Source organism: Vicinamibacterales bacterium (genome assembly GCA_041659285.1).
Taxonomy (GTDB): Bacteria; Acidobacteriota; Vicinamibacteria; order Vicinamibacterales; family UBA2999; genus 12-FULL-67-14b.
In genome coordinates this window covers 1-57671 of sequence record JBAZYO010000006.1, presented here as the reverse complement: position 1 = coordinate 57671, position 57671 = coordinate 1, and the positions used below count along the sequence as shown (strand labels likewise).

Below are 57671 nucleotides of genomic sequence, written 5' to 3'. Positions count from 1 at the left end.
GAGCGGCGTCGACTCGAGGAGGCGCAGTTCGCTTCACACCAGACGCTGCAGGCGGTGCTTGATTCCATCCCCCAGCGCGTGTTCTGGAAGGATCGCGACCTGATCTACCAGGGATGCAATCGCCCGTTCGCGGCCGACATGGGATTTGCCTCGCCGCTCGAGGTTGTCGGCAAGACCGATTTTGATGCCAGGTGGAAGGCCAGCGCCGACTTGTACCGGGCCGACGATCGGCAGGTGATCGAATCCGGCCAACCCAAGCTCAACTTCGAGGAGCCGCAGGTGCGGCCCGATGGCGAGAAGCTCTGGCTGCGCACCAACAAGGTGGCCTTGCGCAACCGCGAGGGCGAGGTGACCGGCGTACTCGGCACCTACGAAGACATCACCGAGGCCAGGCGCCTGCAGGAGCAGTTCCTGCGCGCCCAGCGGCTGGAGAGCATTGGCACGCTGGCCGGAGGCATCGCGCACGACCTCAACAACGCGCTGTCGCCGATCCTGCTGGGCGTGGCCCTGCTCAAGGAGGACGAAACCGACGCCTCGCGGATGGATCTGCTGGTCACCATCGAGGCCAGCGCGGCGCGCGGCGCCGACATGGTGAGGCAAGTGCTGTCGTTCGCCAGGGGCGTGGAAAGCCGGCAGTTGCCCGTCGACCTGGCGCCGCTCGTGCGCGACGTGGAGAAGATCGCCAACGAGACGTTCCTGAAGACGATCCAGGTGCGCACCAACATCCCGCCAGGGCAATGGGTGGTGTCGGGCGACCCGACCCAGCTTCACCAGGTGCTGATGAACCTGTGCGTCAACGCGCGCGACGCGATGCCCGGTGGCGGCGTCCTGACGTTGTCGGTGTCGCGCCTCGAGATCGACGAGCAGTACGCGGCGATGGTGCCCGACGCCTCGCCTGGCAAGCACGTGGTGCTGGCGATCGCTGACAACGGCACCGGCATTCCGCCCGAGGTGGCCGACAAGATGTTCGATCCGTTCTTCACCACCAAGGATGTCGGCAAGGGCACGGGGCTCGGCCTGTCGACGTCACAGGCCATCGTCAAGGCGCATGGCGGGTTCATCCGCGTCCGTAGCGAAGTGGGGAAGGGCACGACCTTCGAGATCTGCCTGCCGGAGTGGTCGGGACCGGCGAGCGACCTCGCCATCGACGGCGCCACGTTGCCGCGCGGCCACGGCGAGCGGGTGCTGGTGATCGATGACGAGGCGGCCGTCAGAAAGGTCACGCGCCAGGCGCTGGAGGCGTTCGGCTACACGGTGCTCGAAGCCTCGGACGGCGCCGAGGGCGTCAGCGCCTACGCGCAGTGGCGCGACGGTATTGCCGCGGTGATCGTGGACATGATGATGCCGGTGATGGATGGACCGGCCACGATCCAGGTGCTGCTGAAGATGAATCCCCAGGTGCGGATCATCGCCGCCAGCGGCGTCAGCCAGGGCCGCGGCCCGTTGGCCCCGGTCCGCGCCGGCGTGCAGTCGTTCCTGGCCAAACCGTACACCGCCGAGACGCTGCTGCGCACGGTGGCCGCAGTGGTGGGCGGTTCGTCTACTTCCTGAGCGTGAAAGTCATCTCGAGCTCAATGCGGACGGCGACGGGCTTGCCGTCCCTGGTGCCTGGTTTGAATGTCCATTGCCTGGCGGCGGCCACCGCCGACTGGTCCAGGCCGTACTTGGTGTCCAGCGACCGGGTCACTTCCACGTTGCCGACGGTGCCATCGGCCTGCACCACAATGCTCAACAAGACCGAGCCTTGGATACGGTTGGCCTTGGCCTCGGCCGTGTACCCGGGTTTGACCTCCCCGACGACGGTGGGCATGACGACGCCGCTGCCCGGCTCGTAGACCTGCCCGGCTTGTGCCCCCGAGGCAATCACGGGATCGGCCAATGCAGCCGGCAAACCGGCGACGAGCGCGCTGAAGAAAATCGAGACAACGAGGCGGCGTGACATGGCAACCTCCTGACAAGGAAACGAGTTCGACCACTATTCTGACGACGAGCCCTGCCACTTGGACGGCACATGGCCGTTATTGCGCTATTGAAGTCGTCTTCGGCAGGCTGAGCGCGATTGCGGCGCCGACGACGAGGACACCGGCGAGCACCAGCAGCCCACCCTCGAAGCTGCCGGTCGCATCCCGCACCCACCCGATCGCGAACGGTCCCGCGAAGCCGCCGATGTTGCCGATCGAGTTGACGATGGCAATGCCGCCGGCGGCCGCCGTGCCGCGGAGAAACGCGGTGGGCATGGCCCAGAACGGTCCGAGCGCGCCCCAGATGCCGAACGCGGCAATCGACAACATCAACAGGGATGCGGCGGCGGTTTGCGGCGCGAGCACGGTCAGGACGAACCCCGCGGCGCCAATCAGGCAGGGGATGGCCACGTGCCACCGTCGCTCGGCCATGGTGTCGGATCGCGACCCGACGACGACCAGGCCGATGGTGGCGGCAATGTAGGGAATGGCCGTAAGCAGGATGACAGTGGCCGAGCTCAGGTGACCGGTCGCCTGCACGATTTGCGGCAGCCAGAAGCTGACGCCGTAAAACGCGATCACGATGCAGAAATACAGCGCCGCCAGCGCCCACAGGCGGCCGCTGGTGGCCGCGGCCCGGAACGTCAGGTGCACGTCGTGGGTCTGATCGTGCTCGCGGGCCATCTCGCGGGTGAGCCACTCGCGTTCCACCGCGGTCAACCACGCCGCATCCGCCGGCCGCTCCGTCAGGCGGCGCAGTACCACCGGCGCCAGCACCACGGCCGGCAATCCCTCGACGATGAAGAGCCACTGCCACCCCTGCAGCCCGCCGACGCCGTGGAGCTGGAGGATGGCGCTCGAAATCGGCGCTCCGATCACGCCGGCCATCGCGGTCGCCGTCATGAACAGGGCGACGGCCCGCGCCCGTTCGCGGGCGGGGAACCAATGGGTCAGGTAGAGGATGAGGCCCGGAAAGAAGCCGGCCTCGGCCGCGCCCAGAATGAAGCGCAGGACGTAAAAGCTGGCCGGGCTGTCCACGAACACCATGGCCATCGACACCAGGCCCCAGGTGACCATGATCCGCGCGATCCAGAGACGGGCGCCGACCCGGGCGAGCACCAGGTTGCTGGGAACTTCGAGCAGGGTGTAGCTCAGAAAGAAGATGCCAGACCCGAAGCCGTAGACCGCGGCGCTGAAGCCGAGCTCGCGGTTCATGTCGAGGGCCGCATAGCCGACGTTGACCCGGTCGAGATACGCGATCACGTAGAGCAGAAAGAGAAACGGGATGAGCCGCCAACGGACCTTGGCGAGCGCCTGGTGCTCGAGATCTGACACGGTGGGGATCATAGGGGTCAGACCCCTCGGTTGCCGCAGGAATTCCAGCTCGGGGTCGGACCCCTCGGAACCTGGCAGTTCCTGCGTCCGTAGACTCTCGTAGTCATGGATCGACTGCTGCAGGACCTGCGTTTTGCCGTTCGGCTGCTCTGGAAGGACCGCGGTTTCGCCATCACCACGGTCGCCACCCTGGCCTTGTGCCTCGCGGCCAACGTCGCCATTTTCGCGATTGTTGACGGGGTACTTCTGAAGCCGCTGCCATTCGACCAGCCGGACCGGCTGGTTCGCATCTACAACAAGTACCCGGGCGCGGGCGTGGCGATTGCCGCCAACGGCGTGCCCGACTACTTCGACCGCAAGCGCGACCTGTCGGCTCTCGAAGAGATCGCCATGTTCCGCCAGGCCGGTGTCACCATCAGCGGCAGCGGGCTGGGCGACGCCGAGCGCGTGCAGGCGATGACGGTGACGCCGTCGTTCTTCCGCGTGCTCAAGGTGCAGCCCATTCGCGGGCAGGTCTTCACCGACGCGCAAGGCGAGATCGGCCAGGAGAAGGTCGTCATTCTCGGCTACGGCTTCTGGCAGCGCGTGTTTGGCGGCCGCGACGACGCCATTGGCCAGGACCTGCGGCTTGGCGGCGAGCCACATCGCGTGGTCGGCGTGATGGCGCCGGGCTTCAGGTTCCTCGACCCCGAGATCCAGCTGTATCGTCCGGCGGCGTTCACCGCGCAAGAGAAGTCGGACGACGCGAGGCACAGCAACAACTACCAGCAGTTCGGCCGCCTGCGGCCAGGTGCCACGCTCGAGCAGGCCCAAAGCCAGGTGGATGCGATCAACGCCGCCAACTTCGAGCGGTTCCCCGCGTTTCGCGAAATTCTCACCAACGCCAGGTTCGGCACCGACCTGCTCGACTTCCAGGCGGAGCTGGTCGGCGAGACCCGGGCGACCTTGTCGATGCTGTGGGGCGGCGCGATGTTCGTGCTGCTGATTGGCTGCGTCAACGTCGCCAACCTCGCGCTGGTGCGCGCCACCGCGCGGGTGCGCGAGCTGGCGACGCGCCACGCGCTCGGCGCCACCCTTTCGCGCCTGGCCAGGCAGTCGCTGACCGAGTCCGTGCTGCTCGCCTTGCTCGGCGGTGCGGCCGGCCTTGGCATGGGCTGGTGGGCCCTGCGGGCGGCGCCGTTCCTCGGATTCGATCAGTTGCCCGCCGGTTCCGACATCACGATCGACGCCCGGGTCGTCGGCTTCACCATGCTGCTCGTGACCGTGGTGGGCGTCGCGGTCGGGATGATTCCGATTGTCGCCATGCGCCGCGCCAACATCGCCCAGGTCGTCAGGGAAGAGGGCCGCAGCGGCACCCAGGGCCGCGCGCCACGGCTGATGCGGCGGGTGCTGGTGACGAGCCAGGTCGCGTTCGCGCTCATGCTGCTGATCGGCGCCGGCGTGTTGCTGGCCAGTTTCGATCGGGTGCTGCGGATCGACCCTGGCTTCCGCGCCGCTAACGTCCTGACCGGCACCATCAGCCTGCCGGCCGCGCGCTACGCCAACGACGACAGCCTGCGCGCCACCAGCGACCGCATTCTCGAGCGCGTCCGCGCCGTGCCCGGCGTGCAAGCCGCCGGGGCGACCAGTACCATCCCCTTCGGCGGCGCCTACAGCGACAGCGTGATCCTCGCCGAGGGATATCAGATGCAGAAGGGCGAGTCGCTGATCTCCCCGGGCCAGATCTCCGCGTCAGACGGCTACTTCGAGGCGATGGGCGTGCGCCTGCTGGAAGGCCGGCTGTTCACTGCCGGCGACGTCGAGGGACGGCCGCGGGTGCTGGTGATCGATGAGCCGTTGGCGAGGCGCTTCTGGCCGAACGGCGACGCCCTCGGCAAGCGCATGTACTTTCCGAGCAACGTCAGCGACCTGCTGCAGAAGCCGGCCGACGCCGACATGCTGACGATTGTCGGCGTCATTGCGCCGATGCGGATTCGCGGGCTGGTGGACTCAGCCAGTAACCGTCGCACGGGCAATTACTTCAGCCCGCTGCGCCAGCGGCCGGTGCGCGCCATCGCGCTGGCCATCCGCACCAGCCAGCAACCGGAGGCGGTGATCAACGCGGTGCGCCGCGAAATCGCGCAGATCGACGCCGAGATGCCGTTCTACGGCGTGCGGACGATGGAGGAGCGGCTGTCGGCGTCCGTGCTCGATCGCCGCACGCCCACGCTGCTGGCCACCGGCTTCGCGGTGGGCGCGCTGTTCCTGGCCGGCATCGGCATCTACGGCGTGCTGGCCTACCAGGTGTCTCAGCGTCGTCGCGAAATCGGCATCCGCATGGCGCTCGGCGCCGCCAACAGCAGCATCTTCACGCTGGTGTTGCGCGAGGGCGGATTGATCGTGGCCCTGGGCACGGCCTTCGGATTGGCCGGCGCCTTCTTGATGCGCCAGACGATCCAGGCGCAGTTGTATGAGGTCGGCGCGATGGACGCGCGCGTGGTCGCGGCGGTGGCCGGGGTTCTGACGGTGGTGGCGCTGATCGCGTGCCTGCTGCCCGCGCGCAGGGCCGCGAAGACCGACCCGATGATCGCGCTGTCGGAGTAGCCCACGAAAGACGGCATCTGTGGCGAGACTCATCGGGCCGCCAAAGGTAACGAATCGTCTCCCGCCGCGGAACCGTCGAAAGGATAGGGATAGAATTCGGACTGAATGAGCCTGTCCGAGACCTCAGCCCTGGTCAGTTCCCTCCAGAAAGAACTTCGCCGCGTCATCATCGGGCAAGACGAGGTGATCGCCGAGATCCTCACGGCGTTTCTCGCCGGCGGGCACTGCCTGTTGCGGGGTGTGCCGGGGTTGGCCAAAACGCTGCTAATCAAGACGCTGGCGCAGGCCGTGCACCTGAAGTTCAGCCGCATCCAGTTCACGCCCGACCTGATGCCGTCCGACATCATCGGCACCGAGGTGATCGAAGAGGACCGCGCCACGGGCGCGCGCAACATCCGCTTCATCCCGGGCCCGATTTTCGCGAACATCATCCTGGCCGACGAGATCAACCGCACCCCGCCGAAGACGCAGGCGGCGTTGCTCGAAGCGATGCAGGAGTACCAGGTGACCGTGGGCGGCGTGCGCCACACACTGGAGCGGCCGCTGTTCGTGCTGGCCACGCAGAACCCGATCGAGCAGGAAGGCACGTATCCGCTGCCCGAAGCGCAACTCGACCGCTTCATGCTGAACGTGGTGATCAACTATCCGAGCGCCAGCGACGAGCGCCAGATCCTGGCGCAGACCACGGCCGGCGACGAGCCCACGGTGTCCGCCGTCGCCACCGGCGAGCAGATCGAGCGCGCGCGGATGCTCGTGCGCGACATCGTCGCCGCCGACAACGTCGTGGACTATGCCACGCGGATCGTGCGCGCCTCGCGGCCGTCCGGCACCGACGCCGACCAGGTGCCCGACTTCGTGAAGCAGTGGCTGCGGTGGGGCGCCGGCCCGCGCGCCGGACAGGCGTTGCTGCTGGCCGGCAAGGCGCGCGCGGTGCTGCACGGCCGTCCGGCGGTGTCGCTCGAGGACATTCGCGCGGTCGCGCCGCCCGTGCTGCGCCATCGCCTGCTGGTGAACTTCCAGGCCGAGGCCGACGGCATCGACGCCGAAACCGTGGTGTCGCGCCTGCTGGATGCGGTACCCGCCCGCTGAGAACCATGTCGCGCCCGCACGTCGTGTCCTCGTCGGAACTGCAGTCGCTGCGGGACCTCGAGCTGGTCACGCGCAAGACGGTGGACGGCCTGCGACAGGGGCTGCACCGCAGCCCGTTCCACGGCTACAGCGCCGAGTTCAGCCAATACCGGCACTACCAGCCGGGCGATGACCTCAAGTACGTGGATTGGAAGGCCTTCGCGCGCACCGATCGCCTCTACACCCGGCAGTTCAGGGACACGACGAACCTCGCGGCGCTGTTCGTGATCGACGTCAGCCGCTCGATGGATTTCGCCGGCAAGTTCGACCTGGCCCGGCAGGTGACCGCCATTCTCGGCACGCTCGTGCTCGACCAGGGGGATTCCGCCGGCGTGCTGGCGGTGGACGACCGTCCCCACTTCGTGCCGCCGCGAAGCGGCCACCATCACCTCCGCGTCTTCCTGTCGCAGCTGGCGCAGCTGGCGCCGTCCGGCCACACCGGCTTCGGCGAGGCGCTGCGGCGCGCGGCCACGGTGATGAAGCGGCGCGGCCTCGTGGTCGTGGTGTCGGACTGCTACGAGGAAGACGACTCGCTCGCGCAGGTGCGCCGGCTGGCGCGCATGGGACACGACGTGGTCGTGGTGCAGGTGCTGGCCCGCGAGGAGCTGGCGTTGGATGTCGGCGGCGCCGCGGAGTTCGTCGATCTCGAGAGCGGACGCACGCTGATGGTGCAGCCGTCCGCCGTTCGCGAGGGCTACACCGCCGCCGTGCGGCAGTGGCTGGCGAAGGTGCAGCGCGAGGTGACGCGCGACGGGATGGACTACGTTCGCCTGGTCACGGGCGCGCCGCTCGAGCCGGCGTTGCGGCGGTTCCTGATGTCACGGCGCGGGGGCGGGTGAGCGGCATGGCCATCCTCTGGCTGGTGCCGGCGGCGTTGTTCGGACTGGCCCTGGCGGCGCTGCCGATCGCGATTCACCTGCTGGTGCGGCAACAGAGCCGCAGGGTGGACTTTCCGTCGCTGCGGTTCCTCCGGCAGTCGCAGCTGGCCGCGTTCCGGCGGCGGACCATCCAGGACGCCCTGCTTCTCACCTGCCGCGTCGCCATCATCACTGCCACAGTGGCGGCGCTGGCTGGTCCCGTGTTTCAGACGGCCGCCCGTTCCGCCAGCCAGGCCCAACGCGTGGCCCGAGCGGTGGTCCTCGAGCCAGGCGCGCCGATCGCCGACGGCGGGGACGCCTCCCGCGGCGCGTTCGTGTCGCAGGCGTTCGTCAGGCAGGACCTGGCCGACGCCGTCGCCGATGGCCAGCGATGGCTGAGCGAGCAGCCGCCGGCTGCCCGGGAGTTGGTGTTCGTGGGCGCGTTCCGTCGCGGACAGATCACGCCGCATCTCCTGCAAGGGGTCGCGGTGGCCACGGGCATTCGGTTCGTCTCCACGCCATCCGTACGCGCGCCGCGGGAACTCCTGGTGCCCGTCCTGACCGTCCGGGATGGCGGCTTCGCCATCGAGACCCGGCAACTGCGCCTCGACGACGATGCCACGAGCGTCACGGACGGAGCGGTCAGCCGCGTCAGCGACGACATGGTCCGGATCGTCGCGGCCCCGGCCGACCAGCCGTTGGCGGATGCGGCATTGAGGGCCGCGCTCGGCGCGGGGATCCGCTGGTCCAACCCATCCACCCGCGTGCTGGTGGTGTGGACCGGCGCGGACGAGTCCGCGGTCCAGCGCGTTCAAGGCGGCGCGGCCGTGATCAGGATGGAGCGGCCGGCGCCAGTCGCGGCGGCCGCTTCGGCCGTCGCCGATGCGGTGTCACGGGTCGCCTCGGCGTCGCTTGAGGCATTCGAACCGGTCCACGTCAGTGACGAGGACCTGCGGTCGTGGTCGCGGCCGCCCGGGGCGCCGCCTGCCGATGCGCGGCCGGTGGATGAAGGCGATCGCCGGTGGTTCTGGCTCCTCGCCCTGGCCCTCCTCGCGCTCGAGCATTGGCTCCGTCGTGCATCCGTCCGGCAGCGCGAAGCGGTTGAGCCACCGGTGGAGGCGCGCGTTGCCTGACACCCGGGTCGCCTCGGCCATTGCCCGCGTCCGCGCACGAGCGCGGCTGCGGGCCGTGATGTGGGGCGTGGCCGCCGGCGGCGCGGCGTTTGCCGCCGTCGATGTGGCGGCCGCCACGTTGGCGGCGCCGGTCACGGCGCGGTTGTTTGCGTCTGCCCTGATCGGACTGCTCCTGGCCGCGTGGACGACGCGCGCGCACGGGCGCGTGACTCCGGCATCCGCGGCGCGGCTGATCGAGAGCACCGGCGCCTCATTCGACAACCTGGTCGTCACGGCAGTCGAGTTGAGCGAGCGGCCGAGGCCGGTGAGGACGGAGATTCGCGACGAGGTCCTGCGCCAGGCGGAGGACCGGATCTCGCAGGTGAATATCGCCGCCGCGGTGCCGATCCGGCAACCGTTGCTGGTCATGGTCGCCGTCGGCATCGGTTCGCTGGCGCTCCTGACGCTCGGACCCGGGGCGGCGGTGGTGTTGCGACCGTCACTTGGTGCCGCACTCGAGGCGCACACCCGGGGCATCGACGGTATCAGCGTGAGGGTGGTCCCGCCCGCGTACTCCGGACGGCGTGAGGAGCTGTTTGCCAATCCGATCCAGGTCAGCGCGATCGCGGGGAGCCGCGTGCGGTTGGAAGTGGCTTCGACTGCTGATGACGCGTTCGCCGAGGTCGCCGGGCAGAGGCCGATCACGCTGACGCGCGAGGGCAACCGTTTCGTGGGCGAGTGGACCGCCGCGGATTCGGTGGCGGTGGCGATCCGGCCGGCCGGCGGAGAGGGCCGCGACGCGAAGTTCCTGTCGGTGATCGTCGTGCCCGACGCACCGCCCACTGTCCGGGTCGTTACACCCGGAAGGGACGTCACGATTGCCGGACCGAAGGGCCGCATCGCACTGGATGTCGACGCCCGCGACGACCTCGGCCTGGCGGCGCTGTCGGTGAAGTTCACCAAGGCCTCCGGTGGCGGTGAGGCCCTCACCTTCACGGAAGGCGAGGTCGCGTTGACGATCACCCGCGCGGACGACCGCCGCTGGCGCGGCCGCGCCGAATGGGTCCTGGATGGCCTCGAGCTGTCGGATGGCGATGTGCTCGTCTACCAGGCCATCGCGCGCGACCGGAATCCGAACGGCAGCCCCGTGCGATCGGAGCAGTTCCTGATCGAAGTCGGACGCCGGTCCGATGCCGCGGGTGCCGGCTTCGCGCTGCCGGCCGAAGAGAAGAAGTACGCCATCAGCCAGCAGATGGTGATCTACAAGACCGAACAACTGATCGCGTCAGTCAAGGGCAAGGGCCTGCCCAGCCGTAGCCTTGGCGAAGGCTGGCTCGACCAGAACCGGATGCTGGCCATCGAACAGCGGATGGTGCGGGCGGAGGTCGTGTTCCTCGGCGGCGGAGAAGTCGAAGACGAGGTCGAGGAGGCCAAGCAGTCGCAGGACGTGGTGGAAGGCCGTCTGGAGAATTCCGGGCGCGCCGAGATGCTGAAGGCCATCAACTTCATGTCGCGTGCGGAAGGGCAACTGAACGACGGCAAGGCGACCGAAGCGCTGGTCCTGGAGCGCCAGGCGCTGCGGAGCCTCGAGCTGGCGTTCGACCGGCGTCGCTACTTCTTGCGGACCCTGCCCGATCGGTCGCGGATCGATCCCAGCCGCCGCTTGACGGGCGTGATGAAGGAGGCGCGGCCATGGACGCGCGATCGGGTCCTGGCGGAGCCGGCCGCGGGCCTCGCGCAACGACGCGCGCTGATGCGCGATCTGTCGGCCGCGGCGAACAGTGGCGGCGTGGACGCCGCGCTGGCGGCGCGGGTGGCGGCGCTGGACCCGGCGTCCCGGGCGCTGCAGCAGGCCGCCGTCGCGGTCGCCTCAGCCGCGACCGATCCGGCCAGGCGCGATGCCGTGTGGGCCGCGATGCAGGCGGTGACCACGCATGCGATGACGCAGCTGGTCACCCCGGTCGAACCGCGGCCGGGTGTTGACCCACTGGCCGGACGATTGGCCGATGAACTCCAGCGGCCGGCACGAGGCGGGCGGTGATGCCGCACCCGATGCTCCGCGGCGTCCTACGTGCCGTGGCGGTGCTGATTGCGGTGGCCGCGCTGGTGGATCCGGTCATGACGCTGGCGAGATCCGCACCGCGCTCCGCGGTGATCGCGCGTCTCGCCTCATCCGCGGCCGGGCCGGTCGAACGGGCGCTGCGGTCGGCGTTTCCGGAGGTCGAGTGGGTCGCTCGTAACCCCGACGGGGGGCGATTGCCGTGCGTCCAGGACGAGCCGTGCGTGATCGTGGCTGACGGATCGGTTGACGTCGATGTGCCGGACGACCTCGCGCGGCCGGTGTCGTTGATCACAATCGGTCCCGCGCCGGGCCCGAATGTCGGGATCCGATCCGCGGCGGCGTCGATCGCCCAGCATGCGGCGGCGGCCGGATCGATCCGCGTCGAGATGACCGGCACCGCCATGGCGGGGCGCCGGACCGAGCTGCGGGTCAGCGACGGGGCCGCCATCGTCGGATCCGCGGTTCACGAGTGGGAGGCGGATGGCGCCGCGGTGATCGACCTGCCGTGGTGGCCCTTGGGCGACGGGCCGCGCGCGCTTCGCGTCGAGGCCGTGCCGTTCGAGGGCGAGGTGTCGTTGGGCGACAACGCGGTGAGCCTCGGCGTGTCCGTCTCGTCCACGCGTGCGCGGGTACTCGTGTTCGACCCGAGGCCGTCGTGGGCGAGCACGTTCGTGCGTCGCGCGCTCGAAGACGACCCGCGCTTCCTCGTGGAGCACCAGGCTCGCCTCGGGCCGTCGCTGTCGGCGGGCACCGCCGGCGGCCGGCTCGACCGGCGGACGCTGGACGCCGCGTCGGTGGTGATTGTCGGCGCGCCTGAGGGCTTGATCGCCAGTGACGTCGATCTCCTGGATCGGTTCGTGCGCGTGCGAGGGGGCGTGCTGATCCTGTTGCCCGATCGGGCGCCATCGGGCGCGGCCGCGCGGCTCTTCAACGGGCGATGGTCGGAACACCTGGAGGCGTCACCGTCGGCGATCGGCGCGCTCCAGGCGTCCGAAACCATTCGCCTGTCGAACCCGTCGCCGGTCGATGCGGTGCTCGGTTCGGTGAAGGGGAGTCCGGCCGTCGTGCTGTCGGCGGCTGGCGATGGCCGAATCGTGGTGTCGGGCGCCATGGACGCCTGGCGATACCGGGACGCCGCCGGCGGCGCGTTCGATCGCTTCTGGCGGTCGGTGGTTCTCGAGTCGGCCACGGCCGGTGCGCCGTTGCGCCTGGACCTCGCCACGCCGGTCGTGGCGCCGGGGTCCGCCGTGTCGTTCGAAGTCCGGCATCGCCGGATGGACGCGGCGGCCGTCACCGCCATCACGGCGACGGCGGGTTGCGGCGACCGGCCGGCGCGCGTGATTCGGCTGTGGCCGAAAGGACCGGTGGGCGTGTTTACCGGCACCCTGCCGATCGATGGCACGGAGGCGTGCGTGATCGCGGTGGCCATCGATGGCGGGGCGAGCGTGACCGGAGGCATCGCGGTGACCACCGGGGCGACGCGCAGCGTCAGCGCGGTGATTGCCAAGCTCGAGCGTTACGCGTTGAGCACTGGCGGCGTCACCGTCGCGCCGGGTGACGAAGGCAAGGTTGCGCAGACGATCGGGAGCGCGGCGCTGCAAACGGAGACGAACGTCCCGGTTCATCCCATGCAATCGCCGTGGTGGATGCTGCCGTTGGCCGCCTGTCTTGGCGCCGAGTGGTGGCTGCGACGCCGCGCCGGACTGAGGTAAAGTTGATCCCGCCATGCAATCTCGACGTGACTTTGCAAAGACCATCGGCCTCGGCACGATTGGCCTCAGTCTTGGGCCGTCGATATTCGCGCGGCAATCCGCCACGCCATTTCCCGCCGTCAAGAACCCGATCTATCGCACCTGGTCCGAAGAGGCGCTGCGCGAAGCCAGGCGCCTGGGCTGCACCTACGCCGACATCCGCTTCACGCTGAACCGCTCCAACGGAGTGGCGGTCCGCAACGGCGAGATCCAGAGCGGCGGCAACATCGGCTTCGGGCAGTTCGGCGACGAAGACACCTACGGGTTCGGCGTCCGCGTGATTCACTCCGGCGTGTGGGGCTTCTCCAGCAGCCCCAACGTGACGCCCGCGGAGATCAAGCGCGTGGTGGGCCTGGCCACCGAGGTCGCCAAGGCCAGCGCCATGGCCAAGAAGTTCGACGTGCGGCTGGCGCCGGTCAAGGCCTACGACACCTACTGGCAGACGCCGATTAAGGTGGATCCGTGGAGCATCCCGCTCGAAGACAAGGTGGCGTTGCTCGTGGACGTCACCCGGACGATGCAGAAGAACCCGGACGTGATGTTCGGGAACGCGGCGGTGAACTTCAACTACGAGTGGAAGTTCCTGGCCACCTCCGAAGGCTCGTTCATCGAGCAGGTCTTCTACTACACCGCGGCCGCGATCAGCGCCACGGCTCGCAGGGACGGCGTGGTCAAGACGCGCACCTTCGACCCCGGCACCGAGACGCGCGGGTGGGAGTTCGTCACCGATAACGACCTGAAGGGTAACGCGGAGCGCGTGGCGGCGGAGGCGGTCGAGTTCGCCATGGCCAAGCCGGTTGGCTCCGGCCTGAAGGACCTCATCCTGCTGCCGAACCACTCGGCCCTGACCATCCACGAGATCATCGCGCACCCCACCGAGCTCGATCGCATTGTCGGTTACGAAGCCAACTATGCGGGCACCAGCTTCGTGAAGCTGAGCGACGTCGGCAAGCTGAAGTACGGCTCGAAGCATCTCAACATCACCGCGGATCGCACGCACCCCGGCGGCGCCTCGACCGTCGGCTACGACGATGACGGGGTCGAGGCGCAGAAGTGGCCGATCATCCGTGACGGCATCCTGGTCGGGCTGCAGACCAACCGCGAGACCGCCCATTACATGGGTGAGGCCACCTCGCGCGGCTGCACGTTCGCGAACCACTGGCGCAACTATCCGTTCCTGCGCATGCCCAACATCCAGATGGAACCGGGGCCGAAGGGCTCGCCGACGCTCGAGCAGATGATTGCCAGCATCGAGGACGGCGTGCTGGTAGACGGCCAGGGCAGCTTCAGCATCGACCAGCAGCGCTACAACGGCCAGTTCGGCGGCGACTGCTTCTGGGAGATCAAGAACGGCAAGAAGACGCGGATGGTGACGGACTTCACCTATAACGCGATTACCACGGACTTCTGGGCCAACCTCGAGGCGGTGGGCCCGCCCGAGGAATGGAAGCACATCGGCATGGGCGGCGACGCGAAAGGGCAGCCGGTGCAGTCGAACCGGCCGTCACACGGCGCCTCGCCGATCCTCATGCGCAAGATCATGGTGGGAACCGCCTTCAAGTAACGGTTCCCGGTTCACGACGAGGATCACCGAGATGGCGTATTCACGAGACGAAATCAAGCAGATCACCGACAAGGTGCTCAACATGTGCAAGGCCGACGCCGTGGAGGTGCGCTTCTCCGGCGGCGAGCGGTCGGCGACGCGCTTTGCCAACTCCAGCATCACGGCCAACCTGATCGAGCACGATCAGGAAGTCCAGATTACGGTCCGGTATGGGCAGAAGGCGGCGAGCGCGACCACGCACCAGTTCGATGATGACTCGCTCAAGCGCACCATTGATGCCGTGCAGGCGCTGGCGCGGCGCAAGCCCGACAACCCTGAGCTGATGCCGCTGGTGAAGCCGCCCCAGACTTACCTGGAGTTCGACGCCGCCCTGCCGTCGGCGGTCAATTTCGGCCCCGCCGAACGCGCCCGGATGGTGAAGGCCAGCACCGACATCTGCGAGAAGAAGGGCGTGCTCGGCGCCGGCTACATTCCCAAGTTCGACTGGGTGGACGGCAGCGCCAATTCCGAGGGCCTGTTTACCTACTTCCACTACGCCGACGCCAGCTTCATCCTGACCTGCCGCACGCCGGACCAGACCGGCTCGGGCTGGGCGGGCACGACCGGCGTGAAAGACATCAAGAACATCGACGCCGAGATGCTCACCAACGTGGCGGCCGACAAGGCCATCAAGTCGCGCAAGCCGCGGGCGATTGAGCCCGGCAACTACACCGTGATCCTCGAACCGCGTCCGGCGGCGCGCTACCTGTCGCTGATGACCAACTCGCTCAATGCCCGCAACGCCGAAGAAGGCCGCAGCTTCATGAGCGGCAAGCAGCGCGGCGAGACCCGCCTGGGCGAGAAGGTGTTTGGCGACAACTTCACGCTGCGCAGCGAGATTGGCAACCCGATTCTGCGCCAGTCGCCGATTGGCCAGGACGGCCTCGCCGCCAGGAGCATTACCTGGGTGGAGAAGGGCGTCGTCAAGAACCTGTTCTACGACCGCTTCTGGGCCAACCGGCAGAAGAAGGACCCGACCGGCACCACGCCCAACATGAGCCTGGTGATGGAGGGCGGCACGACCAGCGTCGAAGAGATGATCAAGAGCACCAAGCGCGGGCTGCTGGTCTCGTTCTTCTGGTACATCCGGCCGGTCGATCAGATGACGCTGCTGAACACGGGCATGACCCGCGATGGCCTGTTCCTGATCGAGAACGGCGAGATCGTCGGGCCGGTGCAGAACTTCCGCTGGAACGAATCGCCGGCGGTGAGCTTCAACAACATCTCGGCGCTCGGCCCGCAGGTGCCGATGCACACCGGCGAGGCCTACGACAACCCGGGCACGGCGCTGGTGCCGGCCATGAAGCTCGAAGATTTCACCATGACGTCCATTTCCCCAGCGGTCTAGACGGGTAGGGCGCCCCTTAATGGGGCGCCGGAGACAAACGATGCTGCGAAGAGAATTCGTCAAGACCCTCGGCGCCACCGGCGTCGCCCTCTACGCCAGCGACCTGGTCGGCGACCTGATCGCTCAGTCGCCGAAGGCGCGCGTCATGGAGTCGCGCTTCAAGGGACTCTCGGACCTCGCCCTGTCGGAGGCCAGGCGCCTCGGCTGCACCTATGCCGACATTCGCTTCACCCGAAACGTCAACGACAGCGTGGCCGTCCGCGACCGCATCGTCACCGACTCGTTCGGCTTCGGCGCCGGCGGCATGGAGACCAGCGCCGGGTTCGGCGTCCGCGTGATTCACAGCGGCGTGTGGGGCTTTGCCAGCAGCCCGTTCGTCACCGAAGGCGACATCAAGAAGATCACGGCCCAAGCCACTGAAGTGGCCAAGGCGAGCGCGGTCAGCAAGCGCTTCGAAGTGAAGCTGGCGCCGGTCGAGGCCTACCAGGACTACTGGTCGGTGCCGGTCCAGCAGAAGCCGGAAGACGTCTCGCTCGACGACAAGATCGCGTTCCTGATGAAGATTAACGAGGCGGCCCTCAAGGTGCCGGGCGTGATCCGCGTGCAGTCGAACATGGCGTTCGACTACGAGTGGAAGTACCTCGCCACCTCGGAGGGCTCCTACCTCGAGCAGGAAATCTGGCGCACGTCGCCCGGGTTCACGGTGACCGCGCTCAAAAACGGCAAGGCCAAGTCGCGCACCTTCTCGGTGGCGCCAAAGTCGGCCGGCTACGAAGTGGTGCTGAACGCCAAGATGCTGGAGAACGTGGAGCGCATCGCCAACGAGGCGGTGGAGCACTGCACGGCGCCTCCCGCCGGCGTCGGCCTCAAGGACCTGATCATGACGCCCGCGCACGCCATGCTCACCATCCACGAAATCGTCGCGCACCCGACCGAGCTCGATCGCGTGGTCGGCTACGAGGCAAATTACGCCGGCACCAGCTTCGTCAAGACCTCGGACGTCGGCAAGCTGATGATGGGTTCGAAGCTGTTCAACGTCACCTGCGATCGCACGCTGGAAGGCGGCATGTGCACGGTGGGCTACGACGATGACGGCGTGAAGTCGCAACGGTGGCCGATCATCCGCGAGGGCCGGCTGGTGGACCTGCAGACCAACCGCGAGACGGCGCACTACATCGGCCAGACCGCGTCGAAGGGCTGCACCTTCGCGACCTCGTGGCGCAACTACCCGTTCCTGCGCATGCCGAACGTGCACGTCGAGCCGGGCCCGCCGGGCTCGCCGACGCCGGAAGAGATCATCGCCGACACCAGGGACGGCATCCTGATCGACGGCCGTGGCAGCTACTCGATCGACCAGCAGCGCTTCAACGGCCAGTTCGGCGGCGACGCGTTCTGGGAAGTGAAGAACGGCAAGAAGACGCGCATGCTGAGCGACGTCACCTACAACGCCATCACCACCGACTTCTGGCAGAACCTGGATGCGACCTCTGGCAAGGAGTCGTGGGAGATGTTCGGCACGACCGGAGACGCCAAGGGGCAGCCGGTGCAGATCAACCATCCGTCGCACGGCTCGCCGTGGGTCCGGATCCGCCGCATCATGGTCGGCGCCGCGTTCTCATGATGCAGCGTCCGGCCTTGGCCGGACCGTCACGAAAAAAGGACCGAAGGAGTCGCGTGCGATGCACGACTCCATCGGTCCTACCCCGGAGGAGATGTCGAGTCCGGCGTTACCGGACTAGTAGTTGCCGGCCGTGTCCTTCAGCCAGGCGTTGACGTCGCGTTCGGCCTGGTCACGGGCCATACCGTAGCGTTCCTGGATGCGGCCGATGAGCTGGTCCTTCTTCCCATCCAACTTCTCGATGTCGTCGTCAGTCAGCTTGCCCCACTGCTCCTTGGCCTTGCCTTTGAGCTGGGTCCACTTTCCCTGCAGGATGTCTTCGTTCATCGGGTCTCCTTCGTGGTCCGGCTAAAGCCGGACGCTACATTCAGCGGTCAAGGGTTCGCGACCACCGTCAGCTGGTTGTCGATGCGGTAGCCCGGCGCTTCGGCGGCGGCAATGCGGGCCGCTTCGCCGCGCTGGGCCGCGGTCTTTACCGACCCCTTGAGCACCACGGTCTTGGTTTCGTGGACCGTGTCCACGTTGATGTGGCTGGCATCCACAGTGCGGTCGGCCATCAGGGCCGACTTGACGTCGATGGTTTCGACGACGGCGGCGATGGCGCCACCCGCGTTGGCGACGGCTTCCTTGGCCACGGCGGTGGCGTCACGGGTTGCTTCCTTGACGTCAGCCTTGGCCTCAGCGGCGGCGGTGGCAGCCTTGTCGGCATTGCGCTCGGCGTCCTTCTCGACGCCGGCCGCCGTATTGGAGCACGCCGCCAGCGAGAGGCCGCTCATCAGTGCGATCGCGAGATATCCGTTCTTCAGACTCATCGGTCCTCCTACGGGCTCGGGTGCCCGACACGGGCTGACATATCAAGTTCGGTGCCAGCCATTTGGGGTGGAAGACCGGTCATTCCCGGCAATTAGTGGAAGCCCGGGGCGCAAACCCTGGTGTCGCGCTGCCACTCGGAGGTCGAGGGCCCTGTTTGGGCGTGGGCGGCAGGCGCCTAGGCACCCATCGCATAGACGACCACGTTGACGCCGAAGCGCGTGTTGTCGTCGCGCTGGAAGCGCTTGTTCCGCCAGTCGTAGTCCCACTCGCAGCCGTAGTCCTTGTTGGAATAGAGCACGCCGAGCCGGCCGCTGTGTTCGATGCCGCGCAGGTAGTCGTGCACGAGGTCGTCGCCCCAGCCGTTCAACTCGTGGGCGGTTTGCGGCGGGCCCTCCGGGAACTGGAAGAAGGCACGGTACAGCTGGTGGGAGCGGGGGAGCTTCTCGAGAGTTCGAAGGGTGGGGAAAGCGCGGTGCATCTCCTGCTCGAACGACGTGGCATACAGGCCGGCGACGTCGTGGTTGCAGTCGTCAGAGAACAGGAGCCCGCCGCGCTCGACGAACGTCTTCAGCCGGCCGCGTTCGGCCTCGCTGAATCGCACCAGCCTGTGGCCGGTCATGAAGAGGAACGGAAACGACAACAACTCATCGGAATCCGCGGTGATGACCACTTCCTCGGGGTAGACCGGGATGTTGGTGTATTCGACCACCGAGTTGAGGATGTTGGCCGCCACCTTCGGGTTGTAGTCCCAGTCCCCTGAATCGTAGCGAAGGCGGGCGAAGACGAACTCGTTCGCCCGGGGCTTGCCCCGCACCGGGCGTGGAACCTGATCAAGCGACATCGGCGATATCTACGATACCGCCGAACGGCGCTGGCATGGAATGCGGAGCGTCTTAAACCGACGAGGGCAGACGATAGTGATGGCCGTCTCGGCGAACGAGAAAACCAGCCTGGACAAGTTCGCGAAGCAGGGCTTCAGCCTGATCGGGGCTGAGCTGCCACAGGCGTGCAGCCTGGGCGGTGGTGAGGCACATCCCCGGCATTTCTCGGAACTCCGCGCGGGCGCGCGTGGCGAGGTCGGTGAGATTATGTGCAGTGTGAGTGGTGTTCATCGACGGGTCGAGCTCCGCCCGCAATTATGTGCATGTCCGGTGCCACGGCGCGGGTGAAGAAAGCGGCGCCGCTTTCCGATTCCTTAATTGGTGCGCGTCAGGGGTGTCCCTGCGGATTCATAATCTATCCAACGGTGTGCCAATAGTGAGTTGCACGTGTTTTCTCCGAGGCCGTCCCGATTGGCGGCCACCTTGCTTGTTAAACTGTGGAGTTGATCAATGAATCTCAATACTTTCCGGATGACAGTCGTCGCGTGCGCAATCGGTGTGTCGGCCGTGGCGGCGCAGGAACCGCAGGACCGTGCCACCGTGCAGTTGCGGGACGGCAGCAAGGTTGAAGGCCGGATCGAGGCGTTGGGGAAGGGCACCCTCTTCCTTCGCGTGTCGCTTGCCGATCAACGGCGCATTCCGATCCAGAGCGTGGCCCTGATCGACCGCAAGGGTGGCGCGTCGGGCCTGCCCGACACCGAAGTGCGTGAAGCTCGTAATGCCGAGCACCTGTTGCTGTTGACCAATGGCTCGAGCGTCAAGGGGCAGCTCGTGCAGATTCGCGGTGGCGAGGGCTCGGGTGACGAAGGTCCGCGCGTCTACATCTTCCGCACCTCCGCCGGCGAGGAACGCAACTACTCGCCCGACCAGGTCTCGCGCATTTACATGGGTTCGTATCCGTTCGAGGCGGCAGTGCGGCAGACCGACGTGACACCGGCGGCGGTGCCCGCGGGCGGTGTCAGGGTACCGGCCAGGTCGGGTTGGGTCGCGACCGGCCTCGCCGTGCGCAGGGGCGACACGGTGTTCTTCGAGGCGAGCGGCGAGGTGCAACTGTCCGACAACGGCAGCGATCGCGCGCGCGTGACCGGGACCCCGCGCATGGCGCCCGGGTCGCCGTTGCCCACCGTCAATGCCGGCGCCTTGATCGGCCGCATTGGCACCAATGGCGCGGCCTTCGGCATCGGGGATCAGGCCAGCGTGCCGATGCCCGACAGCGGCCTCCTGTATCTGGCGGTCAACGACGATGAACGCTCCGACAATGCCGGCGAGTTCATCGTCGTGGCGAGCCTGAATCGGCGGTAGCGCCTGAGGCAGCGCGGGCGGCGGCCGTCACTGCCCGCGCAACGTCTTGCCGATTTCCAGGGCCACCTTCGGCTGGTCCTGCGTGCCCTCGACCCGGATGACCAGTCGCGTGCCGGCGCCGTGATTCCGGAGCAGCGCGTCGAAAGGCTTGACCAGCCATCGCTTGAACCCGGTCAGCGTGTTCGACGCGGATGACTGCAGCAGGACTTCGCCCTTCAGCGCCAATGCCTTGGATGTCAGCCCGTGAGTGCCGTCGAGCTTCACCGTCGCGCCCTCGATGTTGAAGGTGAGGTTCCGGTACCGTAACACGCCGTTCTTGAGGTCGAACTTGCTGGCGACCTTGGAGGCCACGTTGTCGATCGAGCCGTCATTGGGCCGCCCTTGGCCGCGCCGGCTCAGCGTATCGAGCTTCTCCTGGACGCCGTCGTCAGCAAACCGGAGCCGATCGGCCCGGAACGACCCTTCGAGCACGAGTCGGTCGAGAACGTCCGCGTCACCCTGGGGCAAATCGAACGCGGCATCAATCGTGACGTTGCCGCGAGCCATCGGCGGCTCGTGCTTGCTGACAAGGTGGAGGAGTTCCGCGAGGTTGACCGAGGAGCTCGTGATGTTCAGCGTTACGCGCTTGCCTTTGAGCCCGTGCGTGCCGCTGACCACACCACTTGCTTGCAGGGGCGAACTACCCAACATCACGTTCACGCGCGTGAGCTCGACGTCGCCCTTCGTTCCGTCAACAAGAGCCTCGTAGGTCGTGTTGAGCGGGAGGGTGTCGCCGTCCAGCGTCGTGACCTTGAAATCCGGCGTGCGGGTTTCGCCCCGGGTCGCGATCTGCTCGAGGACGCCGCTCATGGTGCCGGTCGCGTCCAGCCGGCCGTGCATGCCTTTGATGGTGCCCAGGTCCGCGGCGAAGGTGTACTCCCCATCGAGCGGGCTGCCGCCTGGCGCACTGGAATTCCACGGCCCGAAAGTGCCACTGGCCGCGATTTGGCCGTAAGGAATCGGGTTGGTCAGGGCGGCGCGAAACGGCGAGGGCGTGCCGGAGCCGAGATCGTCCAACTCGAGCTTGAAGATGTCCCAGATCCTGGCGTTCTTGCGTCTGTCTCGCGGCACCACGGCCAGACGGGTGTTGGTGGCGGTCAAGTGTCGCACGTGGAGGCCGGAGCCGCCGCCGTCGTCGCTGCCGCGCTTCGGGCGCGGAATGGGCCGTTTGCCGGTGTCGTCGTCCTTGGGAGGGATGTGGATCTCCATGCCGTCCACCCGGACGTTGCTGATGGTTGAAGACCACAGGCGCGCCAGCTCGAGGTCGGCGGTGAAGGACGACACCACCAGCAATGGCGGAATGTCCGTCCGGCCGTGATGCCGCACGGTGAGGTCGTGCGCCGTCAGGCGCAGCGGGAACCAGTTGACCTGGACATCTCCGAGTGTGATCTCGCTTTCCAGCGACTGGCTGAGCGACGAGGTCACCCACGCGTGAAGCCGCGGTTCGAGCTGTCGAAGCGTGACCAGGAGGATGACCGCCGCCACGACAAGGGCGGCCGAGAGGATCGCCGCGACAACTTTCATGCGCCGGCGCATGGCTGGAGACTCCTGGTCAATGGAGCGGGGCGCCACCAGGCGGCCCAGCCCTCGCGCCCGGACGAAATGCCGGGCGTGGTCCCTGAATTATGAACGACGGGAACCACGCCCGGTGGCGGTTATGAATCGGCGCCGGCGGGCGGCGCCGCTATTGCGGCGCCGCGTCGAGCCGCACGACGAGGGCGGCTCGCCGGTTGAGGCGCCGCGTCTCTTCACGTGAGTTGTCGTGCTTCGGCCGTTCTTCGCCGAAGCTCACCGACGTCAGGCGGCTGGCCGCGATGCCGTTGGTCGTCAGGTAATCGCGCACGGCGCTCGAGCGGCGTTCGCCCAGGGCCATGTTGTACTCGGCGGTGCCGATGCTGCAGGTGTGCCCTTCAACGGTGAGCCGCAGCGAAGGGTTCTCCTTCATCGCGGCCAGCGCCGATTCGAGCACGCGCACGGCCTCGGCGCGCAACGTGTAACGGTCGAAGTCGAAGTGGACGTCTTCGAACGTGTAGACCTTCTGTTCCTTGCGGATCACCTGGATGGTGACCGTGTCGGAGGCCGTGCCACCCCTGCCGTCGTTTACGGTCACGGTGACGGGCACCGGCCCGACCACCATGGGCGCGAGCCACATGGGCTTGACGATGGTGGGCTGCTCCACGGTGCCGGCGGGGGCGGTCCACGCGTAGGTCAGAGGATCACCGTCTGGGTCGTTCGCGTCCGCGGACAACTGCGAGCGCGTGCCCACTTCCACCGTGCACGGGTCACAGTTCGCCTTGACCGTCGGCGGGCGGTTCGCCGGCGGGGGAGGCGGGGGAGGCGGGGGAGGCGTCACGATCGGCGCGGGCGGCGGCGTGCGGCGCGGGCTCCAGCCGACGCGCACGTGGTAGTCGACATAGTCGGCGCGCGAGTCTTGTGAGGCCGCAATCCGGTCAGGCATCGGCGTATCGATGCGAACTTCACCGCCGATGAAGAAACCGTTGTCGGCAAACCACGTCAGGCCGGTGGTGAACGAGGTTTGACGATCGACGAAGCCGACGTCCGTGCTCAAGCTGCCGTCTTCCGCCACCAGCCGTGTCTCCAGGGTGGCGTTGTCGCGGACCGGGTGGTCGCCGAGGATCTCGCCATGGATCAGCCACGAAGGCGTCGGCGTGATGCCGATACCCGCGCCCCAATGGAAGCTGTTCGGCACGTGGATGACGACCGGGTCCGACGGGTTCTTGCGGAGGTAGTAGCCGGCGGTGCCGGAGACCACGACCTTGTTGGAGATCCAGCGGCTCAAGACACCAGAGAAGTCGGCGCCCACTGATCCCTGGCCGGCGCCGTTATCCGAATCGCCGGTCGGGAGGTTCAGGGTCACGCGTGCGGCCGCGCTGACGGGGGCGCCGGCGCCTTCACTCGCGAACGCGAACTTCGCGCCGACCCGCAGGTCGCCGAGCTTGTTGCCGGTCCAGCGTTGGCGCGCGTACGGGGCCCTCGTATCGAGACCGCCCTGGTCCGGATCCGTGGGAACGAACAGCGTGGCCAGGTCGCGGTCGACCCGTTCAATGAAGTTCCACGTCGTGTAGACGTCGAACCGGTCGCTGAAGCCGTACGAGACATTGGCGCTGAAATTGGCGATGTTCATCAGGCCCTGCGGCGTGTTGCGCGAGTTGCGCTGGGCGGAACCCCGCCATTTGCCCTTGCCGTTGGTGTCCGCGATCGGAACCCACCAGAGGCCGGCGTCGCCGTCGGTTGAAACCGCAACGCGGCCGCGCTCATCAGCGGCCGGCGAATCGGCAGGTTGCTGGCTCGTGCTCGCGGCCGGCTGTTGGGCTGCCGCGGGCACGGCGATCACGAGCAGGCCCGCGATCAACCAAGGTTTGGCACTCATCGGTGTTCTGTCCTCCTGTGCGCGGTAACGCGCATCAACCAAGACTGTTACAAATGGCGTGCCACCGTAGCGGTGGGGAGGACTCAGCCGATGGGCTGGCTGTTGCCGGGATTGGGTGCCGGCGTGCCCATCTGCAGCACATCCTCGAGCACGTCCAGCTCAACCGGCTTCACGAGGTGATCGTCGAAACCGACCTCGAGCGATCGGCGCCGATGCTCGGCCTGACCCCATCCAGTGAGCGCGATCAGGCGTATGCCGCGTCCCCAGTGCTCGCGGCGGACCGCCCGGGCCACGTCGTATCCCGACACCTCCGGCATGCCAATGTCGAGCAGCAAGACGTCGGGCCGGAGCTCTTCGGCCAGGCGAATCGCCGTGCGGCCGTCGTAGACCGTGTGCACCTCGTGCCCGGCCGCGCGCAGGAGGAAGGCGAGGCTGTCGGCGCCGTCCTGACTGTCGTCGGCGAGCAGGATCCGCCACGACGGGCGCTTCGCGGGCGGCGCGGTCGCCACGGCATTGGCGTCGGTGTCCACCGGCGCGAGCGGCAAGGTCACGGTGAACTCGCAGCCATGCCCGACGCCCTCGCTCCACATTGACACGCTGCCGCCGTGCATTTCGGCCATCTGCTTGACGAGCGTCAAGCCGATGCCGAGGCCCGTCTGCGACCGGCGCATGTCGCGGTTGAGCTGGACAAACATGCCGAACACGCGATCCTGATCCTCGAGCGGAATGCCAATGCCGCTGTCGCGCACAACCACCACGACCCGGTCGGCGTGCGGCTGCACCGTCAGCCAGATGCGGCCGCCGGCCGGCGTGAACTTGGCCGCGTTGGTCAACAGGTTCAGGAAAATCTGGGAGATGCGCGTGGCGTCGGCGTCGAGGATGCACGGTTGCGGGGGAATCTCGGTGGTCAGGCTGACGCCGGCGGCCGTGAGCTGCGGCTGCGCGGTTTCAACCGCGCTCTCGATGATCGCGCGCAGGTCAACGGGCTCGCGCCGTAGCGTGAGGTGCCCGCGCGTGATGCGGCTGACGTCCATCAGGTCGTCGATCAGGCGCACGAGCTGCGTGATCTGCCGTTCCATGATGCCGGTGGCCTGTCGCGCCGTTTCGGGCAGCGTTTCAAGTCGCAGGATTTCGACGACGTTGCGGAGGGGCGCAAGAGGATTGCGGAGCTCGTGGGCCAGCGTGGCGAGGAACTCGTCCTTCAACTGTGCCTCGTATTGCAGACGGTGCTCGCGATCCTTCAGGGCCGCTCGCGCTTCTTCCGCCTCGTTGGCGCGGTGCTCGGCCTCGTCTTTGGCCTGGCGCAACTGGCCTTCCACCTCGCGCCGTTTGGCGATGTCGACGAGCAACCGCTGCCGCTCCTCGGTCAGGGTGACCTGTTGCGCGCGCTGGACGGACACGTCGCGGAAGGCGCCCAGCACGCCGGTCAAGGTGCCGTCCTCAGCTCGTTCCGGGTGGGCGCTGTACTCGACGTGCACCAGGTGGCCATCCTTGGCAATCACCCGTGACTCGCCGTGCACATCCTCACCGGCGCCGGCGCGGCTGAGCGCGGCCTGGAGGGCGCCACGGTCCTCAGGATGAATCAGCGCCAGTCCCGGACGCAGTTGCAGTTCGTCGAGGGTGTAACCGAGCAACACCGTCAGGCCACTGGTCGCCGAATCGATGACGATGTGCCCGCCGTGGTCGATGCGGGCGTGGAAGGCGAAGTCCGACGCCAGCTCGCCGATCAGGCGGTGGAATCCCTCACTTTCACGCAGGCGCAACTGCTCGACCATGAGCCGCTCGCGCGATCGATAGAGGTTGCCGCACAGCCAGGCCACCACGAGCGACACGACGGTGATGGTGAGGACGCGGACGGGCAGGTTGATGGTGTCGGCCCGGGCGTCGAGAGCCACGACGAGCGGACCCGTGACCGCGCCGCTCAGGATCGACGCGACCAGGGCCGGCCCAAACCCGTTGTGCCAGGCCAGGATGGCAACGCCCAGGATGAAGACGGACCCCGCGACGTAATGGGTCCACATCCCCAGACCCACAACGATCGCCAGGCACAGCCCGAAGGCCGCGACGCCAATGCCGATGTCTTCCCAGATCGTGGAGCGCTTCGCTGCTACCGCAGCCTGATGCCGCATCTGATTCGTCCTAAAGAGACCAGATCGTTACCCAAGATGGGTAGCCAAATACAGTCAAGAGCCTGTCTGCGTGGTGTACGCAAACGGGGTGCCGGGATTCACCGGACAGATTGCAGGTAGCGTGACGGCAAGCGGTGGTCGAGCCTGGCCTCGATGGCCCGCGACGCGGTGGCGACCTCGTCGATCGCCACACCGGTCTCGACGCCCAGGCCATCCAGCATATAGAGGAGGTCTTCGGTGGCGAGGTTGCCGGCCGCTCCCGGCGCGAACGGGCAGCCGCCGAGGCCGCCGGCCGAGCTGTCGAACGTGGTGACGCCGTAGTCGAGTCCGGCGAGGACGTTCGCGAGCGCCGTGCCGCGCGTGTCGTGGAAGTGGAGCGCGACCTGCGTGATGGGGAGTTTGGCCGTCACCGCGTCGAGCACCACGCGAACCTGCCCCGGGTGCGCCACGCCGATGGTGTCGCTGATCGCCACTTCGAACACCCCCATCTCCAGCAGGCGCTCGGCGACGTGCGTAACCCGGGCAGGAGGCACGGCGCCTTCGTACGGGCAGCCGAAGCAGGTGGACAGGTAGCCGCGCACTTCGACGCCGGCGGCCAGGGCGTCCCGGCACACGGCCGTGTAGGCGGCCAGCGACGCGTCGATGGACTGGTTGATGTTGCGCTGGGAGAAGGTCTCGGAAGCCGCGGCGAAGATCGCAATCTCGGTGACGCCGGCCGCCAGGGCGCGTGCGAGCCCGGCGCTGTTGGGGACCAGGGCGGTGTAGCGCACACCTGGCCTCCTGGTGATGCCGGCAAAGACCTCGGCGGCGTCAGCCATCTGCGGCACCCACTTCGGCGATACGAACGCCGACACCTCGATGGTGCGGTGGCCGGCCGCGGTCAGTTGATCAACAAACGCGATTTTGTCGGCGGTCGTGATCACCGCCTTCTCATTCTGCAGCCCGTCGCGCGGACCGACCTCGACGATGGAGACGCGGCCGGGCGTGCGCACCTATTCGAACTCCAGCAGGTTGACGCCCGGCTGCACCAGGTCCCCCTTGGCGCACGACACGGTCTTGATGACGCCACCGCGCGGCGCGCGAATGGGCATCTCCATCTTCATGGCTTCGAGCACGAGCAGCGTGTCGCCCTCCGACACCTGCTGGCCCGGTGTGGCGTGCACCGCCACCACGGTGGCCGGCATGGGCGACATCACTCCGGCATCACGACTGGCGGCGCGCCTGCGTCCCGGCTTTGGGGTGTCAACGATGGCCACCTGGCCGTTGACGAACACCCACTGGGCGTCGCGATTGACGGCCACGGCCACCCGCCATCGCTCAGTGCCGTCATCGACCAGGTACCAGCTGTCGCCGAGGGGAGTGATCGTGAAGTTATCCACGCCAATCTTTCAGGGACACAAAGGGGTCGGTGTCCGCCTTCGCGGCCGAAGGCCGCTTCGGCGGGATGCGGAGGTGCTCGGCCAATGCGGCCAACGCCGCTGGGGGGAGTTCTGAGGCCGAAGCGGCAGCCAACGCTGCCCCTTCCCGATCCAGAAAGCCCGTGTCGATTGCCGCGGCGATGAACTGCGGGTGCTCGAGCAGTTGCAGCATGAACGGGATGTTCGTGCGGACGCCGAGCACGGCGAAGTCCTTCAGCGCGCCGATCGCCCGGCGGCGGGCCGACTCGCGCGTCTCGCCCCACACGATCAGCTTGGCCAGCATCGGATCGTAGTGCACCGATACCGTCGAGCCGCGGGTCACGCCGCTATCCACGCGGATGCCGGGGCCCTGCGGTTCCCGGTACAGCAGGATCGGTCCGGCCTGCGGGATGAAGCCTTGCGCCGGGTCTTCGGCGTAGATGCGGCATTCGATGGCGTGCCCGCGCTGCGATAGCGAGGCCTGCGTGAACGGGAGCGGCTCGCCCGCCGCGACCAGCAGTTGCGCGCGAACCAGGTCCACGCCCACCACGCACTCGGTGACCGGATGCTCGACCTGCAGCCGCGTGTTCATCTCAAGAAAATAGAACCGCGCCGTGTCGCCATCGCCCTCGAGCAGGAACTCGCAGGTGCCGGCATTGCGGTAGCCGGCGGCCCGCGCGGCGGCCACCGCCGCCTGGCCCATCGCCTCGCGAACCGACGGCCCGAGGGCGGGGCAGGTGCTCTCTTCAACCATCTTCTGGTGGCGGCGTTGGGCGGAACACTCCCGCTCGAACAGGTGCACGACGTGGCCGTGCGCGTCGGCGAAGACCTGGATCTCGACGTGGCGCGGGCGTTCGATCAGCCGCTCCACGTACAACGTGCCGTCGCCGAACGACGCCGTGGCCTCGCGCCTGGCCGCGGCGAGGGCGTCGGGCGCCGCCGCGGCCGCTCGCACGACCTTCATGCCGATGCCGCCGCCACCCGCCGACGGCTTGATCAATGCCGGGAAGCCGACCCGCGCGATGGCGGCCACGAGCGACGCGTCGGACTGGTCCGCGGGCGCCTCGCCGGGAACGACCGGCACGCCCGCTTCGACCATCAGGCGTCGGGCGCCGACCTTGGAGCCCATGCGCTCGATCGCGACAGCGGGCGGACCCACGAAGATGAGGCCGGCCTCTTCGCACGCCCGCGCGAAGTGCGCGCGCTCCGAGAGAAAGCCGTAGCCGGGATGCACGGCGTCGGCGCCGGCAGCCAGGGCCGCCGCGATCACCTTCGTGGCGTCGAGGTAGCTGTCACGGGCCGGCGCCGGGCCCAGGCGCACCGCCCGGTCGGCCGCCCGCACGTGCACGGCCTCTGCATCCGCGTCCGAATACACCGCCACGGTCTCGATCCCGAGCTCGCGGCAGGCGCGAATGATGCGGACGGCGATCTCACCGCGGTTGGCGATGAGGAGCCGGCGAATGCCGCCGCCGGCGCGGGTCACAGCGGCTCCTCGATCCAGCCGGGCTTACCCTTCGCGAGAAAGGCCTTGAGGCCGTCCTGGCCCTCCGGTGACACGCGCTGGGCCGCAATGGCTTCGGCGGTGATGCCCATCACGTCCGCCGGTGGCTGTCCGAGCACGCGCGGGATCAACGCCTTGGCGCGCGCCACCGCGGTGGGGGACGCGCTGAGGGCCTCGCGCACGTACTGCCGCACCGTCGCGTCGAGCTGGTCCGGCGTGACGACGGCGTGGACGAGGCCGATGTCCTTGGCGCGGGCGGCGTCGAAGCGCATGCCGGTGAGGAACAGCTCGCGGGCCGCGGACGCACCGATCTTCTGGATCACGTACGGCGAGATCATCGCCGGCAGGATGCCGAGCTTGGTCTCGGTGAATCCGAACACCGCCGTGTGCTCGGTCACCACGACGTCGCACACCGCCGCCAGTCCTGAGCCGCCGCCCAGCGCGGCGCCGTGAATGCGGGCGATCACGATGGCCGGGATCGTGTTGATGGCCAGGAACATCTCGGCGCCCGCCGTGGCATCACGCAGGTTGTCCAGGTGTGAGTAGCCGGCCATCTTGGCCATCCACGCGGCGTCCGCGCCGGCGCTGAAGACCTTGCCGGCGCCGCTGAACACCACGACCCGCAGCGTCGCATCGGCGTGAGCGCCGCGGGCCCACGTGGTGAGCTCGGCAATCACGATCTCGTTGAAGGCGTTGCGGACGTCCGGACGGTTGAGCGTGACGTACTCGACGGAGCCGCGGCGCTCGATCGACAGGAATTGGTAAGTCATAGGTGCCAGCGTCACATTATCCGGCTAAAGCCGGATGCTACATCCTGAAGATGCCGAACTTCGGCGGCGGGATGGGCGCGTTGTAGGCCGCCGACAGGCCAAGGGCCAATGCCGATCGGGTCTCCGCCGGATCCAGGATCCCGTCGTCCCACAGCCGCGCCGTCGAGTAATACGGCGAGCCCTCGGTGTCGTACTTCTGGAGGATGGGCTCGCGGATGGCGGCTTCGGCGTCGGCGGAGAAGGCCCCGCCCTCGCGCGCGATCTGATCGCGTTTCACGGTGGTGAGCACGCCCGCCGCCTGCTCGCCGCCCATCACCGAGATGCGCGCATTCGGCCACATCCACAGCAGTCGCGGTTCGTAGGCCCGGCCGCACATGCCGTAGTTGCCGGCGCCGAACGAGCCGCCGACAATCACCGTGAATTTCGGCACCACCGAGTTGGCGACGGCGTGCACCATCTTGGCGCCGTCCTTGGCAATGCCGCCGCGCTCGTACTGCTTGCCGACCATGAAGCCGGTGATGTTCTGGAGGAACACCAGGGGCACGCCGCGCAGGTTGCACATCTCGATGAAATGCGTGACCTTGAGCGCCGACTCCGAAAACAGGACGCCGTTGTTGGCGATGATGCCAACCAGGAAGCCGTGCAGCCGGGCGAAGCCGCACACCACGGTGGTGGCGTAGCGTTCCTTGAATTCGTCGAATCGCGATCCGTCGACGACGCGAGCGATTACCTCGCGCACGTCGTACGCTTTCCGCAGGTCGAGATTCACGATGCCATACAGCTCGGCCGGGTCGTAGGCCGGATCTTCGGGCCGGGCCAGGTCGGCCGGCAGGGTCTTTCGTGTGTTCAGCGTCGACAGGACGATGCGCGCCTGGTGCAGGGCGTGCGCGTCATCCTCCGCCAGGTAGTCCGCCACGCCCGACAACCGCGTGTGCACGTCGGCGCCGCCGAGCTCTTCGGCCGTGACCTCTTCGCCGGTGGCCGCCTTCACGAGCGGCGGGCCGCCCAGGAAGATGGTGCCGGTGTTCTTGACGATGATGGTCTCGTCCGACATCGCCGGCACATAGGCGCCGCCGGCGGTGCACGATCCCATGACCACCGCGATTTGCGGAATCCGTTCCGCCGACATGCGCGCCTGGTTGAAGAAGATGCGGCCGAAGTGATCCCGATCAGGAAACACCTCGGCCTGGAGGGGCAGGAAGGCGCCACCCGAGTCCACCAGGTAGACGCAGGGCAAGTGGTTCTGCAGCGCGACTTCCTGCGCGCGCAAGTGCTTCTTGACCGTGAGCGGGTAGTACGTGCCGCCCTTCACCGTGGCGTCGTTGGCCACGATCATCACGTCGCGCCCCGACACGCGGCCGATGCCGGTGACCACGCCGGCGGCCGGCGCTTCGTTCTCGTACATGCCCCATGCCGCGAGCGGGGAGAGTTCGAGGAAGGCGGAGCCGGGATCGATCAGCGCCTCGATCCGCTCGCGGACCGGCATCTTGCCCTGCTCGCGATGGCGGGCGAGGTACTTCGGGCCGCCGCCAAGCCTGGCCTGCGCCAGGCGATCGCGGTGCTCCTGCACGAGCGCCTGCATCCGCTCCCGGTTGGCCCGGAAGTCGGCAGACGCCGGATCGATGTGTGAAGTGAGGGGATCCATCAGGCCTGCGTGACTACCAGCCGCAGCAGTCGGTCTTGAAGCGGCATGAGGGGCAGCGCCAGACCGCGTGCATGCGATACATGTCCGCCCCGCACCGTTCACACTTCATCGCGTCTTCCGACGACGCGGGCGGTATGGCGCGGAGGGCAGACACGACTGGCGTGACAACCAACTTGACCGGAGGTTTGTCCACCCGGGCATTATACCGGCCCCCGCGCGCTTTCCGGCGGCGCGCGGGCCGGTGGCGGTACGCCTTACTTCTTCATGATCAGGACGACGCCCGCGATCAGCAGCAGCCCTCCGGCTATGGGAGGCAGCGGCAACCGTTCGGTCTTGTTCGTGGTGATCTGGATCGGTCCCGCGTCGACGATGGTGTCTTTGCGCGTCCAGGAGAGGCCACCGTAGGCGAGGCCGATGATGCCGAGTACGACGAGCACGATGCCGATGGCTTTCATGGTTAGAACCCACAACCCATCTGGTTCACGACGAACCAAAGCGCAATGATCGAGACCGGAACTCCCAGTAACCACGCAACTCCGTATTTCATCCAATCCTCCTCATTACCGAATCTGTGATCGTCCTTTGCAACTCGCGTTCCAGCGAAAGCGGAACCAACCTTGCTATGGACTGGGGTGGAGGTCGCGATGAGAGCTATCAATCACCACATTGGGGCGAGGTCGATGACGTTGGTTACCGGAAATGTGGACGTCGCCGCCACGTTCAAGCAGGTCGTGAGCCGGCTTCGCCAGAAGTGCCGCCACGGTATGTGCAGCATGCTCCATGGCGGCCACGAGCTCTACCGTGCCCGGACCGCCACCAAGCTGTATCAGGAGTGCCTGCTGTGCGGCTACGAGACGCCCGGCTGGACGATCGATCGGCGCGATCGACGGCTGCATCTCGTGAACGCGCAGCCGTCGTCGGCTATCAGCCGGCGCTAGAGGACTAGACCAGGCCCTTGGGGGGATCGCCGTGCTCGCTCGGCTTGTCGCTCCACGGGTTGGCCGGACGGACATCCGATGGAATCGGACGCTTCCAGTGCCCGGCGCCAATGCCCAGGAAGACGACGCCGGCGGCCAGGAAGAGCCCTGACAGCGGCGCCAGCACGACGCTCGGACGCGGGGCGTCTGCTTCAGCCAACCGGGTATCCATATGGCCCGTCGCCACGTCTTCCGAGAAGCTTCCGCTCTGATAGCATGCCGCCGCTGAGCCGGCGAGGCCCACGGCGACCAACACGGCTCCAAGCGGCATCAACAAACTCATAACCAACCTCCCTTGTGAGTGTCAGCCCGATTCGAGGGCTTACCCGCCCTAGAGCAAGCCGTGTTCCACCTATTGGGCCTTCCGAAACCCTGTGACCACCACGGTCCTGCCCAACAGTGGCAGCGGAGGGGTCAGTTGCGGCAGGGGCCGGGTGGTTCGTTACGGAACAGTCTATGCAGTGAGAGTCGATGGGCGGGTTCCACGAATGTTTTCGCAGCACCGGATCGTAAGCTACTTGCTGGTTCTTGCAGCCGTCTCGCTACTCATCATCGGAGTGTTTACCTACCAACGGCTCAATCGCCAGGCGGCCGAGACGGCAGACGCGGCACGCCCGGCCACCACGCTGTCGGTCGGCACGCTGCAGTCCGTGGTGGTGGCGAGCAGCGCCTTTGCGCTGCTCTCGGTGCTGTTCGCGGGTTTGCAAATGCGCTCGGAGTGGAAGCATCGCCAGCAGGTGGAACTGGAGCTCCAGCACGCGCTGGCCTCGGTCGAGCATCAAGTGGCCGAGCGCACGGCCGCGTTGTCGCGCGCGCTGGTCGAGCTCGAGAAGGCGATCGATGAGCGCGCGGCAGCGGTGGTCACGGCTGAAGAGGCGCGCCGGGTGGCCGAGGACGCCAGCCACCTCAAGGACGAGTTCCTGGCGACGGCGTCGCACGAACTGCGGACGCCCCTCAATGCCATTGTCGGATGGGCCCACGTGCTGCAGTCAGGGGCGGCGACCGACGAGGCGCAGCGGCAGCACGCGCTTGAGGCGATTGCCCGCAACGCCAGGATCCAGACCCGGTTGATCGAAGACCTGCTGGATGTGTCGCGGATGATCCAGGGAGGTGTCGACCTGACGCTGGCGCCGATCGACGCGCGCGCGGTGGTGGCCGCGGCCGCTGACACCACGCGGGCGGTCGCCATCGCCAAGGAGATCGCCCTCAGCGTGGAGATACCGCCGCAGCCGGTGCCGATCATCGGCGACGACCATCGGCTCCAGCAGGTGGTGTCGAACGTCCTTGCCAACGCCGTCAAGTACACGCCACGCGGCGGTCGAATCACGGTCGCGGTCCAGCCGGCCGATGAGCGCGTCATCATCTCGATAACCGACACCGGTGAAGGCATCGCCCCGGCGTTCCTGCCGCACCTGTTCGAGCCGTTCCGCCAGGGCGCGTCAGCCGCCGTGCGGTCGGGCATGGGGTTGGGGCTCGCGATTGTGCGGCGCCTGGTGGACCTGCACGGCGGCAGCATCACCGCCGAAAGCGCGGGCCCCGGCAAGGGTGCCCGGTTCACCATCTCGCTGCCGCTGGCGCCGGCCTCGGCGCCGGCCCTCGCCGGTCAGGCCACGTCCGATCCGCTGTTCCAGAAACTGCACGTCCTGGTGGCTGAAGACGACGCGGATTCCGCGGCGGCGGTGACGGCCATCCTGCGGCTGCATGGCTGCGAGACGCGGACCGCGGCGACGGCGTCGGAGTGCCTGCGGATCACGGGCGAGTGGCACACCGATGTGCTCGTCTGCGACATCGGCCTTCCGGACGATGACGGATACGGGTTGCTGCGGCGGTTGCGGAACCTGCCGGACGGCGAGAAGATCCCGGCGATTGCGTTGACGGCATACGCCCGCGCCGAAGACCGCGTGCGGGCGCTGGCCGCCGGCTTCGTGGCGCACTTGTCGAAGCCGTTGGACCCGGTAAGCCTGCTGCGCGAGATTGCGTCAGCGGTGAAAGTCGCGCCCGGCGCCTCCGCCGGGTGAGTCGCCGCTACGCCACCGGCGCCTCGCTGATCCCGCACTCCTTCATCTTGTTCAGCAAGGTCTTGTAGCTCACCTGCAGGTACTCGGCGGTCTTGCGCCGGTTCCAGCGGAAGCGCTCGAGCGCGTGCTGAATCGCTTCTTTCTCGGCGCCCATGGCGGCGTGCCGGGCCAGTTCCTGCAGGTTGACTCCCTCGGCGCCGTTGGTGAAGGCGGCGGGGGCCGCGGCGAGCACGACCGGTGCGGCGACGGCGGACGCCTGGGCCGCGGCCGCTTGGCGCGGGGCCGGGACGGCATAGGCCGGCGCCGAGCCGGGGTGTTCGTGTTCGGCGGCCGCGCGCGACGCCCGCAGCCGGCCGAGTTCGGCGAGGATCAGGGTTTCATCCTGCAGCACCACCAGCCGCTTCATCATGTTCTCGAGCTCGCGAATGTTGCCGGGCCACTCGTACGACAGCAACGCGTCCTGGAGCACGAGTGACGGACGCACCGCCGGCCGGCGATACACCGCCGCGAACTTCAACAGGAAGTACTCCAGCAGTTGCGGGATCTCCTCGCGCCGTTCGCGCAGGGGCGGAATGTGGACTTCGATCACCTGCAGGCGGTAGTAGAGGTCTTCGCGGAACGTCCCGGCGCGCATCATCGCCTCGAGGTCGCGGTTGGTCGCGGCAATGATCCGCACGTCCACCTCGATGGTGCGGTTGCTGCCCAGCTTCGTGAACTGGCGGTCCTGCAGCACATGCAGAATCTTGGCCTGCAGGGCCGGCGGCATCTCGCCGATTTCGTCCAGCATGATCGTGCCGTGCTGCGCGAACTCGAACTTGCCGACGCGGGTGGACGCCGCCCCGGTGAAGGCGCCGCGCTCGTGCCCGAACAGCTCGCTCTCCAGCAGTTCGGCCGGCAGCGCCGCGCAGTTGACCTTGACGAACGGCGCGCTGCGGCGCGGCGAGCGGCGGTGAATCTCGCGCGCGATCACTTCCTTGCCGACGCCGCTTTCACCGCGCAGCAGCACGCTGACGTCGTTGTCGGCGACGCGATCGACCATGGTCATGACCGGCTGCATGGCCCGGCCCGAACTCCAGCAGGGCTGCGCGCCATCGGGGTCCTGCCCGACCTGCGTGCGCAGGCGCTGCACTTCGCTGGTCAGCGACAGCCGTTCGAGCGCGTTGCGGATGGCGGCTTCGAGGGCCACTTCACCGACGCCGTCGGGGTCGCCGGGCTTGACCACGTAGTCGATCGCGCCGAGCCGTACCGCTTCGACGATGGTGGCCGGGGTCTGGCCGCCGGAGAGCATCACCACTTGCGCGGCGGGATGCGCGAGGCGGATGGCGCGCAGGGTTTCAAGGCCGTCGAGCCCGGGCATCAGCACGTCGAGCAGGATGACGTCGGGCAGCGCCCCTTCGCGCAGCCCGGCCAGCAAGGCGTCGCCGCTGTCGAACGTCGAGGTGTTGTAGCCCCGCGACCGCAGGAGGGTCTGCAGGTAGTCGGTAAAGGGTTTGTCGTCGTCAACGATCGCGAGTGTGGCGCTGCTCATACTGTTACCAATGGAATCCGAAACCCGATCGACGCCTTGTGATCCTGCAGGGTCCATGCCTCGACGTGATGCTGGTCCAGGACGAACGCCGCCCAGATCAGTGACAGCCCCTTGCCGCCGTGCACGACGTCAATCGCCCTGGTGGTGTCGCCGCCCGGTCCGGCCCGCAGCGCACCGACCGTGCTTTCCGCGCCGGCCAGGAGTATCAGCGCGTCCTCGCTGGCGTGAATCTCAACGGCGTGGGGTGCGGCCTTCGCCTGGTCGAACGCCGCCTTGACCCACACGGTGATGGCTCGTGTCAGGTCACGCGGGGCGTTGGTCGCGATCTGTGCCCCGGCCGGCCGGTCACCGGCCCACGTCGCGCCCGCGAGTTCGCTCGCCGAGGTCAACTCCTGCACGAGGTCAGCGGCGTCGATCCGGGCCGCCAGCGTCGGCGCCGGCACCTCGGAGAGGGCACTGACCTTGCCCATCTCCGCACACAGCGTGGCGATCACGCCGAGCGCCTCGCGCGATTGTTGCAGCGCGCGGCGTTGATCGTCTGGCGTGGTGAGCCGGCCGTCGGCATAGAGCTTCAAGTACCCCTGCGAGACCGCGAGCGGCGTGCGTATCTCGTGGGCCAGTGTATTCAAGACTTGCGCCATGTTCGGCTGCATCAAGTCAATCTAGCACGCGGCCAGTCGAGCCGTCTGGCACGCCCCTTGAAGTAGGAAGCCGCAGATGTCGACCTCTTCGACCATGGCGAACCCTCAGAGCGGCAAGCACATTCTGGTTGTTGACGACTACGCCGACGCGCTCGACATATGGGCGATCTACCTGCAAACGATGGGGTATCGCGTGTCAACCGCGGCCGACGGCCTGAGCGCCGTCGCCCAGGCAGAACGGCTGCTGCCGGACCTGGTCGTGCTGGACCTCGAGTTGCCAGGTCTCTCTGGCTTCGAGGCCGCCAAGCGCCTACGGGAAAACCCCGCGACTCGCGAAATTCCACTGATTGCCGCCACCGGGTACTCCCATGCGCGGCAGCTCGACCTGGCGCGCCAGAGCGGCTTCGACGCCGTCGTGGTGAAGCCGTGCGATCCCGACATGCTGGTGCAGGAGATCGAACGCCTGCTGCCTGCTCGTCGTGAACAGCTCCAGCCCAGCCGTCCGGCTGTGGAGCAGCCTCATAACAATGGGTAAGTTGTTACCCACTGGTGGAGTAAATGACGACAGATATTGCTGTGGTGGAACGAGCGTTGATGGTCATGGCCGCCGCGTTGACGGTGCAGACGTTGTTGTTCGTCGCCGCGGCGATCGGCGCGTTGTTCGCCTGGCGCAAGGCGAATCAGGCGTTTGACGAGGCCAGGGACTCCCTCAACGGCCAAATCGAGTACCTCAAGGCGCATGTCGATCACATGGCCGGCACCGTGGATGAGGTGGCCGGCTCCGTGCGCCGGGGCACCACCGCCGTTGGCGACGTGGTGTCGGACGTCCGCGACGTGATGGGCACGGTCCGCAACTCGGTGGGTTCCGTCGCCTCCGTCGTCACCGCGCCGCGCGCGGCACTGGCGATCGGGTTGTGGCGTGGCGCGGCGATGTGGCGCAAGCGGCGGGCGTCGCAGCGCATCGCCGCGGCCGCCACGGCACCCAGACATCTTAATCGTGAGTTTTAGATTCAAAGGAGATAGGGACATGAGAATGATGAACGAGAACGAATCCTCCGGCAGCGGCATCTTCCTGCTGGGCGCCGTCGCCGGCGCGCTGGTCGGTGCAGGTGTCGCCCTGCTGATGGCGCCGAAGGCCGGCACCGAGATGCGGCAGGACCTGAATGCCGGCTTCACCTCGCTGCGCGACGCCGCCGCGCGTCGCTATCGCGAAATGGCGGAGCGGGCCGGTGTGCAGCTCGAGGACATCGAAGAGAAGGCCGACCAGCTCGCCGACCAGCTCGAGTCGTCCGCGCGCGAGGTGCTGGATGCGGCGTCGAGCAAGATCGGGCAAGCGAAGTCCCGTGTCGCGGCGATGCGCGACGGCAGCGCCGGCGGTCCCACTAACGCCCGTCACTCGTAGAGCGGAGGCCGACCATGTTGAACACAATACTCATCGTGCTCGTCATCCTCTGGCTGCTCGGCATGGTGAGCTCCTACACGCTGGGCGGGTTCATCCATCTCCTGCTGGTGTTGGCGATCGCCGTGATGCTGATTCGGGTCATCCAGGGCCGGAAACCCGTATAGGCGCGGCCGCCGGGGAGGCGGATTGATCCCGTCTCCCAAGCCACGGTCGTGGTGCCGCGACAGGTCGCCACGGCTGTGTCGATACGCTACAGTGTGTGCAGTTGCGCTCCAGCCATGTCATCAGCCAAACCGGCCAACCGGCGCCGCGTCCTCGTCGTTGATGACGAGCCGATGGTCATCGACTGGCTCAAGATGGTGGTGGAGCAGGCCGACCACACGCCCGGCTACGAAGTACGTGCCGCGGCGGTCGGGTCGCGGGCCATCGAGCTGTTCAAATCGTGGCGTCCCGACGTGGTCCTGCTCGACATTGTCCTGCCGGATATCGACGGCATCGCGCTGCTGCGCCAGCTCAAGGCGATTGACCCGTCGCCGGAGATGATCGTGATCAGCGGCGTGGGCACGATTACCCGCGCGCTGGAAGCCGGACAGGCCGGCGCGTTCTACTTCCTCGAAAAATCGAATTTCGACCCGGCCGGCCTGCTGTCGATCCTGGATCGGGCGGGGAACCTGCAAGTGGAGCGCGCCCAGCACCAGCGCCTCAAGGAACAGGTGCGCGGGCAGTACGCTTTCTCCAACATCATCGGCAAGAGCACGAACATGCGCGACCTGTTCGAGCTGATCGAGGCGGTGGCGGAAAGCGACGCCAACATCCTGATCCAGGGTGAGAACGGCGTCGGCAAGGAGCTGTTCGCCAACGCCATCCACGTGCGCAGCCGACGATCGCACGGCCCCTTCATCAAGATCAATTGCGCGGCGTTGCCGAAGGACCTGATCGAGTCGGAGCTGTTCGGCTACAAGAAAGGCGCGTTTACCGGGGCGACCGCCGACAAGGTGGGCCTGCTGGAACTCGCCGCCGGCGGCTCGCTGATGCTCGACGAGATCGGCGAGATGCCGCTGCTGCTGCAAACCAAGTTGCTGCGCGTGCTGCAGGAGCGCGAGTACCGGCCGATTGGCAGCGACCGCCTGGTCAAGGTGGACTTCCGGTTGATCTGCGCCACCAACATCGAGCCCGAGGCCGCGCTCAAGGCCGGCCGGCTTCGCGAAGACCTGTACTTCCGCATCAACACCGTCACCCTGCGCGTGCCGCCGTTGCGCGAGCACTCGGAAGACGTGCCGCTGCTGTGCGCGCACTTCCTCGACAAGTTCAACACGCGCTACCAGAAGAACGTGAAGGGCATTTCTCCGGCCGCCTACCGCCTGTTGATCCGGTTCCGCTGGCCCGGGAACGTGCGCGAGCTCGAGAACGCGATTGAGCGGGCGGTGCTGGTGGCCAAGTCGGGCGAGGTGCAGCCCGCGGACCTGCCCGAGCCGATTCGCGGCGACGCGGTGGCCGACGACGCCTTCACGGTGCCGCCGCACCACACGCTGGCCGAGATCGAGCGCATGGCGGTGCTGCAGACGCTGCAGCGGACCAACTGGAACAAGCAGGAGGCCGCCCAGATTCTGGGGTTGTACCGGCCGACGTTGTATAGCAAGATCAAGAAACACGACATCAAGGACCCGCGCACTCCGGGGCGCGTGGTCGAGGAGACCGGATGAGCGAGCGCAACCTGATGATTCTCGGCGGTGTGCTTGGGGCGGCCGTGGGCGTGGGGGTCGGCTTCCTGTTGTTCACCAAGCGCGGGCGCCAGCTGCGCGCCGAACTGCAGCCGGAGATCGAGACCGTGATCCGCGATGCCATGCAACTGACCCAGGCAGTGGACGACTTGAAGAGCGGGCGGCCCGTGGCGCAGGGGAGCGGCGCCGGCGCCGCGACATGGCCGCGCCGGACCAAGTAGCGTGGCGCAGGGCCAGCGGCAGGCGGCCGGGCACTTTCGCCTGATTAGCCTCGCGTCGTGGCGGGGCGTGGGCGAGCTCTACAACAGCGACGGCCTCACGCATGCCGCGGCGGTCGCCTACTACGCCCTCATTTCGCTGTTCCCGTTCTTCCTGCTGTCGCTGGCCATCCTGGGCGGTGTCACCGCGGACGCGGGGGAGCGCGACGCGGTCGTCCGGTTCGTGTTCCGCTACTTCCCGCGGCAGTTTGATTTCATCACCGGCCAGCTCGACGCCTTCCAAACGGCGCCCGTCAGCTTCGGTGCCGGCGGCATCCTCACCCTGGTCTGGGCATCCACGGGCGTCTTCAACGCGCTGACCTCCGCCGTCAATCACTCTTGGGGTGTCGAGAAGCGCCGCAGCTTCCTGAAGCATCGGCTGGTCGCCTTCCTGATGCTGGTGTCGGCGGGCGCGGTGCTGCTCCTCGGCCTGATCCTGGCCAGCTTCGTCAGGCTGGCCGAGAGCAGCCGCTTCGGGACCGCCATCGCGAACTCGCCGTGGCTGACGTGGGCGAGCGGCATCACCGCGCACTACGCCGCCAGCATCCTGCTGATCCTCTGCGTCGCCCTCGTGTTCTACTTCATTCCGAACACCAAGGTGCGCTTCCGCGACGTGTGGCCGGGCGCCATCATGGTCGGCATCCTGTGGCGCGGGGCCTTTTCGCTGTTCGCCTGGTACGCCAGCGACCTGGCCACCTGGAACCTGATTCACGGCTCGATTGCCGCCGTCGTCGTGTTTCTGCTGTGGATCTACGTGAGCGTGGTCATCCTGCTGTACGGCGTCGAGATGACCGCCAGCTACGCGAGATTGCAGGACGCCGCGGCGCGCCACCCCGCGCTGGCGGCCGCAGCCGTCGAGCCGCAGAAGGCAGCCGCAGATTCGACGACCGCCGCAGATTAGACGACCGCCACGGATTAGACAACAGCCGCAGATTAGACAACAGCCGCAGATTAGACGCAGATTGGGCGCCGATGCGGCTTCACGAAGTGCGCCGTCGCTCCGGCCGTAAGGCCGGAGCCAGCGATCATTCGCGGCCCGGCCAAGAGGTTGCCTTCCCAACGCCCAGGGACGGCGCGATCCTCGACCGCGGCGGGTTGTCGCTGGTCCCGCTGTAATGCGTATCCGGGCTCGAGGCCCTGCCAACTGTTCGGGATCACGTCGCTTGCTCGCCGCTCGGTTCGCTGGCGCCGCTTCGCGGCGCTGCTCAGGCGATGAGACCGGGAGATGAGTCGAAGGGCTCGTGTTTGCCGACTCATCTCCCGGTCTCATCACCTGAGCAAGCTCCGGCCGTAAGGCCGGAGCCAGCGAACCCGCGTCTCTGTGTAATCTGCGTCTAATCTGCGGCTGCATTTGGCTCGCGTCGGTGCACCTGCGGCCCACGGTATGATCGGATGATGCCAAATCGTCTCGCGGGCGAGCAGAGCCCATACCTGCTGCAGCACGCGAACAATCCCGTTGACTGGTATCCGTGGGGGGAGCCGGCGTTCGAGGCGGCCCGCGCGGCCGGCAAGCCCATCTTCCTGTCGATTGGCTACGCCACCTGCCACTGGTGCCACGTGATGGAGCGCGAGTCGTTCGAGCACGCGGGCGTCGCCAAGGTGCTCAACGACCACTTCATCTCGATCAAGGTCGATCGCGAAGAGCGGCCCGATGTCGATCGCGTCTACATGACGTTCGTCCAGGCCACGACCGGCTCCGGCGGGTGGCCGATGAGCGTCTGGTTGACGCCCGGCTTGCAGCCGTTTTTCGGCGGCACCTATTTCCCGCCCACCTCGCAGTGGGGCCGCCCGGGCTTCGTCGACGTGTTGACCGAGATCAACCGGGCCTGGCGAGACGACCGCGCCAACGTCCTCAAGTCGGCGGCGGAAATCGTCGCGCGCCTGGCGCAACTCGCGCTGGGGCAGAACGATCGGCGGACGCCCGGCGTGGCCGCGCTGGCGAAGACGTTCAAGCAGTTCGAGCAGACGTTCGATACCCGCCGCGGCGGCTTCGGCGACGCGCCCAAGTTCCCGCGGCCGAGCGAGCTGCTGTTCCTGCTGCGCGAGCACGCGCGCACCGGCAACGACGGCGCCCGCGCCATGGTCGTGCAGACGCTGCGGTCGATGGCGCTGGGCGGCATGCGCGACCACATCGGCGGCGGCTTTCACCGCTATTCCGTGGACGGCAACTGGCGCGTGCCGCACTTCGAGAAGATGCTCTACGACCAGGCCCAGCTCGTGCTGGCCTATCTCGAGGCCGCGCAGGCGAGCGACGATCCGTTCTTTGCGCAGATCGCCGAAGACACGCTGCAGTACGTCCAGCGCGACATGACCGACGCCGCGGGTGGCTTCTACTCGGCGGAGGATGCCGACAGCGTGCCGCCTGGCTCCGAGAGCGACCCGCACGCACACAAGATGGAGGGCGCGTTTTACATCTGGGGCCGGGACGAGATCCGGACGGCGCTCGGGGAAGACAGCCTGATCTTTGAGGGGCGGTACGGGGTGCTGCCCAACGGCAACGCCCCGTTCGACCCGCAGCAGGAGTTCGTGAACAAGAACCTGCTGCACACGGCGCAGTCGATTGCCGACCTCTCGCGGGCCAGCGGCAAGACGCCGGTCGAGGTCGCCGAGGCGTTGTTGCGCGCCAGGGCAATCCTGTTCGACGTGCGGAACGACCGCCCGCGCCCGCAGTTGGATGACAAGGTCCTGACCGCCTGGAACGGCCTCATGATCGGCGCCTTCGCGCGGGCCTCTCGGGTGCTGTCAGCGGGCGAAGCCCTGGGCGTTGATGGCGGCGACCCCGGCGCGCCTCATCTCGAGAGTGCGGTACGCGCGGCGACGTTCATCAGGCAGACCATGTGGGACGGGGCCACGCGCCGGTTGCTGCGCCGCTACCGTGCCGGGGACGCCGCGATTGAGGGCTACGCCGAAGACTTTGCGTTCCTCATCTTCGGCGTGCTCGAGGTGTTCCAGGCGACGGGCGGGGCACAGTGGCTCGCGTGGGCCCGGGAACTGCAGGCCCGGCAGGACGAGTTGTTCTGGGATGCGGAAGGCGGCGGCTGGTTCAGCACCACCGGCGCGGATCCCTCCGTGCTGCTGCGGATGAAAGAGGACTACGATGGCGCTGAGCCTTCGCCGACCGCGGTGTCAGCGTTGAACGTGTGGACGCTGGCGCACCTGACCGGCGAACCGGTTTACGGCGCGCGGGCCGCCGAGGCCATCGCGTCGTTTGGCGGACGCCTCGAAGACCAGGGCCGCGCGGTACCGTTCATGGCGGCCGTGCTGTCGGCGACCGAAGCCGGCGGCGATCAGATTGTCATTGTGGGCCGGCGGGACGCGGCGGACACGAAGGCACTCTGGAAGGCCGCGCACAAGCAGTTCCGGCCCTTCGCCGTCGTGGTGCTAGCGGACCCGTCGGAGCAGGCCGCATTGGCGGTCCACATGCCGTGGGTCGCGGAGATGAAGATGATTGACGACAAGGCCACCGCCTACGTGTGCCGGGCGTTTGCCTGCGACGCGCCGTCCACCGATCCGAGCGTGTTCTCATGAGCGACATCGTCGAGATCCGGTCGTCCAGCGAGGGGGCATGGCAGCGCATCGTGTTGAACGCGCCGCCGGGCAACCTGTTGTCGCTGGACCTGGTGCGGGCGCTGGGCAAGGCGCTGCACAGCCTGGAATCCACGCGCGACGTCAAGTGGCTCACCATCGAAGGCGCCGCCGGCGAGTTTTCCTTTGGCGCCAGGATTCAGGAACACGAGCCGGGCATGATGGCCACGGTGTTGCCGGAAACCAATCGCGTGATCAAGCAGGTGCTGTCGTTTCCGGCGCCGACGGCCGCGCTGGTGGATGGCCGCTGCCTGGGCGGCGGCTTCGAATTGGCGCTGGCCTGCGACGACATCCTCGCGACCGAAGCGGCCACGTTCGGTCTGCCGGAGATCCGGCTCGCCGCGTTCCCGGCGGCGGCCGCGGCGCTGTTGCCGCTGCGCGTGGGTGCCTCGCGCGCCACCCGCGCCATCGTGACCGGCCAGCTGCAGGCGGCGGCGTATTGGCATGATGCGGGCCTGCTCTCGATGGTGGCGCCGTCCTCGAGCCTGCTCGACGCCGCCGGCGCGTGGTTCGAGACGCACCTGTCACCGCATTCGGCGGTGGCGCTGGCGCACGCGGTGAGCGCGGCGCGGCTGACCCTGCGCGCGCAGGCCGAGCCGGCGCTCGACGCGGCGGAGCGCGACTACCTGGGTGGCCTGCTCAAGACGCATGACGCCGCCGAGGGCGTGCGGGCCTGGATTGACAAGCGGGCGCCTAACTGGAAGAACTCGTGAGGGAACCGTGGCGATGATTGACGTGGATGTGTGGGTGCGTGGGAGTGCGGGCGCCGTCACCCATAAGATGAAGGGCGTGCCGGCCGACGCCGACAACTGGACCGACGCCGACGTCAAGACGCTGCTCGAGCAGATGCTGAAGGCGCTCGATCGCGCGAGGGACCCCGCGGGGGATCCTCCCGCTGTCGCGCTGCGCGGCTTCAGCTGGATTGTGAGCCCCGACCCGGGCGGCGTGCTGGTCCATATCGAAATGCAGCTGGGCACTGCCAGCGCCGGCCCCTTCGCGATCGCCGAGGCACGGCTGAGCGACATGATCACGCGCGTGATTGGCGGACCGCGGGAATCCAAACTGGTGCACTGAGATGACGACGACGCGGTTGCTGCTGGCGTCGATCGACGAGGCCTTCGACAAGCGGTCGTGGCACGGCACCAACCTGCGCGGATCGCTGCGCGGGGTGACGCGGGAGCAGGCCGCCTGGCGATCCGCCTTCGCCCATGCTTCCACCTCCGCCAAGACTGCGGCGGACAAGACGGCGGGGCAGGGCCGGTCCGCGCACAACATCTGGGAACTGGTGGTGCACGCCGCTTACTGGAAGTACGACATCCGGCGGCGGCTCACCGGCGAGAAGGGCCGCTCGTTCGCGCTCGAGGGCAGCAACTTCTGGAAGCGTCCCATCGCAGGCACGCGAGCCGAGTGGCGCGCGGACCTGGCGTTGCTCGAGGACGAGCACGACCGGCTGCGGGCCGCGGTGGCTGTATTCCCGGCCGCCCGCTGGACGCGGAAGGCGCCAGGGAAGCCGTTCACTTTCGAGGGCCTGGTGCGCGGCGTCGCCGCCCACGACCTGTATCATGCCGGTCAGATACAGTTATTGAAGCGGTTACAGGAATAAGACAAGAGTTCTTGAATCGCCAACTCACCAAATCACAAGATCGCAAGATTCAAGCATTGCCCAAGCCGGGGTGGCGAAACTGGCAGACGCACAGGACTTAAAATCACAACTGTTAATCCGAGATCAGCCAGTAACACGCTTATTCACAGATAGATAACTCGTATCGTCCTAACCTCTGTTACCATTACACAACTCTTTCACATTTTCACATTCTGAGAGGGCGTTCTGGAGGGCCGAGGTGACGACCGAACAGCACACCATCCTGGGCGGCAAGGTCCACGTCTACAAGCGCCCCAACAGCAGCTGCTGGCAGTGTTCCAGCTACCTTGCGGGCAGGAACCGCCGCAAGAGCACTAAGGAAGAGAGCCTCGCCAAGGCCAAGGAAGTCGCCGAGGACTGGTATCTCCAGCTTCGGGGGAAGCTCCGCTCCGGCGAGATCAAGACCGAGAAGACCTTCCGCGAAGCGTCCGAACAGTTCCTCCGCGAATACGACATCATTACGCAGGGGCAGCGGAGCAAGGTCTATGTAGACAGCCAGCACTGGCGGTCGCGCGTGCACCTCGTGCCGTTCTTCGGTGAGATGGGCCTCTCGGAAATCACCGCCGGTCAGGTGCAGGAATACCGCATCCACCGCCTGCAGGAGGCGGTGAAGAAGCGCGGCAAGCCGCCCGCGCACAACACGATGCACCAGGAGATCGTCACTTTGCGCCAGACGCTGAAGACCGCGATCCGCAAGGGATGGCTGGCGCATTTGCCCGACCTCTCCGCGCCGTACCGTTCCTCGCCAAAAATCTCGCACCGGGCGTGGTTCTCGCCCGAGGAATACAAGAAGCTCTACGAGGCGACCCGGAAGCGGGCGCGGGAGCCGCTCAATCCCCGCTACAAATGGGAATCAGAGCAACTCCACGACTATGTGCTCTTCGCGGCCAACACGGGTGTCCGGCCTGACGAAGCGCGGCGCCTTCAGTTCCGCGACGTGACCATCGTCGAGGACGACGCAACCGGAGAGACGATCCTCGAAATCGAAGTGCGCGGCAAGCGCGGCGTCGGCTACTGCAAGAGCATGACCGGCGCCGTGCGGCCGTTCGAGCGGCTGAAGGCCCGGCTGCGCCCGATGCGGGCGAACGATCCTGCGGAGAACGGCGACGGAGGGGAGCACGCGACCACGGGAGATGCCGCCGCGTGGCGTCTTCCGAAACCGACTGATCTTATTTTCCCGAAGTCGCATCGCGAACTGTTCAAGACCATCCTTGACGAAGAAGGACTGCGCGCCGACCGCGAGGGCCGGCCGCGCACCGCTTACAGCCTGCGCCACACATATATATGTCTGCGTCTCATGGAGGGCGCTGACATTTACCAGATTGCGAAGAACTGCCGCACCAGCGTCGAGATGATTGAGAAGTATTACGCGGCCCACATCAAGACCAGTCTCGACGCAGCGGCGATCAACGTCATGAAGCCGAAAAAGAAGTCGAAGCCGCCGAAGCGAGCGGCGGCGGACGACGAGGAGATTTGAACGACCTGAATTCCCCGGTTACCCTATGATTGTGAACTGCGGGCGTGGCGGAATGGCAGACGCAACGGACTTAAGGAAAACTTGAGTGCTCGCCGGGAAACCGGCGATGCAGAACTGCTCAAATTCGGGGAACCCTGAAATGGCAATCCCGAGCCAAGCCCGGACGGAACCGCTCCGCCGGGAAGGTGTAGAGACTAGACGGGCAGCACCTAAGCCCCGGAGCCGATCCGGGAGACGGTGAAGGGATAGTCCAGACCGCAAACCTGGCGCGTGCGCTGCGAAGCGTCGTGTCTGGGCGGCGAAAGCCGTAGACGGTATGAAAATCCGTAGGGCTTCAACGGCCCGTGGGGGTTCGACTCCCCCCGCCCGCACCATTGTCATCTTCTCTTGCGTCGGGAAAGAGCGGGACACCTGCTCCCGCCCCGGCGCCCACGGATGGAACCATCCATGGAGCTATCGCTCGATTCACCGGCGGCAACGGCCGCCGTCTCCAGCGTCGTTTCCCGCGCCGCACGGCGCGTCAGACGCTGATCCACGACGGAGCCACATGCTGAGCACCGCGCCATGACGGCAGACATCACCTTCCATTACCCGCCCGAACTGTTCAATCTCTTGGTTGACACCATTCCGGCATTGAACCGCTCGAAGAAGGACATGCTGGTCTTCTTTCGCGGGGCCGGCGTGCCGGACGAACTTCTCCACGACCTCGCGCAGCGGGTCGCGGACGCGCCCGACGACATTCGCAAGAATGAGATTGCGCGGCTCACCCTGGAGCGGCTGAACGCGCGCGGTGAATCCATGCTGCGGTGCCGTCGAGAAGTCCTGCGGCGGGTCGTCGAGTTTACGAGTTTCGACGCCTGCTGGCCGGACGACCAGCTCAAGGCCAAGGGGCTTGTCGCCAGCATCCGCGACGTGGTGAACCAGAAGGATTCCTTCACGCGGATGAACATCGAGCGCGAGGAAGAACGAAAGGCGCGACTGGCGGACGCCGACAAGGTCAGCCGCGCAAAACAGGAGAGAACGGCGAAGATCGACGCTGCGAAGCAGGCACTCTATGCCTTGTTCGGCGCCTCCCTTACGCCTCAACAACGCGGGAAGAAGTTGGAAGGCGCCTTGAATGGCCTCTTTGATGCTTACGGCATCTTGGTTCAGGAGGCGTTTCATCTGGTCGGCGTCGGCGGCGAAGGCATCGTCGAACAGATCGACGGCGTGATTGAACTCAAGGGCGCTCTCTACTTCATCGAGATGAAGTGGTACAGGGACCCGGTCGGCAAGGCGCAGATCTCCGAACACCTCGTCCGCCTGATCGGCAGGCCGGAGGCGCGTGGACTCTTCATTTCCGCGAGCGACTACACCGATCCGGCGGTCCACACGGCCCGCGAGTTTCTCCAACACAAGATCGTCGCGCTCTGCCATTTGCAGGAGATCATCTTCGTCCTTGAGCAGCGGGAAGACCTGACGGCGTTTCTGGTTCAGAAAGTGCAGGCCGCCCAGGTGCACAAGAATCCCTACTTCAGGCCGTTCGACAGCAAGGCGGGCCAGTCCTCGTAACCGCCACCTGATAGAAGCCAGGCGACGGGTGAATCGGCTGGAGCCCCCCATATTTCAAGACTTTCCGATTCCGTCTTGGCACGTGCACCACCGTGGTGTAAGGTGGTGCGGTCATGGCGAAGAAGAACCCCATCCGAACTACCGAATCTGAGGAAGCCAACCCGGCCAGGCTTTCAGTCACGATTCCAATCGACGACTACTCCGACCTGAAGAAGGCGGCGGAGCGAAAGCGCGTCTCCATTGCCTGGGTCGTCCGCGACGCGGTCCACGAGTATCTCCGCAATCAAGCTCCGCTGCTGCGCTCATGAGGCAGAGTCATCAACAGATCGCCGTTTCGGCGCGCGTCATCACGGGACCCCGCCACGGAGGGCTCCCGGCGGGCGAGCCGCCGTATTCATCTGCAGGCCAAGTCCTGCGGTTGAGCCCGAACGGCAGCTTCAGGTCCGCTCGACTCGCGGCGACCGAATGGACGGAACGCTTCGGCTCGGCCAAGCGCACGGCGGCGGCCTGCGGTTTCATGGCCGAAGCCATCCGGGTGTTTGTTGACAGGTTCTCCGCGCGAACAGGGATTCCCGTCACGCCAAGCGCGCTGCCCGAGGGAATCGCCGCCGCCCGGCTCGATTCCCGCACGGCTGCGGTCGCGGAGACGATCGGCTCGGAGGCCGCTGCGCTGGACCCGATTTCCGCGGGCTACTGGTTGAGCATCACCTACACCGCGATGCTTCCCCAGGCCATGCGCGGCACCCTGGGGATCTTCTACACGCCCCCTGCTCTTTCAGACCGGCTGATTCAGATGGCGACGGAAGCCGGCGTGGATTGGGCGAGTTGCCGCGTCCTCGACCCGGCCTGCGGCGGCGGGGCGTTTCTCGCGCCCACCGCGCAGAAGATGATCGAAGCGCTGAAAGGCCGCAGCCCGGCCGAGGTCGTGGAGAGCATCAGCCGGCGGCTGCGCGGCTTCGAGATCGACCCGTTTGCCGCGTGGATGTCGCAGGTGTTCCTTGAAGTGACCATGGCCGAGGTCTGCCGCGCAGCCCGCCGCAAGCTGCCGCGGCTCGTGACCGTGTGCGACAGCCTGGAGCAGGAACCGCGCGACGACGCCTTCGACCTGGTGATCGGAAATCCGCCTTACGGCCGTGTCACGCTGAACGCCCGGCTGCGCGAACACTACCGCCGCAGCCTCTATGGGCACGCCAATCTTTACGGGCTCTTCACCGATCTGGCCCTTCGTTGGGCTGCCCCCGGCGGTGTCATCGCTTATGTCACGCCCACGAGTTTTCTGGCGGGTGAGTACTTCAAGGCTCTGCGCGGCCTTCTGGCCGCCGAAGCGCCCCCCATCGCGGTTGATTTCATCGCCACGCGAAAGGGCGTCTTCGAGAACGTCCAGCAAGAGACGATGCTTGCCACCTACCGTCGCGGGCGCCAGGCCGCGACCGCAACCGTTCACCACCTCACCGTGTCCACGGAGGGAAAGGCCTCGATCGAGGAGGCCGGAGCCTTTGCGGTTCCCGCCGACCCGTCGGGGCCATGGCTGATCCCGCGTGTCCCCGAGCACAAACCCCTGATTGCGGGGATGGCGCGGATGAAGACGCGGCTGGTGGATTGGGGATACAAGATTTCCACTGGCCCCCTTGTCTGGAACCGCCACAAGGAGCAATTGAGGTCGAGGCCGTCGCAGAGCACCATGCCGCTGATCTGGTCCGAGGCCATCGCCGGGCCGGGCCAGTTCCTGTTCCGCGCCGAGAAGAAGAACCACGAGCCCTATTTCAAGCTCCTGCCGGGAGACGAGTGGCTCACGATCGACAAGCCGTGCGTGCTCCTTCAGCGCACGACGGCCAAGGAGCAATCCCGGCGGCTGATAGCCGCGGCGCTGCCCGAAGAGCTGATCGCGGAATGCGGCGGCGTGGTTGTCGAGAACCACCTGAACATGGTCAGGCCCTTGAACGGCCGGCCGGGCGTGACACCCGCCGTGGTGGCGGCCGTCCTCAATTCCGAAATCGTGGACCACGCGTTCCGCTGCATCAGCGGCAGCGTCGCGGTGTCGGCGTTTGAACTCGAAGCATTACCCCTGCCGTCCGTCAGCGAGATGAGCCATCTTGAAGCGCTCGTGAAGCGAAACGCGAAGCCCGAAACGATTGAACGGCACCTGCGCGCTCTCTACCTCGGAGAGGGCGCGTGATGCCGTTGCCGCCCGTCATCCCTGTCCAGGAAATCCACAAGCGTCTGCAAGTCATCTTCCCGGAAGGCAGCCCGAACCGGAACAACTGCACCTGGGAAATCGCCGCCAAGACCATCTTCGTCATGCTGTACGTCGGCGCAGTGGAAGGGGCGGATCGGTGGCTCCGGCCCGACCAGGTCACGCGGATGACGGATGCGCAGTCGGTGAACGTCAGTGCCGGTGCAAGGATTGCCTGGGAGGCAGAGTCGCGCAAGAGCAGCAAAGGAGAGGCGCCCGGCCGTTGGTACGCGGTGAACACGCGTGAGTCCATTCGCGACGACACGATCCGGGCCGGGCTTTCGACGAACGGCGCCATCATCGAACGTCCGGGCCTGCCAACGACGTCACCCGCGCCGCGTTATGCCCTTCAGGCAGGCTTTGCCGCGCTCTTCGCGCCGGACTTGCAGGGCGATGGGCTCGACAAGGCGATCAGCGATTGGCAGGCGGACAACCTGACGGCGGGCGCGCTCGCACGCGTCACCATCATGCGCAAGGGCGCCATCGCGGGCGGCGACCATGTCTTGGTCAAGTTTCCCAGCGGGGAAACACGACGCATGGCCCCCGGTGCCAGCTCCCTCATCTCGAAGGCGGTCATCGAAGAATTCGCGGCGCGGTTCCTACAGCACCCGGGCGTGATCTTCCTGAGCGAGAGCAAGAACCAGGTCATCGCCCGCGACGAGGCTCTGGCCAAATCCATCGGCCTCAACATCCAGGCCGACAAGAACCTGCCTGACATCGTGCTCGTCGATCTCGGCCCCAAGCATCCCCTGCTCGTTTTTGTCGAGGTCGTTGCAACCGACGGCCCGATCTCGCCCAAGAGGAAGGAAGCGCTCACCGCGCTCGCACATAACGCCGGGTTTCCCGAGGAGCACGTGGCGTTCGTCACGGCCTATCTCGACCGCAGCGAGGGCGCATTCAAGAAGACGGTTGATTCCCTCGCGTGGGGCGCTTTCGTGTGGTTTGCCACCGAGCCGGATAACCTGATCCGGCTTCACGAGGGAAAGGCAGAGGCGGTCAAGAAGCTCGCTGACTGGGAATAGGGCTCTCCGTGCGTCACCCGTCCATATCCAATCGAATCGCAACATGACGAAACCTTCACCTCCTCCGAAGACCGTTCTTGACACCATCCTTGAGTGGTCGAAAGACCGCCCCGCCTGGCAGCGCGACGCCCTGCGCCGGATCGTTTCAGGCGGGCGACTGTCGGACGAAGACCGGAAGGAGCTTCTCGACCTGTGCAAGCAGGGGCACGGGGCGAGTGTCGCGATTAAGCCGTCTCCGCTGACGAAAGGTCACCTGCCCGCCAATCCTGGTCAGGGGGATTCTGTCTCGCTGGTGTCGGTCGCGGACGTAGAGGGGGTCAACAACCTGGCACCGGCCCAAACGCTGACATTCGCCCAGAGCGGCATCACGATCATCTATGGCGACAATGGCACGGGCAAGTCCGGTTACTCCCGAATCCTGAAGCGCGCCTGCCGTGCCCGGCACGCGGGCAAGATAGAGGGGAACATCTACGGACAGAACGTCCCCGCGCGAGCGACGGCCACTATTTCATACGCCATCGGGCGCGCAGCGCCTGCACCGGAGAAGTGGGTCGACGCTGATCGCCCCCACAAGACACTCTCCGCCGTCAGTGTCTTCGACAGCGAGTGCGCCTCCGTCCATATCAATGAAAAGAACGAGGTCGCCTTCCGGCCGTTTGGCCTTGATATTCCAGACGAACTGGCGGGCGCCTGCCAGTCCATTAAGGAGGCGCTGGCGACGGAGCAGACCCAGCTCGAAAAGGCCCGCAATCCTCTTTTCTTGAAGCCGTCGTGGAAGGAGACCACTGCGGTCGGCAAAGCGCTCGCCTCCCTGAAACACGACACCGACCCTCTGAAGATCAGTGCGATGGGAACCCTAACGGGAGACGAGACGGCGCGGTTGGCGCGTCTCCGGGAAGACCTGTCAAAGAATCCGGCGAAGGCCTTTGCCGAGCAGACACTCAAGGCCGACAGTATCAAAGCCCTTCTGGATGAACTGAAGGACATCGAAACGCGAACGGCCGACAGCGCCCTGATGGCCTTGTTCGCCGCCCATCGAGACGCCGGGGAGAAGAGAGAAGCCGCGCGCCTGGCCGCCGAAAAAGCGTTCTCTGGCGAACCGCTGCCCGACATCGGCAGCGAGGTCTGGAGATCTCTCTGGGAGGCTGCTCGGCGCTATTCGTCAGAAGCAGCCTATCCGGAACAACCGTTCCCGGCGGTTGAGAAGGACGCCCGATGTGTTCTGTGCCAGCAGACTTTGCAGCCGGAGGCGCTCGATCGCATGGTCCGGTTCGAGGCGTTCATCCGTAAGGACACCGAGCGCGCGGCACAGGTGGCCGAAGCCGCCGTGAAGACAGCCCGTCAGGACCTTACCTCATGCAGCATAGGCACGCGTGCCCTCCGGCCGAATCTGCGGGAAGTGATGATTCAGGACGCAGACTTGGCGCGCCGGACGCGCCGCTACCTCGCGGCGGCCCGCCTCCGCAGGTGCGTTCTGCTTAAGAACCTGGGCAGCGGCGAGGAAGTCACCCTGCCGGCAACGCCGCCGAATCCCGGGCACCACCTGGCGCTTCTTGAAAGCACGATCCGCGCGTACGCGGTCGAGCTGCAGAATGCGGCGGGCGATGCCGAACGCAAGAAACTCGAAGCCGACCTTGCGGAACTTGCCGACCGGGAACTTCTCGGCGGCATGTTGGAGACGGTCCAGGAGGAAATCGACCGTCTCAAGTCCATTCACTTCCTGCAGCAATGCGCCCCGGACACCGCGACCAACGCGATCACGAAGCTCGGCAACGACATCGCGGACACCGTCATTACGCCCAAGCTCCGTGACCGTTTTCAGGAAGAGATCGTCAAGCTGGCCGCTGAGAAAGTGCGCGTCGAAATCGTCCGCTCCGGCGGCAAGTACGGCTCCCCGCAGTATCAGCTGCGCCTCTTCGCGAAGCCAGACGCGAAGATCAAGGACATCCTGAGCGAGGGTGAGCGGACCTGCGTCGCGCTGGCGGCGTTCCTGACGGAAGTCGCCACGGCGACACACCTCTCGGCTTTCGTGTTCGATGACCCTGTGTCATCTCTGGACCACCGGTGGCGGAGGCAGGTCGCCAAGCGCCTCGTCGAGGAGGCGGAACACCGCCAGGTCGTTGTGTTTACCCACGATCTGGTGTTTGTCAACGACCTCCACGACCTCGCTTACGAGAAGAAGCGTGCCGCGAAGCTCGTGACAGTCAGCCGGGGGCCGGCGGGCGCGGGTGTGGTCGCAGAGGGCCTGCCGTGGAAAGCGCAGAGCGTCGAAGACCGTATTGACAAGCTTGAGAAAACGACGCGCGAGGCGAAGAAGCTGTATGAGAACAATGCGGAGGAGGAATACGCCGTCGAGGCGGCTGGAATCTACGACGGCCTCCGTGCCTCGTGGGAACGTGCGCTGGAGGATGTCGCGCTATTCCGCGTCGTCCAGCGTCACCGGGACTACATCGACCAGAAGAACATCAAGAAAATAACCGTCCTGAACGAAGCTGACTGCGACGCTTTTCATGCGGGATTCAGGAAGTGCTGCGACGTTGTCGACGCACATGATCCGTCGAGTGGGCGCAACGCGGTTCCACCGCCGCCGACTGAAATCATCCAGGACCTCCAGGCGCTCAAGGACTGGGTTGCCGCGTTGCGAGACCGACAAAAAAAGATTGCCTGAGGAGGGTCGCCCACCCGCCGTGGGAGCCGTCACGAGCACTGCCGGCACCAGACCAGGCGCCCGATACTCCGGAACTTGCTGACGGCCAGCGCCCCGCCCTCGTTCCGCGCCTTCTACCCGGGCGCGGTGAGCGCCGCGACCACGGCCTTCCGTTCGGCCTCGTAAATCGCTGTGGCGTCGAGAGTCTCGTCGAGCAGTACCATCAGCACGGCGTCGAACTCCTTGTCGATGTCGATTGATCCGAGTCGTTGTCCCGGCTTGGAGCCGGGCAGCATGCACCGCCCTTTGATCTGGAACCGTCGCCCGTCGTTGCGACGGACCGCGTCGTAACCGGCATGCCGCGCTGGCGTGAGTTCGACGCCCAGCAGCCGGGCGGCCTCGTACTCGGCAACCTCGCCGGTCACGCCGAGAGGCTTTCCGGTCAGCTCGCGGTATTCCTGCGCAAGCCTCTTCGCCGCCGACAGGATCGCCAGAATCCGCTGTTCATCGTTCATCTCATTTCACCCGTCACCATCTTAATCGCCTCATTCGACGCAGCACCTTGCGCTCCTGGTTGGCGACCGTCAAGGCGTCTTCGATTGCACTGTCGGTGACTTCTCTATCAAGGTCTGCATCACCCTCCGGTCAACCTTGCCCCCTGCCATCCGCGGGCGCTTGCCGCGTCAACAGGAAGAATCGGTTCCCCCTGAAGGTCGCCCCCAATTTTCCTGTGGGACGCCGCGCCCGCTCCTGGCGGATCGGTGGCATCGCCCGAGAGGGTAATGCAACCAAAGGAGAAGACCATGACTGACATCATCAACGTCCCGCTGAACAAGCTGACCGCCTGGGAAGGCAACGTCCGCAAGACGCAGAACAAGGCCGGCATCGACGAGCTGGCCGCGAGCATCAAGGCGCACGGCCTGCAGCAGAACCTTGTCGTCAGGAAGGACGGGAAGAAGTTCGCCGTCGTCGCCGGAGGCCGCCGGCTGAAGGCGCTGCAGCAGCTCGCCAAAGCCGGGGACATCGAGGCAACCCATGCCGTTCCGTGTCGCATCACCGAAGCCGAAGACGCCAGCGAAATCAGCCTTGCCGAGAACGTCATGCGGGAAGACATGCACCCCGCCGACCAGTTCGAGGCCTTCCGCGGCCTTGCGGACAAGGGCCTGCCCGCCACCGACATCTCTGCCCGTTTCGGGAAAACCGAAATCCACGTTCTCAAACTCCTGAAGCTCGCCCGCGTCAGCCCGAAAATCCTCAAAGCCTACCGCGCCGCCGACCTCACGCTGGAGGACGTCATGGCGTTTACCGTGACCGACGATCACGAAGCGCAGGAGCGCGTCTTCGCCGCGATGGCTCCGTGGCAAGGAGCATCGGAAATCCGTGCCGCCCTCACCGAGAACGACATCGCAGCCACCGACAAGCGCGTGAAATTCGTGACGCTCAAGGCTTACGAAAAAGCCGGAGGCACAACGAAGCGTGACCTGTTCAGCGACGACGACAGCGGCATCTATATCGAAGACCCGGCCCTGCTCGACACTCTCGTCACCGAACGACTCGAGAAGAATGCCGGAGCCATCCGCGCCGAGGGCTGGAAATGGGTGCAGGTCACCGCGGAATTCGCATACCAGCAAAGCGCCGAATACAGACGCATCCATGCCGAGCCGGCTCCTCTCACCAAGGGGAAGCAAGAGACGCTCGACAAGCTGACGCAGGAATACGACCGGCTCGTGGAGAAATGGCGCGAGACCGACGAGGACAGGCAGATGGCAGAGCGTCTCTGCGAAATCGAGCAACTCGTCGAAGAACTCAACGACCGTGAAGACGTCTGGACACCAGAGCAGCTAGCCATCGCTGGTGCCGTTGTCTCCATCGACCATCAAGGCCAGGTCAAGGTCGAGCGTGGGCTTGTGCGGCGCGAGGACATGCCGAAAGACGGCAAGGCAAAGAACGCCAGGACATCGGAGACGCCCGATGGCGAGGGCGGAGCAGAGCAGTTGCCCGGATTGCCTGCCTCTCTCATGGAGAGCCTGACCGCCCACAGGTCTGCGGCTCTTGCCGCAAGCCTCCTGGACGCACCGGGTGTGGGCCTTGCCGCCGTGGCCTATGCACCGGTCCTGGACGTGTTCGGCCACCGTCACGATACGGTGCTGAAGCTCTCGGCGACGGTGCAATCGTTGCATCGCGTGGAAGGCTCGACCGCCTTCCAGCGTCTCGAAGCCGCCCGCGAAACCTGGGGCCAGCGTATCCCCGGCACTCCCGCCGACATTTGGGCGTGGTGCCTGGAGCAGGATCAGGCCGTGCTCATCGACCTCCTGACCTTCTGCGCCGCCTGCACGATCAACGCCGTGCAGATAAAGGCCGACCGCCCTGACAGCCCGAGGCTGATGCACGCAGCCCAGCTCGCCACCGCGCTCCAGCTCGACATGAGCCCATGGTTCACGCCGACCGCGGACAACTGCTTCAGCCGCCTGAGCAAGGCTCAGGTGCTCGAAGCCCTGCGGGAAGCGAGGCAACAAGCCCCGGCGCCTGCCTGGGCGAACCTCAAGAAGGCCGAACTCGCCAAGCTGGCCGAGCGCGAGATCGCCGGCACCGGCTGGCTCCCGCCGCCGCTGCGGTAATCGGCGTCAGCGCGCCGCAACGTCAGGATGCCGGTCTTGACACGGCCGGCATCTTCTGCGCCTCCCGTTGCTTACGCGATACGCGCTGAGGCCTGAGACCCGATCAAGACGTGCTATCGTCCCGGCATGAAGGCGAACGCCGTCCCGCTGCTGACTCTCTTCGAGAAGAAAATGCGTTTCGAGGTGCCGCTATTCCAGCGGCAGTACGTCTGGAGCTGCGATCAGCAATGGGAGCCGCTGTGGGAGGACATCGAGCGCAAGTTCACTGAATGGCTGGAGGGCCGCAAGGACGCGCCCGTGCATTTCCTGGGCGCGATGGTCCTCGACCAGAAGCAGACTCCCGTCACCCACGTCGAAAAACGTCACGTTATTGACGGGCAACAACGCCTGATCACGCTCCAGATATTCCTGGCCGTGCTGCGCGATTTCTGCCGCGAGAATGGCTGCGAGGAAGTCGCCACCGAGCTGGACGGCTACACGTTCAACAAGGGGATGATGGCCGACCCGGACGTTGACAAGTTCAAGGTCTGGCCGACGCAGCTTGACCGCCCGCAGTTCACCGACGTGGTCGGCCTGGGATCGCGTGAGGCGGTTCAGCGGAAATATCCGCTCCGCAAGCAGAAGTACGCCCGCCACTATGATCCGCGGCCCCGGATGGTTGAAGCCTACCTGTTCTTCGACGCGCAGCTCCGGGAGTTCTTCCTCGGCACGGGCGCCGAACCGCCACTGGCGGCGCAACAGCCGCTCGCCGTCAGGGTTGAAGAGACGTTTCAGGCCCTCAAGAGCGCGCTGCAGGTCGTCGCGATTGATCTGGAAAGGGAAGACGACGCGCAGGTGATCTTTGAAACCCTGAACGCGCGTGGCGAACCGCTGCTGCCGGCTGACCTCTTGCGGAACTTCATATTCCTCAGGGCCGCCCGCAATGGCGAGCCGCAGGAGGAGCTGTACGAGAAGTACTGGCAGCGGTTCGATGATGAATTCTGGCGGCAAGAAGTGCGGCAGGGCCGTTTGATCCGCCCGCGAAGCGACCTCTTCATGCAGCACTTCCTGACTAGTCACCAGATGGCGGACGTGCCCATCAAGCACCTCTACGTCGAATACCGCTTCTGGATTGAGCGGGAGAAGC

51 protein-coding genes (1 of these 51 running past the window's edge) are annotated in these 57671 nt (G+C 66.7%); 32 read left to right on the top strand and 19 right to left on the bottom strand.

The window, feature by feature from the left end:
• Positions 1 to 1551, top strand: partial view of an ATP-binding protein gene (locus WC815_11145; protein ID MFA5909325.1) — the 3' portion only. Its footprint begins 975 nt before the window's first position; the window shows 1551 of its 2526 coding nt (coding positions 976-2526); its start codon lies beyond the left edge, outside the window; it ends in the stop codon at positions 1549 to 1551.
• Here WC815_11145 and WC815_11140 read toward each other — a convergent pair.
• Both WC815_11140 and WC815_11135 read right to left on the bottom strand, forming a co-directional pair.
• The gene (locus WC815_11140; GenBank protein MFA5909324.1) at positions 1541 to 1942 is read right to left on the bottom strand and encodes an energy transducer TonB; all 402 of its coding nucleotides are present in this window, start codon (positions 1940 to 1942) and stop codon (positions 1541 to 1543) included. The genes WC815_11145 and WC815_11140 overlap by 11 nt on opposite strands.
• A gap of 76 nt (positions 1943 to 2018) precedes the next feature.
• On the bottom strand, positions 2019 to 3296 hold the full coding sequence (locus tag WC815_11135; protein MFA5909323.1) for an MFS transporter: 1278 nt from the start codon (positions 3294 to 3296) through the stop codon (positions 2019 to 2021).
• A 105-nt stretch (positions 3297 to 3401) separates the two neighbouring features.
• Here WC815_11135 and WC815_11130 point away from each other — a divergent pair, with 105 nt between their 5' ends.
• The 9 genes from WC815_11130 (at position 3402) to WC815_11090 (ending at position 17361) form a co-directional block, all read left to right on the top strand.
• Positions 3402 to 5879 carry an ABC transporter permease gene (locus WC815_11130; protein MFA5909322.1) on the top strand — a complete coding sequence of 826 codons (2478 nt, stop codon included), beginning with the start codon at positions 3402 to 3404 and terminating at the stop codon, positions 5877 to 5879.
• 105 nt (positions 5880 to 5984) lie between these two features.
• On the top strand, positions 5985 to 6968 hold the full coding sequence (locus tag WC815_11125) for a MoxR family ATPase (protein MFA5909321.1): 984 nt from the start codon (positions 5985 to 5987) through the stop codon (positions 6966 to 6968).
• 5 nt (positions 6969 to 6973) lie between these two features.
• Positions 6974 to 7846: a DUF58 domain-containing protein gene (locus WC815_11120; protein MFA5909320.1), complete on the top strand. Its 873-nt coding sequence runs from the start codon at positions 6974 to 6976 to the stop codon at positions 7844 to 7846.
• Positions 7847 to 7851: 5 nt separating this feature from the next.
• On the top strand, positions 7852 to 8997 hold the full coding sequence (locus WC815_11115) for a BatA domain-containing protein (GenBank protein ID MFA5909319.1): 1146 nt from the start codon (positions 7852 to 7854) through the stop codon (positions 8995 to 8997).
• Complete coding sequence (locus WC815_11110; GenBank protein ID MFA5909318.1) at positions 8990 to 11017, top strand: hypothetical protein; 2028 nt, start codon at positions 8990 to 8992, stop codon at positions 11015 to 11017. The genes WC815_11115 and WC815_11110 overlap by 8 nt, the downstream gene beginning before the upstream one ends.
• Positions 11017 to 12750, top strand: coding sequence for a hypothetical protein (locus WC815_11105; protein MFA5909317.1), 1734 nt, complete (start codon positions 11017 to 11019; stop codon positions 12748 to 12750). Before WC815_11110 ends, WC815_11105 begins: the two co-directional genes overlap by 1 nt.
• A 13-nt stretch (positions 12751 to 12763) precedes the next feature.
• A complete protein-coding gene (locus WC815_11100; protein MFA5909316.1) occupies positions 12764 to 14353 on the top strand; it encodes a TldD/PmbA family protein in 1590 nt (529 codons plus the stop codon).
• 31 nt (positions 14354 to 14384) lie between these two features.
• Positions 14385 to 15740, top strand: a complete 1356-nt coding sequence (locus WC815_11095) for a TldD/PmbA family protein (protein MFA5909315.1) — start codon at positions 14385 to 14387, stop codon at positions 15738 to 15740.
• 40 nt (positions 15741 to 15780) lie between these two features.
• A complete protein-coding gene (locus WC815_11090) occupies positions 15781 to 17361 on the top strand; it encodes a TldD/PmbA family protein (protein MFA5909314.1) in 1581 nt (526 codons plus the stop codon).
• Positions 17362 to 17475: 114 nt separating this feature from the next.
• Here WC815_11090 and WC815_11085 read toward each other — a convergent pair whose 3' ends face one another.
• The 4 genes from WC815_11085 to WC815_11070 all read right to left on the bottom strand — a co-directional run bounded on the left by WC815_11085 (position 17476) and on the right by WC815_11070 (position 19283).
• Positions 17476 to 17685 carry a PqqD family peptide modification chaperone gene (locus tag WC815_11085; protein ID MFA5909313.1) on the bottom strand — a complete coding sequence of 70 codons (210 nt, stop codon included), beginning with the start codon at positions 17683 to 17685 and terminating at the stop codon, positions 17476 to 17478.
• 47 nt (positions 17686 to 17732) lie between these two features.
• Positions 17733 to 18170 (bottom strand): BON domain-containing protein, encoded by a 438-nt coding sequence (locus WC815_11080; protein ID MFA5909312.1) that lies wholly within the window; start codon positions 18168 to 18170, stop codon positions 17733 to 17735.
• A gap of 176 nt (positions 18171 to 18346) precedes the next feature.
• Complete coding sequence (locus tag WC815_11075) at positions 18347 to 19012, bottom strand: DUF4159 domain-containing protein (protein MFA5909311.1); 666 nt, start codon at positions 19010 to 19012, stop codon at positions 18347 to 18349.
• Between the two features lie 52 nt (positions 19013 to 19064).
• Entirely contained in the window at positions 19065 to 19283 is a 219-nt protein-coding gene (locus tag WC815_11070) for a hypothetical protein (GenBank protein ID MFA5909310.1), read from the bottom strand.
• 240 nt (positions 19284 to 19523) lie between these two features.
• On the opposite strand from WC815_11070, the gene WC815_11065 reads away from it, so the two are divergent.
• A complete protein-coding gene (locus tag WC815_11065) occupies positions 19524 to 20354 on the top strand; it encodes a hypothetical protein (GenBank protein ID MFA5909309.1) in 831 nt (276 codons plus the stop codon).
• A 27-nt stretch (positions 20355 to 20381) separates the two neighbouring features.
• On the opposite strand, the gene WC815_11060 is transcribed toward WC815_11065, so the two are convergent.
• The 9 genes from WC815_11060 to WC815_11020 all read right to left on the bottom strand — a co-directional run bounded on the left by WC815_11060 (position 20382) and on the right by WC815_11020 (position 31681).
• Positions 20382 to 21917 (bottom strand): AsmA-like C-terminal region-containing protein, encoded by a 1536-nt coding sequence (locus WC815_11060; GenBank protein MFA5909308.1) that lies wholly within the window; start codon positions 21915 to 21917, stop codon positions 20382 to 20384.
• A gap of 160 nt (positions 21918 to 22077) precedes the next feature.
• Positions 22078 to 23784, bottom strand: a complete 1707-nt coding sequence (locus WC815_11055; GenBank protein MFA5909307.1) for an OmpA family protein — start codon at positions 23782 to 23784, stop codon at positions 22078 to 22080.
• Positions 23785 to 23867: 83 nt separating this feature from the next.
• The gene (locus WC815_11050; protein ID MFA5909306.1) at positions 23868 to 25913 is read right to left on the bottom strand and encodes an ATP-binding protein; all 2046 of its coding nucleotides are present in this window, start codon (positions 25911 to 25913) and stop codon (positions 23868 to 23870) included.
• Positions 25914 to 26011: 98 nt separating this feature from the next.
• A complete protein-coding gene (locus WC815_11045) occupies positions 26012 to 26905 on the bottom strand; it encodes a hydroxymethylglutaryl-CoA lyase (GenBank protein MFA5909305.1) in 894 nt (297 codons plus the stop codon).
• Positions 26906 to 27292 carry a biotin/lipoyl-containing protein gene (locus tag WC815_11040; GenBank protein ID MFA5909304.1) on the bottom strand — a complete coding sequence of 129 codons (387 nt, stop codon included), beginning with the start codon at positions 27290 to 27292 and terminating at the stop codon, positions 26906 to 26908.
• Complete coding sequence (locus WC815_11035) at positions 27285 to 28793, bottom strand: biotin carboxylase N-terminal domain-containing protein (GenBank protein ID MFA5909303.1); 1509 nt, start codon at positions 28791 to 28793, stop codon at positions 27285 to 27287. Before WC815_11035 ends, WC815_11040 begins: the two co-directional genes overlap by 8 nt.
• The gene (locus WC815_11030; GenBank protein ID MFA5909302.1) at positions 28790 to 29581 is read right to left on the bottom strand and encodes an enoyl-CoA hydratase-related protein; all 792 of its coding nucleotides are present in this window, start codon (positions 29579 to 29581) and stop codon (positions 28790 to 28792) included. The genes WC815_11035 and WC815_11030 overlap by 4 nt, the downstream gene beginning before the upstream one ends.
• 37 nt (positions 29582 to 29618) lie before the next feature.
• On the bottom strand, positions 29619 to 31226 hold the full coding sequence (locus WC815_11025; GenBank protein MFA5909301.1) for a carboxyl transferase domain-containing protein: 1608 nt from the start codon (positions 31224 to 31226) through the stop codon (positions 29619 to 29621).
• 254 nt (positions 31227 to 31480) lie between these two features.
• Positions 31481 to 31681 carry a hypothetical protein gene (locus tag WC815_11020; GenBank protein ID MFA5909300.1) on the bottom strand — a complete coding sequence of 67 codons (201 nt, stop codon included), beginning with the start codon at positions 31679 to 31681 and terminating at the stop codon, positions 31481 to 31483.
• Positions 31682 to 31906: 225 nt separating this feature from the next.
• On the opposite strand from WC815_11020, the gene WC815_11015 reads away from it, so the two are divergent.
• Complete coding sequence (locus WC815_11015) at positions 31907 to 32164, top strand: hypothetical protein (protein ID MFA5909299.1); 258 nt, start codon at positions 31907 to 31909, stop codon at positions 32162 to 32164.
• 4 nt (positions 32165 to 32168) lie between these two features.
• Here WC815_11015 and WC815_11010 read toward each other — a convergent pair whose 3' ends face one another.
• Positions 32169 to 32474 (bottom strand): hypothetical protein, encoded by a 306-nt coding sequence (locus WC815_11010; GenBank protein MFA5909298.1) that lies wholly within the window; start codon positions 32472 to 32474, stop codon positions 32169 to 32171.
• Between the two features lie 247 nt (positions 32475 to 32721).
• Here WC815_11010 and WC815_11005 point away from each other — a divergent pair, with 247 nt between their 5' ends.
• Positions 32722 to 34221: an ATP-binding protein gene (locus WC815_11005; protein MFA5909297.1), complete on the top strand. Its 1500-nt coding sequence runs from the start codon at positions 32722 to 32724 to the stop codon at positions 34219 to 34221.
• A 7-nt stretch (positions 34222 to 34228) separates the two neighbouring features.
• Here WC815_11005 and WC815_11000 read toward each other — a convergent pair whose 3' ends face one another.
• The gene (locus WC815_11000) at positions 34229 to 35749 is read right to left on the bottom strand and encodes a sigma-54 dependent transcriptional regulator (GenBank protein ID MFA5909296.1); all 1521 of its coding nucleotides are present in this window, start codon (positions 35747 to 35749) and stop codon (positions 34229 to 34231) included.
• Positions 35746 to 36402, bottom strand: a complete 657-nt coding sequence (locus tag WC815_10995; GenBank protein ID MFA5909295.1) for a histidine kinase dimerization/phospho-acceptor domain-containing protein — start codon at positions 36400 to 36402, stop codon at positions 35746 to 35748. Before WC815_10995 ends, WC815_11000 begins: the two co-directional genes overlap by 4 nt.
• A gap of 64 nt (positions 36403 to 36466) precedes the next feature.
• On the opposite strand from WC815_10995, the gene WC815_10990 reads away from it, so the two are divergent.
• From WC815_10990 to WC815_10910, 17 genes are all read left to right on the top strand, one after another.
• Positions 36467 to 36925 carry a response regulator gene (locus tag WC815_10990; GenBank protein MFA5909294.1) on the top strand — a complete coding sequence of 153 codons (459 nt, stop codon included), beginning with the start codon at positions 36467 to 36469 and terminating at the stop codon, positions 36923 to 36925.
• A 23-nt stretch (positions 36926 to 36948) separates the two neighbouring features.
• The gene (locus WC815_10985) at positions 36949 to 37398 is read left to right on the top strand and encodes a hypothetical protein (GenBank protein MFA5909293.1); all 450 of its coding nucleotides are present in this window, start codon (positions 36949 to 36951) and stop codon (positions 37396 to 37398) included.
• 19 nt (positions 37399 to 37417) lie between these two features.
• Positions 37418 to 37792, top strand: coding sequence for a YtxH domain-containing protein (locus WC815_10980; GenBank protein ID MFA5909292.1), 375 nt, complete (start codon positions 37418 to 37420; stop codon positions 37790 to 37792).
• A gap of 14 nt (positions 37793 to 37806) precedes the next feature.
• Positions 37807 to 37956 (top strand): lmo0937 family membrane protein, encoded by a 150-nt coding sequence (locus tag WC815_10975; protein MFA5909291.1) that lies wholly within the window; start codon positions 37807 to 37809, stop codon positions 37954 to 37956.
• A gap of 114 nt (positions 37957 to 38070) precedes the next feature.
• Positions 38071 to 39495 (top strand): sigma-54 dependent transcriptional regulator, encoded by a 1425-nt coding sequence (locus WC815_10970; protein MFA5909290.1) that lies wholly within the window; start codon positions 38071 to 38073, stop codon positions 39493 to 39495.
• A complete protein-coding gene (locus WC815_10965; GenBank protein MFA5909289.1) occupies positions 39492 to 39734 on the top strand; it encodes a YtxH domain-containing protein in 243 nt (80 codons plus the stop codon). Before WC815_10970 ends, WC815_10965 begins: the two co-directional genes overlap by 4 nt.
• Before the next feature lies 1 nt (position 39735).
• Positions 39736 to 40671 (top strand): YihY/virulence factor BrkB family protein, encoded by a 936-nt coding sequence (locus tag WC815_10960; protein MFA5909288.1) that lies wholly within the window; start codon positions 39736 to 39738, stop codon positions 40669 to 40671.
• Positions 40672 to 41165: 494 nt separating this feature from the next.
• On the top strand, positions 41166 to 43298 hold the full coding sequence (locus tag WC815_10955) for a thioredoxin domain-containing protein (protein MFA5909287.1): 2133 nt from the start codon (positions 41166 to 41168) through the stop codon (positions 43296 to 43298).
• A complete protein-coding gene (locus WC815_10950) occupies positions 43295 to 44068 on the top strand; it encodes an enoyl-CoA hydratase/isomerase family protein (protein MFA5909286.1) in 774 nt (257 codons plus the stop codon). Before WC815_10955 ends, WC815_10950 begins: the two co-directional genes overlap by 4 nt.
• A 7-nt stretch (positions 44069 to 44075) precedes the next feature.
• Positions 44076 to 44429 carry a hypothetical protein gene (locus WC815_10945; protein ID MFA5909285.1) on the top strand — a complete coding sequence of 118 codons (354 nt, stop codon included), beginning with the start codon at positions 44076 to 44078 and terminating at the stop codon, positions 44427 to 44429.
• A gap of 1 nt (position 44430) precedes the next feature.
• Entirely contained in the window at positions 44431 to 44958 is a 528-nt protein-coding gene (locus WC815_10940) for a DinB family protein (protein MFA5909284.1), read from the top strand.
• Positions 44959 to 45196: 238 nt separating this feature from the next.
• Positions 45197 to 46474, top strand: a complete 1278-nt coding sequence (locus WC815_10935) for a phage integrase SAM-like domain-containing protein (protein ID MFA5909283.1) — start codon at positions 45197 to 45199, stop codon at positions 46472 to 46474.
• Between the two features lie 564 nt (positions 46475 to 47038).
• On the top strand, positions 47039 to 48025 hold the full coding sequence (locus WC815_10930; protein MFA5909282.1) for a restriction endonuclease: 987 nt from the start codon (positions 47039 to 47041) through the stop codon (positions 48023 to 48025).
• A 113-nt stretch (positions 48026 to 48138) separates the two neighbouring features.
• Positions 48139 to 48333 carry a CopG family transcriptional regulator gene (locus WC815_10925; protein MFA5909281.1) on the top strand — a complete coding sequence of 65 codons (195 nt, stop codon included), beginning with the start codon at positions 48139 to 48141 and terminating at the stop codon, positions 48331 to 48333.
• Between the two features lie 110 nt (positions 48334 to 48443).
• Positions 48444 to 50201: an N-6 DNA methylase gene (locus WC815_10920; protein ID MFA5909280.1), complete on the top strand. Its 1758-nt coding sequence runs from the start codon at positions 48444 to 48446 to the stop codon at positions 50199 to 50201.
• Positions 50201 to 51280: a BsuBI/PstI family type II restriction endonuclease gene (locus WC815_10915; GenBank protein MFA5909279.1), complete on the top strand. Its 1080-nt coding sequence runs from the start codon at positions 50201 to 50203 to the stop codon at positions 51278 to 51280. Before WC815_10920 ends, WC815_10915 begins: the two co-directional genes overlap by 1 nt.
• 43 nt (positions 51281 to 51323) lie before the next feature.
• Positions 51324 to 53948: an AAA family ATPase gene (locus WC815_10910; protein ID MFA5909278.1), complete on the top strand. Its 2625-nt coding sequence runs from the start codon at positions 51324 to 51326 to the stop codon at positions 53946 to 53948.
• 113 nt (positions 53949 to 54061) lie between these two features.
• Here WC815_10910 and WC815_10905 read toward each other — a convergent pair whose 3' ends face one another.
• Positions 54062 to 54442 (bottom strand): hypothetical protein, encoded by a 381-nt coding sequence (locus tag WC815_10905; GenBank protein ID MFA5909277.1) that lies wholly within the window; start codon positions 54440 to 54442, stop codon positions 54062 to 54064.
• Between the two features lie 288 nt (positions 54443 to 54730).
• Between WC815_10905 and WC815_10900 the strand changes: the two genes are divergently transcribed.
• On the top strand, positions 54731 to 56545 hold the full coding sequence (locus WC815_10900) for a ParB/RepB/Spo0J family partition protein (protein MFA5909276.1): 1815 nt from the start codon (positions 54731 to 54733) through the stop codon (positions 56543 to 56545).
• Positions 56546 to 56671: 126 nt separating this feature from the next.
• A partial coding sequence (locus WC815_10895) for a DUF262 domain-containing protein (protein ID MFA5909275.1) occupies positions 56672 to 57671 on the top strand: 1000 nt, incomplete at its 3' end.

Bases quoted from the DNA above. Each gene is read 5' to 3' on its own strand.
- WC815_11140 (MFA5909324.1), bottom strand. From the start codon at position 1,942: ATGTCACGCCGCCTCGTTGTCTCGATTTTCTTCAGCGCGCTCGTCGCC.
- WC815_11130 (MFA5909322.1), top strand. From the start codon at position 3,402: ATGGATCGACTGCTGCAGGACCTGCGTTTTGCCGTTCGGCTGCTCTGG.
- WC815_11125 (MFA5909321.1), top strand. From the start codon at position 5,985: ATGAGCCTGTCCGAGACCTCAGCCCTGGTCAGTTCCCTCCAGAAAGAA.
- WC815_11120 (MFA5909320.1), top strand. From the start codon at position 6,974: ATGTCGCGCCCGCACGTCGTGTCCTCGTCGGAACTGCAGTCGCTGCGG.
- WC815_11115 (MFA5909319.1), top strand. From the start codon at position 7,852: ATGGCCATCCTCTGGCTGGTGCCGGCGGCGTTGTTCGGACTGGCCCTG.
- WC815_11105 (MFA5909317.1), top strand. From the start codon at position 11,017: ATGCCGCACCCGATGCTCCGCGGCGTCCTACGTGCCGTGGCGGTGCTG.
- WC815_11100 (MFA5909316.1), top strand. From the start codon at position 12,764: ATGCAATCTCGACGTGACTTTGCAAAGACCATCGGCCTCGGCACGATT.
- WC815_11095 (MFA5909315.1), top strand. From the start codon at position 14,385: ATGGCGTATTCACGAGACGAAATCAAGCAGATCACCGACAAGGTGCTC.
- WC815_11090 (MFA5909314.1), top strand. From the start codon at position 15,781: ATGCTGCGAAGAGAATTCGTCAAGACCCTCGGCGCCACCGGCGTCGCC.
- WC815_11085 (MFA5909313.1), bottom strand. From the start codon at position 17,685: ATGAACGAAGACATCCTGCAGGGAAAGTGGACCCAGCTCAAAGGCAAG.
- WC815_11080 (MFA5909312.1), bottom strand. From the start codon at position 18,170: ATGAGTCTGAAGAACGGATATCTCGCGATCGCACTGATGAGCGGCCTC.
- WC815_11075 (MFA5909311.1), bottom strand. From the start codon at position 19,012: ATGTCGCTTGATCAGGTTCCACGCCCGGTGCGGGGCAAGCCCCGGGCG.
- WC815_11070 (MFA5909310.1), bottom strand. From the start codon at position 19,283: ATGAACACCACTCACACTGCACATAATCTCACCGACCTCGCCACGCGC.
- WC815_11065 (MFA5909309.1), top strand. From the start codon at position 19,524: ATGACAGTCGTCGCGTGCGCAATCGGTGTGTCGGCCGTGGCGGCGCAG.
- WC815_11060 (MFA5909308.1), bottom strand. From the start codon at position 21,917: ATGAAAGTTGTCGCGGCGATCCTCTCGGCCGCCCTTGTCGTGGCGGCG.
- WC815_11055 (MFA5909307.1), bottom strand. From the start codon at position 23,784: ATGAGTGCCAAACCTTGGTTGATCGCGGGCCTGCTCGTGATCGCCGTG.
- WC815_11050 (MFA5909306.1), bottom strand. From the start codon at position 25,913: ATGCGGCATCAGGCTGCGGTAGCAGCGAAGCGCTCCACGATCTGGGAA.
- WC815_11030 (MFA5909302.1), bottom strand. From the start codon at position 29,581: ATGACTTACCAATTCCTGTCGATCGAGCGCCGCGGCTCCGTCGAGTAC.
- WC815_11025 (MFA5909301.1), bottom strand. From the start codon at position 31,226: ATGGATCCCCTCACTTCACACATCGATCCGGCGTCTGCCGACTTCCGG.
- WC815_11020 (MFA5909300.1), bottom strand. From the start codon at position 31,681: ATGAAAGCCATCGGCATCGTGCTCGTCGTACTCGGCATCATCGGCCTC.
- WC815_11015 (MFA5909299.1), top strand. From the start codon at position 31,907: ATGACGTTGGTTACCGGAAATGTGGACGTCGCCGCCACGTTCAAGCAG.
- WC815_11010 (MFA5909298.1), bottom strand. From the start codon at position 32,474: ATGCCGCTTGGAGCCGTGTTGGTCGCCGTGGGCCTCGCCGGCTCAGCG.
- WC815_11000 (MFA5909296.1), bottom strand. From the start codon at position 35,749: ATGAGCAGCGCCACACTCGCGATCGTTGACGACGACAAACCCTTTACC.
- WC815_10995 (MFA5909295.1), bottom strand. From the start codon at position 36,402: ATGCAGCCGAACATGGCGCAAGTCTTGAATACACTGGCCCACGAGATA.
- WC815_10990 (MFA5909294.1), top strand. From the start codon at position 36,467: ATGTCGACCTCTTCGACCATGGCGAACCCTCAGAGCGGCAAGCACATT.
- WC815_10985 (MFA5909293.1), top strand. From the start codon at position 36,949: ATGACGACAGATATTGCTGTGGTGGAACGAGCGTTGATGGTCATGGCC.
- WC815_10980 (MFA5909292.1), top strand. From the start codon at position 37,418: ATGAGAATGATGAACGAGAACGAATCCTCCGGCAGCGGCATCTTCCTG.
- WC815_10975 (MFA5909291.1), top strand. From the start codon at position 37,807: ATGTTGAACACAATACTCATCGTGCTCGTCATCCTCTGGCTGCTCGGC.
- WC815_10970 (MFA5909290.1), top strand. From the start codon at position 38,071: ATGTCATCAGCCAAACCGGCCAACCGGCGCCGCGTCCTCGTCGTTGAT.
- WC815_10965 (MFA5909289.1), top strand. From the start codon at position 39,492: ATGAGCGAGCGCAACCTGATGATTCTCGGCGGTGTGCTTGGGGCGGCC.
- WC815_10955 (MFA5909287.1), top strand. From the start codon at position 41,166: ATGCCAAATCGTCTCGCGGGCGAGCAGAGCCCATACCTGCTGCAGCAC.
- WC815_10950 (MFA5909286.1), top strand. From the start codon at position 43,295: ATGAGCGACATCGTCGAGATCCGGTCGTCCAGCGAGGGGGCATGGCAG.
- WC815_10940 (MFA5909284.1), top strand. From the start codon at position 44,431: ATGACGACGACGCGGTTGCTGCTGGCGTCGATCGACGAGGCCTTCGAC.
- WC815_10930 (MFA5909282.1), top strand. From the start codon at position 47,039: ATGACGGCAGACATCACCTTCCATTACCCGCCCGAACTGTTCAATCTC.
- WC815_10925 (MFA5909281.1), top strand. From the start codon at position 48,139: ATGGCGAAGAAGAACCCCATCCGAACTACCGAATCTGAGGAAGCCAAC.
- WC815_10915 (MFA5909279.1), top strand. From the start codon at position 50,201: ATGCCGTTGCCGCCCGTCATCCCTGTCCAGGAAATCCACAAGCGTCTG.
- WC815_10910 (MFA5909278.1), top strand. From the start codon at position 51,324: ATGACGAAACCTTCACCTCCTCCGAAGACCGTTCTTGACACCATCCTT.
- WC815_10905 (MFA5909277.1), bottom strand. From the start codon at position 54,442: ATGAACGATGAACAGCGGATTCTGGCGATCCTGTCGGCGGCGAAGAGG.
- WC815_10900 (MFA5909276.1), top strand. From the start codon at position 54,731: ATGACTGACATCATCAACGTCCCGCTGAACAAGCTGACCGCCTGGGAA.